The sequence below is a fragment of the Psychrobacter lutiphocae DSM 21542 genome, assembly GCF_000382145.1.
In the GTDB taxonomy this organism is placed as follows: Bacteria; Pseudomonadota; Gammaproteobacteria; order Pseudomonadales; family Moraxellaceae; genus Psychrobacter; species Psychrobacter lutiphocae.
In genome coordinates this window covers 1-57,671 of record NZ_KB907629.1, presented here as the reverse complement: position 1 = coordinate 57,671, position 57,671 = coordinate 1, and the positions used below count along the sequence as shown (strand labels likewise).

Annotated in this window: 39 protein-coding genes and 1 pseudogene (1 of these 40 running past the window's edge); 21 read left to right on the top strand and 19 right to left on the bottom strand. The window is 41.1% G+C overall.

All coding sequences use genetic code 11. The annotated features are described in order from the left end of the window. Nucleotides 1–311 carry the start of a sulfate ABC transporter substrate-binding protein gene (locus H140_RS0104540; RefSeq protein WP_019672476.1) on the bottom strand. Its footprint begins 796 nt before the window's first position, so only the first 311 of its 1,107 coding nucleotides appear in the window; the start codon lies at nucleotides 309–311; its stop codon lies beyond the left edge, outside the window. A 253-nt stretch (nucleotides 312–564) separates the two neighbouring features. Here H140_RS0104540 and H140_RS15080 point away from each other — a divergent pair, with 253 nt between their 5' ends. Continuing rightward, entirely contained in the window at nucleotides 565–1,284 is a 720-nt protein-coding gene (locus tag H140_RS15080; RefSeq protein ID WP_019672475.1) for a hypothetical protein, read from the top strand. Nucleotide 1,285: 1 nt separating this feature from the next. On the opposite strand, the gene H140_RS0104530 is transcribed toward H140_RS15080, so the two are convergent. From H140_RS0104530 to sat, 5 genes are all read right to left on the bottom strand, one after another. Then, nucleotides 1,286–1,699: a hypothetical protein gene (locus H140_RS0104530; protein WP_019672474.1), complete on the bottom strand. Its 414-nt coding sequence runs from the start codon at nucleotides 1,697–1,699 to the stop codon at nucleotides 1,286–1,288. Between the two features lie 103 nt (nucleotides 1,700–1,802). Beyond that, nucleotides 1,803–3,269, bottom strand: coding sequence for a cardiolipin synthase (gene cls / locus H140_RS0104525; protein ID WP_019672473.1), 1,467 nt, complete (start codon nucleotides 3,267–3,269; stop codon nucleotides 1,803–1,805). 276 nt (nucleotides 3,270–3,545) lie between these two features. Continuing rightward, nucleotides 3,546–3,923 (bottom strand): hypothetical protein, encoded by a 378-nt coding sequence (locus H140_RS0104520; RefSeq protein ID WP_019672472.1) that lies wholly within the window; start codon nucleotides 3,921–3,923, stop codon nucleotides 3,546–3,548. A 534-nt stretch (nucleotides 3,924–4,457) separates the two neighbouring features. Further along, nucleotides 4,458–5,198 (bottom strand): hypothetical protein, encoded by a 741-nt coding sequence (locus tag H140_RS0104515; RefSeq protein ID WP_019672471.1) that lies wholly within the window; start codon nucleotides 5,196–5,198, stop codon nucleotides 4,458–4,460. Nucleotides 5,199–5,926: 728 nt separating this feature from the next. Further along, complete coding sequence (gene sat, locus H140_RS0104510; RefSeq protein ID WP_019672470.1) at nucleotides 5,927–7,186, bottom strand: sulfate adenylyltransferase; 1,260 nt, start codon at nucleotides 7,184–7,186, stop codon at nucleotides 5,927–5,929. Nucleotides 7,187–7,526: 340 nt separating this feature from the next. Between sat and H140_RS0104505 the strand changes: the two genes are divergently transcribed. The 4 genes from H140_RS0104505 (at nucleotide 7,527) to H140_RS0104490 (ending at nucleotide 11,433) form a co-directional block, all read left to right on the top strand. Beyond that, the gene (locus tag H140_RS0104505; protein WP_019672469.1) at nucleotides 7,527–9,218 is read left to right on the top strand and encodes a nitrite/sulfite reductase; all 1,692 of its coding nucleotides are present in this window, start codon (nucleotides 7,527–7,529) and stop codon (nucleotides 9,216–9,218) included. Continuing rightward, complete coding sequence (locus H140_RS0104500) at nucleotides 9,211–9,807, top strand: DUF934 domain-containing protein (RefSeq protein WP_019672468.1); 597 nt, start codon at nucleotides 9,211–9,213, stop codon at nucleotides 9,805–9,807. The genes H140_RS0104505 and H140_RS0104500 overlap by 8 nt, the downstream gene beginning before the upstream one ends. Nucleotides 9,808–10,023: 216 nt before the next feature. After that, nucleotides 10,024–10,653: a phosphoadenosine phosphosulfate reductase domain-containing protein gene (locus tag H140_RS0104495; protein WP_019672467.1), complete on the top strand. Its 630-nt coding sequence runs from the start codon at nucleotides 10,024–10,026 to the stop codon at nucleotides 10,651–10,653. A 480-nt stretch (nucleotides 10,654–11,133) separates the two neighbouring features. Continuing rightward, nucleotides 11,134–11,433 (top strand): helix-turn-helix domain-containing protein, encoded by a 300-nt coding sequence (locus tag H140_RS0104490; protein ID WP_019672466.1) that lies wholly within the window; start codon nucleotides 11,134–11,136, stop codon nucleotides 11,431–11,433. A 63-nt stretch (nucleotides 11,434–11,496) separates the two neighbouring features. Here the strand turns inward: H140_RS0104490 and H140_RS0104485 are convergent, their stop codons facing one another. Then, complete coding sequence (locus H140_RS0104485) at nucleotides 11,497–11,676, bottom strand: hypothetical protein (protein WP_019672465.1); 180 nt, start codon at nucleotides 11,674–11,676, stop codon at nucleotides 11,497–11,499. 381 nt (nucleotides 11,677–12,057) lie between these two features. Here H140_RS0104485 and cysG point away from each other — a divergent pair, with 381 nt between their 5' ends. After that, entirely contained in the window at nucleotides 12,058–13,530 is a 1,473-nt protein-coding gene (cysG, locus tag H140_RS0104480; protein ID WP_019672464.1) for a siroheme synthase CysG, read from the top strand. A 126-nt stretch (nucleotides 13,531–13,656) separates the two neighbouring features. On the opposite strand, the gene H140_RS0104475 is transcribed toward cysG, so the two are convergent. Beyond that, nucleotides 13,657–14,826, bottom strand: a complete 1,170-nt coding sequence (locus H140_RS0104475) for a methyltransferase (RefSeq protein WP_019672463.1) — start codon at nucleotides 14,824–14,826, stop codon at nucleotides 13,657–13,659. A gap of 337 nt (nucleotides 14,827–15,163) precedes the next feature. On the opposite strand from H140_RS0104475, the gene H140_RS0104470 reads away from it, so the two are divergent. The 8 genes from H140_RS0104470 (at nucleotide 15,164) to H140_RS0104435 (ending at nucleotide 28,162) form a co-directional block, all read left to right on the top strand. After that, complete coding sequence (locus H140_RS0104470; protein ID WP_019672462.1) at nucleotides 15,164–16,819, top strand: exonuclease SbcCD subunit D C-terminal domain-containing protein; 1,656 nt, start codon at nucleotides 15,164–15,166, stop codon at nucleotides 16,817–16,819. A 174-nt stretch (nucleotides 16,820–16,993) separates the two neighbouring features. After that, nucleotides 16,994–18,106, top strand: coding sequence for a Fic family protein (locus H140_RS0104465; protein ID WP_019672461.1), 1,113 nt, complete (start codon nucleotides 16,994–16,996; stop codon nucleotides 18,104–18,106). A 254-nt stretch (nucleotides 18,107–18,360) separates the two neighbouring features. Next, entirely contained in the window at nucleotides 18,361–18,810 is a 450-nt protein-coding gene (locus H140_RS0104460) for a hypothetical protein (RefSeq protein WP_019672460.1), read from the top strand. 147 nt (nucleotides 18,811–18,957) lie between these two features. Further along, nucleotides 18,958–19,782 (top strand): AbiJ-NTD4 domain-containing protein, encoded by an 825-nt coding sequence (locus tag H140_RS0104455; protein ID WP_019672459.1) that lies wholly within the window; start codon nucleotides 18,958–18,960, stop codon nucleotides 19,780–19,782. A 516-nt stretch (nucleotides 19,783–20,298) separates the two neighbouring features. Next, the gene (locus H140_RS0104450; protein WP_019672458.1) at nucleotides 20,299–24,357 is read left to right on the top strand and encodes an AAA family ATPase; all 4,059 of its coding nucleotides are present in this window, start codon (nucleotides 20,299–20,301) and stop codon (nucleotides 24,355–24,357) included. A gap of 550 nt (nucleotides 24,358–24,907) precedes the next feature. Further along, on the top strand, nucleotides 24,908–25,522 hold the full coding sequence (locus H140_RS0104445) for a TetR/AcrR family transcriptional regulator (protein ID WP_019672457.1): 615 nt from the start codon (nucleotides 24,908–24,910) through the stop codon (nucleotides 25,520–25,522). Nucleotides 25,523–25,806: 284 nt separating this feature from the next. Next, nucleotides 25,807–27,042, top strand: a complete 1,236-nt coding sequence (locus H140_RS0104440) for an iron-containing alcohol dehydrogenase (RefSeq protein WP_019672456.1) — start codon at nucleotides 25,807–25,809, stop codon at nucleotides 27,040–27,042. A gap of 58 nt (nucleotides 27,043–27,100) precedes the next feature. Then, nucleotides 27,101–28,162, top strand: coding sequence for an NADP-dependent oxidoreductase (locus H140_RS0104435; RefSeq protein WP_019672455.1), 1,062 nt, complete (start codon nucleotides 27,101–27,103; stop codon nucleotides 28,160–28,162). A 229-nt stretch (nucleotides 28,163–28,391) separates the two neighbouring features. Here the strand turns inward: H140_RS0104435 and H140_RS16035 are convergent, their stop codons facing one another. The 5 genes from H140_RS16035 to H140_RS0104410 form a co-directional block, all read right to left on the bottom strand. Next, nucleotides 28,392–29,756, bottom strand: a complete 1,365-nt coding sequence (locus tag H140_RS16035) for a WG repeat-containing protein (RefSeq protein WP_019672454.1) — start codon at nucleotides 29,754–29,756, stop codon at nucleotides 28,392–28,394. A 270-nt stretch (nucleotides 29,757–30,026) separates the two neighbouring features. Then, on the bottom strand, nucleotides 30,027–31,355 hold the full coding sequence (locus tag H140_RS0104425; protein ID WP_019672453.1) for a D-arabinono-1,4-lactone oxidase: 1,329 nt from the start codon (nucleotides 31,353–31,355) through the stop codon (nucleotides 30,027–30,029). Continuing rightward, nucleotides 31,343–32,551, bottom strand: a complete 1,209-nt coding sequence (locus H140_RS0104420; RefSeq protein ID WP_019672452.1) for an alanine racemase — start codon at nucleotides 32,549–32,551, stop codon at nucleotides 31,343–31,345. Before H140_RS0104420 ends, H140_RS0104425 begins: the two co-directional genes overlap by 13 nt. Nucleotides 32,552–32,903: 352 nt before the next feature. Beyond that, complete coding sequence (locus H140_RS0104415; RefSeq protein ID WP_227672910.1) at nucleotides 32,904–34,148, bottom strand: enoyl-CoA hydratase/isomerase family protein; 1,245 nt, start codon at nucleotides 34,146–34,148, stop codon at nucleotides 32,904–32,906. Nucleotides 34,149–34,292: 144 nt separating this feature from the next. After that, nucleotides 34,293–35,963, bottom strand: coding sequence for a fatty acid--CoA ligase (locus tag H140_RS0104410; protein ID WP_019672450.1), 1,671 nt, complete (start codon nucleotides 35,961–35,963; stop codon nucleotides 34,293–34,295). 914 nt (nucleotides 35,964–36,877) lie between these two features. On the opposite strand from H140_RS0104410, the gene xseA reads away from it, so the two are divergent. The 5 genes and pseudogenes from xseA (at nucleotide 36,878) to ggt (ending at nucleotide 43,285) form a co-directional block, all read left to right on the top strand. Then, the gene (xseA, locus tag H140_RS0104405; RefSeq protein WP_019672449.1) at nucleotides 36,878–38,425 is read left to right on the top strand and encodes an exodeoxyribonuclease VII large subunit; all 1,548 of its coding nucleotides are present in this window, start codon (nucleotides 36,878–36,880) and stop codon (nucleotides 38,423–38,425) included. 90 nt (nucleotides 38,426–38,515) lie between these two features. Continuing rightward, nucleotides 38,516–38,743 (top strand): annotated as a pseudogene (gene xseB, locus H140_RS13905) (exodeoxyribonuclease VII small subunit); the annotation flags it as partial. Nucleotides 38,744–38,823: 80 nt separating this feature from the next. Beyond that, nucleotides 38,824–40,068 (top strand): glycerate kinase, encoded by a 1,245-nt coding sequence (locus H140_RS0104395; RefSeq protein WP_019672447.1) that lies wholly within the window; start codon nucleotides 38,824–38,826, stop codon nucleotides 40,066–40,068. 237 nt (nucleotides 40,069–40,305) lie between these two features. Continuing rightward, on the top strand, nucleotides 40,306–41,166 hold the full coding sequence (locus tag H140_RS0104390; RefSeq protein WP_019672446.1) for a hypothetical protein: 861 nt from the start codon (nucleotides 40,306–40,308) through the stop codon (nucleotides 41,164–41,166). Nucleotides 41,167–41,371: 205 nt separating this feature from the next. Beyond that, a complete protein-coding gene (gene ggt / locus H140_RS0104385; protein ID WP_019672445.1) occupies nucleotides 41,372–43,285 on the top strand; it encodes a gamma-glutamyltransferase in 1,914 nt (637 codons plus the stop codon). Between the two features lie 155 nt (nucleotides 43,286–43,440). Here ggt and ubiM read toward each other — a convergent pair whose 3' ends face one another. The 5 genes from ubiM to potA all read right to left on the bottom strand — a co-directional run bounded on the left by ubiM (nucleotide 43,441) and on the right by potA (nucleotide 49,103). After that, on the bottom strand, nucleotides 43,441–44,628 hold the full coding sequence (gene ubiM / locus H140_RS0104380; protein WP_019672444.1) for a 5-demethoxyubiquinol-8 5-hydroxylase UbiM: 1,188 nt from the start codon (nucleotides 44,626–44,628) through the stop codon (nucleotides 43,441–43,443). A 285-nt stretch (nucleotides 44,629–44,913) separates the two neighbouring features. Then, the gene (locus tag H140_RS0104375) at nucleotides 44,914–46,065 is read right to left on the bottom strand and encodes an ABC transporter substrate-binding protein (RefSeq protein WP_019672443.1); all 1,152 of its coding nucleotides are present in this window, start codon (nucleotides 46,063–46,065) and stop codon (nucleotides 44,914–44,916) included. 55 nt (nucleotides 46,066–46,120) lie between these two features. After that, nucleotides 46,121–46,897, bottom strand: coding sequence for a spermidine/putrescine ABC transporter permease PotC (gene potC / locus H140_RS0104370; RefSeq protein WP_156819081.1), 777 nt, complete (start codon nucleotides 46,895–46,897; stop codon nucleotides 46,121–46,123). Nucleotides 46,898–46,912: 15 nt separating this feature from the next. Further along, the gene (gene potB, locus H140_RS0104365; RefSeq protein WP_019672441.1) at nucleotides 46,913–47,860 is read right to left on the bottom strand and encodes a spermidine/putrescine ABC transporter permease PotB; all 948 of its coding nucleotides are present in this window, start codon (nucleotides 47,858–47,860) and stop codon (nucleotides 46,913–46,915) included. Then, complete coding sequence (potA, locus tag H140_RS0104360) at nucleotides 47,853–49,103, bottom strand: spermidine/putrescine ABC transporter ATP-binding protein PotA (protein ID WP_019672440.1); 1,251 nt, start codon at nucleotides 49,101–49,103, stop codon at nucleotides 47,853–47,855. The genes potB and potA overlap by 8 nt, the downstream gene beginning before the upstream one ends. 499 nt (nucleotides 49,104–49,602) lie before the next feature. On the opposite strand from potA, the gene H140_RS13900 reads away from it, so the two are divergent. Both H140_RS13900 and H140_RS0104350 read left to right on the top strand, forming a co-directional pair. Further along, on the top strand, nucleotides 49,603–50,172 hold the full coding sequence (locus tag H140_RS13900) for a PepSY domain-containing protein (RefSeq protein ID WP_019672439.1): 570 nt from the start codon (nucleotides 49,603–49,605) through the stop codon (nucleotides 50,170–50,172). Nucleotides 50,173–50,394: 222 nt separating this feature from the next. Further along, the gene (locus H140_RS0104350; protein ID WP_019672438.1) at nucleotides 50,395–51,381 is read left to right on the top strand and encodes a glutathione S-transferase family protein; all 987 of its coding nucleotides are present in this window, start codon (nucleotides 50,395–50,397) and stop codon (nucleotides 51,379–51,381) included. Nucleotides 51,382–51,517: 136 nt separating this feature from the next. Here H140_RS0104350 and H140_RS13895 read toward each other — a convergent pair. After that, nucleotides 51,518–57,671, bottom strand: a 6,154-nt coding sequence (locus tag H140_RS13895) for an Ig-like domain-containing protein (protein WP_019672437.1), incomplete at its 5' end; no start/stop codon positions are given.

Here is a 57,671-nt window from a genome sequence, read left to right as displayed (position 1 = left end):
GCTTGCTTACTTGAGCCACCATGCGACTGTTTGATATTGATTGTGACCCCTGGATGCTCTGCTTGAAAATGCTCTACAAACATAGGATTGTAATCTTTATAAAAGTCACGTGCCACATCGTAAGAGACGTTTAACAATTCAATTTCTTGGGTAGCCGCTTGGCTACCACCGTCAGCACTATCAGCGCTGACCTCTTCACCTTTATTACCACAAGCAGTTAGCGCTAGGGCTAACGAAGTCATGGTGGCAATAGAAGCAAGCTTTAAGCGATGAGTGGCCTTGTGAGTACCTGCTGTCAATATATTTACCATAAGTTAGATCCTGTATTTTAAATTTAATTTGTAATCAGCCTTTCGATACAGGCAGAGGGCTTATGCTAACAGGGCTTATTTATTAAGTTTAATGATGATTAAGGCTATCTTAGTGAATAAAAGGAATATCAACAAAACTCAATCTAGGAAAACGCCAAAAAAAGCCAGTACAATAAATCAACCAAATAAGGTATGATGATAATCAATAACAGATGCAAAACACAGTTCGCTATATTTTTTAAAGGCAGTTTCAATGACAGCAACATCGCTCAAAGCAACAACCTCCAAATCTTTGTTTATCATAGCTTTATTGCCCTGCTTAACAACAGGCTGTCAGTTACAATCACAACCTAATATAGATCACCTATCTCATACCACTTCAATACATAAACAAAAGTCACCTCAATCTAAAACCAACCACAAAGCAATGGATATTAACGGATATTACGCCCGCAATTTACCTTTGAGCAGTACAGATATAAGCAATGACACAGGTATAGCCCATATTGATTCCATCAACACAAATTCTCAAATAAGGCAAGTACGTGTCCATGTTGAAACAATAAAAGATGGTAAAATTGGATGGATTAAGACACCCAGAAAAAAAATTCAGTTTCAGATCAGCAGCGATGCCACTGCTAGACAAACTACCCGCAATTTACAATCTAGAAATTCAGACTCATTAACAACACCACCTCCAAAATGTAACTATCAAGGCACCGCAATATTAATGGGACAAGATGCACTGCATGGCCTAATTTATACCCTTCCGATTAGCAGTATTAATATCAGCACCAGTCAGGCTACTACTAGACAGACAGCGGCTACTAGTCAGACAACCACTAATAGTGACGGCCTGTTATTTTTCAGATTTAAAGATGATGTACTTAGTATAGATAGCAACAACCCACAGATGCTAACCAGCTTCTGTACTGGCATGACTTCTATAAAAGGTCATTATCATAAGTTTTAATTTAAGGAATGCGTGGGTTGGTTGATTGATTGCGATAGGACTGCTGACATCCTATAAAATACTGTTTACTAAAGTCAGTTATTTCACTTTCTTTCACCTGCTGATCTACATAACGTGGCACTCGAAAGGCATCCCCTATCATCACACCCACTAAGTGATGATAATCTTCACCATAGCCCACCAATACCCGATCCGCCACTTGTAGCATCTCTTGTGCCGATAACCCTTCTTGCCTAGCCATCATCACCAATCCTGCCAGCTCTGATATCTGCTCACACAGCTCATCATGTGCTTGTGCTGGTAAGGCAGTTATCATGAATACAGCTATCCCTAGCATGACTATACGTACAGGAGCTAATAAGCGTCTAATCAATACCTTTGATAACCGATGTAATAACTGATATAACTGGTTCATTGTCTGCCTTGATGTTTGTGGTCTGCCTTGATGTTTGTGAGTAGCATATATCAGGGACTTAGCTTTATTATTTTATACTGTCTTACATTATCATTGGTTTATCTTATAGTAATGGACCTGTGGTCGCCACCACATTAACCCAAATACGATAATACAAAGGCCATTGCCTCACTTGCTGTAAAGTCACAGAATCGGAATGAGCGATATACTGGTGCTGACGTCTTTGAATCTGCGCAGTTAGCCCTTTGTCATAAAAAATCATATTATTTTCATAGTTTAAGTCAAAGCTACGTAAATCCAAATTGGTAGAGCCAACCATACTAATATGCTCATCAATCGTCAAAGTCTTGGCGTGTAATAATCCAGGCTTATACTCATAGATTTTAATACCTGCCTCAAGCATCTGACCATAATAGCTATGGCTGGTAGCGGCGACAATAAAAGAGTCGTTATTTTTTGGCAAAATAAGAGTTACTTCTACCCCACGCAGTGACACTGAGCACAGCATATTTATCAAAGTATAATCAGGTACAAAATAAGGCGTAGAAATGATTAACTTACGTCTGGCTTGACTCATCAAAGTGCTCAAAAACTGAGGAGTAGTACCTTGTCTTTGATTGGGTCCATCTGCAAAGACTTGAGCGACATAACCGTTACTATCAGCACGTTGATCATCTGAACTACTAACAGGGGTAGTAATGAAAGGAAAGCTGTCTAACTTGGTATCTGGATTTTGCATTAACCAATCGCTGGCAAACAGCATTTGGTTTTGCGCCACCACAGGTCCTTCTACTCTAATCATGATATCGACCCACGGTGCATACTTTGGTTTTACTCGAAACTCAGGATCTGCACTATTGCGGCTACCAACATAGCCTATATGTCCATCAATCACCGTAATCTTACGGTGATTGCGTAGATCTATACGGCTAAATAACAGTACTTTTATAATATTATCAATTGGTAAAGCAATACTAACTTCCACGCCAGCGTCACGCATAGATTGCCATAACTTTGACTTTATGAGCTTTCGTGAGCCAAGCCCATCTACCATTGCACGGCATTTAACTCCCCGTTGGGCTGCTCGTATCAAAGCATCAGCAACCGCTGTTCCCATGTTATCTTCTAACCAAATATAATACAGTACATGGATATGATCTGTTGCCGCATCAAAGTCAGCTATCATCTGTTGTTGGGTGTGTTGAGCATCGTCCATTAGCTCTGCTTTGTTACCTAAAGTCGTTTGAAAACCAGTCACTGACGAAGCATAAGTAAATCCTGTTTGATATTCAGGGGCAATGACTTGGCTTAACGTTGCCTTATTACCCAATACTTGTGGGAAGCTGGTTTGTAGTTTTTGTTTGATTTGGTCATGGCGATAGCTGAAGTTAATTCCTAGATGAACCTCTCCAAACATCCAGTACACCACCACACCGACATAAGGCAAGATAAACAGCACTACCAACCATGCCAATCGTGCTGGTGCGCTTAGATCATGGCGTGATAGCACTCGTAAAGAGATGACTACCCAGATAAAAAAATGGAAGTAAAACAGCACATCAAAAAACATAGATCAATCCTATTAATTATTATTAGTTGCTTCCATTATCTATCTTATTTACCATCACTAAGGCATGATTGTAAATTATGGACCAAAACCGCTGCTCATTGCCTAAACAAGTCCTTGTGTTTAAGCGTTGTTTTAAGCGTAGCTTTAAGCGTTGTGTTTAAAAAAATATCTATCAGTGAAGTTTATCAGTGCTTATACAGCTTTTATTATCGATAGTTTTTTATTATTGTCGATAGTTTACTATTGTAATGTCATTGCACGAATTAAACACACACCCTAATCAATAAGCCTGAGTAATTGAAGATTTGCGATATTAATTTGTAACTTATCTTTATACTCATTTATCTTACCATGAGCACACAAACGACTGCCAAGATGGTTTTCTATTTTGCCAAAACGTTGTTCAAATAACTGATAGTCTTTATTCCAAAGCAAGACTGTAAGATTTTGATTGGGGTATTTTTTATCTAAGTTTAAATAGTGTCGATTGGGCAAATGTTTTATTTCGACCAGATTACCACAAACCAAGGCCGATCTGCCAACATACAGTGCGGCTTTACGGGCCTCTATCACTGGCTCCTTACCGAAAGCTGTTAGGCACAGCATCATACTACCTACCGCTATCGCAGCTTGACACACCCTATAATAAGACATAACCACTCTCCATTCTTATTGTGATGTTTGTGTATTGACTGTATTTATGTGTTAACGTTTTGATTTTAAGGACTTATTACCTTGATAACTTTAGGGATTACCTTGATAACTTTAGGGATTACCTTGATAACTTTAGGGATTACCTTGATAACTTTAGGGATTATAGTCAATAATGCGTATTTTATTGTAATTTACTGGTTGAAGATTGTTAACAAACTATCTCATGTTCGACCTTATCAACCACCCTCACCATCCTCACCAGCTATTCTTATACCAAATGCACATAGGAACACGCTTGAATAAAATAAATCCAGTAAAAAAACCCTTACAGTAACAATGAAAACTGTAAAGGTCTTATATGCTAATAAAGTTTATCGACAAAAGCCATTATAAGACTAACGCACGAGTAGATATGATGGCAACTGCTAATCATTTATGAATCTGAAGGTAGAGCCAGACGCTCCATAAATAATAAACAGTCGCTTTTAAAGCCTTGAAAGCGTATTTTTGCGTAAGTCCTATATGAATAAAAACTTACTTGGTGATAAACTGCATCATCGACTTACCTTCATCAAACGCAGAAGGGGTAGCTATCTTTCCACGCAATATCTCACCAGCTTGGGTAATCTCATAACACTCACTACCACTGTAATCATAATCAAAAGATATGGCTTGCGACTTAGCCGTCATACATAACCATGCCGTACTATCTGTGGCTGTATTTAAACTCCATGCCAGCACTGTGCTACTTACCTGCTGTGCCTTATTGCTATCAGCATAAGTAATTTGCTGCGAAAAAGTGTTTGAATCTCCAACTTTAGCCTGTTTTGGTATTTTAGATAACTGCTTTGCCACCGTATAAGTCCCATCTTCTAGTAAATCCCCATGAAAAATTAAGGGGTTTAAACTATAAAAGTTCTGAATATTAGTGGTTATCACATACTCACCATCTAGGTTAAAGTCAGTCACTACCTCAGAGCTTAAGACGGACTTACCTTCAAAGATGGCAGTGCCACGTTTAAATGTTTCTAGCTCAAGCTTGATAGGCATTCCTGCATAATTACTAAACAAATCCGCATCATAATCTTCTAACAGATGAATCATTACCGACTCGACTGGATATTCAGTCACTTCTGGATCATTAGTAATTATAGACTGATTTGTTAAAGTGCTGTCGGTATTAGCTAGCTCATGTGGTGTACTGGTAGGATAACCGCTACTGACGCAAGCGGTTAAACTTAACCCTGCTAAGGTTAACAAACTCATATTTTTCATTATAACTGACTCGCCTTCACTGTTATGGTTAAGTTTTGGACTGATTTTGCAGACACATATCTCACATTCTCAGCTTATTCAAGCACTGTATCTTTCTGATACAGTTAGAACCTATCCTTATTTTGGAAATAATGATAAAAAACAGTAATAAAAAAGATAACTCTAAACTTAATATCACAGCCAAACAAGGAAAATAACGGAGTTAATATCATGATATTAACTCCGTTATCTGATGCCTTATAACAAGATTTAGCTATATTTAGTCCATTTAAATATTAATGTATCCATAAAGGACATACCCTGGTCCTGTCAAGCATAAAGTGAGATTAAGATTAAACTAAAGGTGACACTGAATTAAAGGTGACACTATATAGTAATTGTATCTATGCCACCATGTTTTTTAACCTTCGCGCTTTTTTAATTTTTTAGTTAAGGGTATCAACCGTAGATAGATACTAGTTTATCAAGAACTACTCGATTATCAATATTGTAATACCTAAAGGCTATAACAGCAAAAGCAGAGGATAGCGTACGTAGCAGGCTTGCAATAAATTGACCATATAGTCGTATAGTTGTAGGCAGTAGCCGAACAAAACCATAAAAAAAAGGTCGAGCATTAACTCAACCTTTTTATTTCCTGCGCGTTTATTACTCTACTTCTCGGTGTTTATATTTTCTATGAGCTTGTACTTTATTATGTAGCCTTTACTGCTACCGCTAGAATAAATTTACTGAGCTGAAGCACCCGTAAGCTTAATCTCAGCACGGTCCTCTTTAGCTATACCAGCATAATACCGGCGCAGTATCTGTAATACCTCTGGACGGCTAAAGTTTTCTGGAACAGGAGCATCTTCTGATAGCGCCTTACGTAACTTAGTACCCGATACTTTGACATGGTGCTCAGCATCATGAGGGCAAGTCTTAGTCGATGCCATCGCTTGACAGGCATTGCACCAAAAAGTCCAATCAATTTTTAGAGGCTTGGTTTGCATAGCATCTTTATCAATCTCATCAAATATTGCTTGTGCATCAAATGGTCCGTAATAATCCCCAACACCTGCATGATCTCGGCCAACAATCAAATGACTACACCCATAGTTTTGACGGAATAACGCATGCAATAACGCTTCACGAGGCCCAGCATAACGCATATCTAGCGGATAGCCCGCTTGAATCACTGTATCTTTTTTGAAGTAATTATCAATCAAGGTTTTAATGGCTTCTTGACGTACTTCAGCAGGGATATCGCCTGGCTTTAGCGCACCAAGTAGCGAGTGGATCATCACCCCATCACAGATTTCAATGGCAATTTTTGCTAAATACTCATGCGAGCGGTGCATAGGATTACGAGTCTGAAATGCTGCCACTGTTTGCCAGTTTTTTTCTTCAAATAAAGCACGGGTCTCGGCAGGTGTCTTGTAAATCTCAGGGTATAGCGCTGGAAACTCACCTTGACTAAATACTTTAACCGAACCCGCAACGTTTACCTCACCCTGCTCTAATACTTGCTTGACACCAGGATGTGCCTCATCTGTGGTGGTAAACACTTGTTGACACTCATGCGCCTTATCTATCGTATATGTCTCTTCAACAGTGATAACCCCCATAATTTCACCATCTTCGCTTACCAAAGCCACCTCATCACCAGCTGACAGCGTATCCGCTTGAGCTTTGCTGGTTGATAAAGTAATCGGAATTGGCCAAAACAGTCCTGCATTATCGCCAGTTTTTAAGCTCATGTCATCCACCACACCTTGCCAATCAGCCTGATTCATAAAGCCATTGAGCGGTGTAAACCCACCTATACCCAGCATAATTAAATCACCACGCTCACGTGAACTTAGGGTGATTTGTGGCAATGACTGTGCTGCTTGCAATGCGCTATCAAGCGCCTCGCCTTCTAGCAACAAGGGCTTTAACTCATCGCTGCCATGTGGTGGCACTATACTGGTTTTACCAAGGCGCTTTACGATTTTTTGTGTGGTCATAAATTTTCCCAATATATTCTAGTGTGTTGATTTTTATAGAAAAGCATTTAATTGATTAAAACAAATTTATCTCAACTTATACTGCGAAGATGTATTCAACAGATTATAAATATCAATATTATTAATCAAAATCTTCTGCTTAGGCTATTTTAAAAACTTAATGTTAGTTGCTCGTTTCTTGATTTTAACACGCCTAGACTACCCAACTTTGCTTATTCTTTTCTATGCTGTGTTTGGATATAGATATGACTATTATGAATTTATAGATTTGACAATGCATCGGTAGTATAGAGCCATGATTTTTATTCACCTGAAGGTATATTAATAAGGCATATTAACTATGTACAAATACACTCATGCGGACCAAGCCATGGTCGATGAACGGGTTGAGCAGTTTCGTGACCAAACCCGTCGTTACCTAGCCGGGGAGTTGCCCGAAGAGCAATATTTACCACTGCGACTACAAAATGGGCTATATATCCAGCGTCATGCCCCTATGCTACGTATCGCAGTACCTTATGGCTTAATGGCAAGCTATCAAGTTCGAAAGTTAGCTGAAATTACCCGCAAATATGACAGGGGCTATGGTCACTTCACTACCCGTACCAATTTACAGCTCAACTGGCCAAAGCTTGAGCAAGTGCCAGACATCTTAGAAGAATTGGCATCGGTACAGATGCATGCGATCCAAACTTCAGGAAACTGTATCCGTAATACCACTACCGACCCTTACGCCGGTGTTAACGCCAATGAAGTTGAAGATCCACGCCCTTACTGTGAGATTATCCGTCAGTGGTCAACCTTCCATCCTGAGTTTGCCTTTTTACCCCGCAAATTTAAAATTGCAGTAATAGGTAGCCCTGAAGATCGTGCTGCAACACAGGTACATGACATCGGTCTGCACCTGCTAAAAAATGAAGACGATGAGATTGGATTTGAGGTCATTGTGGGGGGTGGTCTTGGCCGTACACCTATTATTGGTAAAACTATCAATAAATTTTTACCACGAAAACATTTACTTAGCTATTTAGATGCTATTTTGCGGGTGTACAACCTTCACGGTCGTCGTGATAGTAAGGCAAAATATAAATCTCGCATCAAAATTCTTGTTGACAGCTTAGGCGCTAAAGAGTTTACCAAGCTGGTTGAAAAAGAGTGGGAAACTTATACCAAAGATGGTGACTTAACGCTAAGTGATGAAAATTTTGCAACTGCTAAAAGCTACTTTCCAGAGTTTGATTACGATAACATTGATGAGCTAGACAGCAAGTCTCAGCTAGCTAAACAATTTGCGCAAAACAAAGGCTTTGCTGACTGGTACACCCATAACACAGTAGCGCATAAAGTGGCTGGCTATCGAGCAGTATTAATGTCATTAAAAGCAGGTTTGGTAGACGGAAAATACGTGCCAGCTGGTGATATTACAGCCGATCAACTTGACACCCTAGCTGATTTAGCTGATAAGTACAGCTTTGGTGAGATTCGAAGCACACATCAACAAAATTTGGTCTTTGCAGATGTCAAACAAAGCGATCTATATGAGTTATGGCAAGCGCTACAACAGATAAATCTAGCCCGCCCTAATATAGGAACGTTGACAGATATGATTGTTTGCCCAGGCTTTGACTTATGCGCCTTGGCCAATGCAACCACTTATAATATTGCCGAGCAGATCGAAAAGCACTTTAATGATCTAGATTACCTATATGACTTAGGCGATATCCAGCTTAATATGTCAGGCTGTATGAATGCCTGCGCTCACCACCACGTCGGTGATATTGGCATCTTAGGGGTGGATAAAAAAGGCGAACATTGGTATCAAATAAGCCTAGGTGGCAGCTCAAAGTCAGACACTCGCCTAGGCAACATACTTGGTCGCTCTGTGGCTACTGATCAAGTTGCTCCAACGTTAGAAAAAATATTAAACGTATATACAGATCAACGTCATGTTGAGGGCGATACCCCTGAACCCTTTGCTGACTTCGTACAACGTGTCGGAATCAAGCCATTTAAGGAGGCGGTATATGGGTAATTATCATATCCTAGACAGTCAAGCTACTGACATTACAGCACAGGATAATTGGTACGTGATCGACACAAAGTCACTGCCTGAAAACCTAGCGATTAAAAACATTCATCTAAGCGAACTATTGCACAAAAAAGAGCGACTAGATGTGATATTACCCTTTACCGATGTGCTTAATCCACAAGACTTATTGGCTGAAACGTTGGGGTTAATCCATCGCCGTAGTAGCCGTATCGGTCTCTGGGCAAATACAGACTTGAGTACCGAACAAATAGATACGCTACTCAAGTCTCGTAGTGATGATAGCCTACCGCTACTACAACACCTAGACTTAATCATACTGTACCAACCAAGCTTTGCTGATGGGCGTAGCTTTAGCCAAGCACGACATTTACGCCAACAAGGCTATGAAGGTGAAATACGCATCGCAGGCGACTTCGGTGTAGATCAAATTGCATATCTAAAGCGTGCTGGCATCGACAGCTTTATCATTACCGCTGAAGATCTGAATGACGATGTTGTCAATGCATTTTACGCATTACCTTCCTCATATGACGGTAGTGTGGCAAACCAATTGCCAATGTTTAGAACTTAAAATCAAAACCAAGAATATACCCTAGCAACAGATAGCCAACAATTAACAAGCAGTCATACCAACCCAGCTAATTTTTTTAACCCAGCTAATTTTTTTAACCCAGCTAATTTTTTTAACCCAGCTAATTTTTTTAACCCAGCTAACTTTTTAACCCAGCTAACTTTTTAACCTAGCTAACTTTTTAACCTAGCTAAATTTTTATAGTAAGGAAGCATCATGACTATTGAAATCAACATCGATCAAGCCAACCAAGAGTTACACGGCAAAACTCCAGAACAAATCGTAGAGTGGGCGTTGGCTCAAGCCAAAAACCCAATTATCACCACCAATTTTCGTCCATACGAATCAGCGATTTTGCATCTAGTAGCTAAGCAAAAGCCAGATATCACTGTATTATGGGTGGACTCAGGATATAACACTCGTGCAACTTATGACTTTGCCAATAAGCTTATCAAAGATCTAAACTTAAATGTGGTGACTTATATTCCCAAGCAGACCAGTGCTCATCGTGATGCTACTATGAATGGTATTCCTAGTGTTAACAATCCACTTCACGCAGAGTTTACTGAACAGGTAAAACTTGAACCGTTCAAGCGTGCGCTAAGCGAGCTAAAGCCTGACGTTTGGTTTAACGCCATTCGTAAAGATCAGACTGAATTCCGTCAAGGTCTTGATGTACTTAGTCAGTCAAAAGATGGTGTCTTAAAAGTTGCGCCTTTGTTCTACAAAACGGATGCTGACTTAGATGTTTATTTAGAAGAAAACGATTTGCCAAATGAGTTTGATTACTTTGATCCAACTAAAGTTGAAGAAAACCGTGAGTGTGGACTGCATACTCAGCTTTAGTTTTCAGCTTAGATATAATCTAAAAATCTAGTAACACCCCTGGTTTAACGCTTTAACTGAGCTATAAAACTAGGGGTTTTTACTATCTTAATTAAGTACCACCTAAAATAATTACAATATATAACCGTATACCCCACTCTCAACTTAAAATGCAGGCTGTGGTTTATGCAAGATTCAACTCCCTTCCTTTTCCAAAGGAAGGGCTGGGGATGGATTTTCGGTAAATATCTCTAAAATCCCCCTAAATCCCCCTTTAAAAAGGGGGACTTCCATCCTTGTCGATATTTTGTAATAAATAAGCGATACAGATACTGTCAATAAACCAATTATTGATGTTGCCAACTATTCTTGTTGAGATTGACGTAACCGTATTGTTATATATTAACTTATAGATAATCATTTAATACTGCTACTACTTGCTGAAAACATCCATAGTTTATACAACTATAAACGTTATTTAGCAGAATCAAGGAAATAACAATGACAAAATTTACTAGCTTAGACGACTTCATGGCGGATTTGCCAGCAGAACGTCAAGAGCGCATCAATGCTAAAGCAAAAATAATAAGTCAGTCTATTGAACTGGCTAAATTACGTCAAAGCTACCATCTTAAACAGGCTGAACTGGCTAAAAAGATGGGCGTGTCTCAAGCCAGTATCTCAAAAGTTGAAAGTGGTAAAGATATTCAACTATCTACTTTACAAAAATACGTACAATCATTAGGTGGCGAGGTATCTATTACAGCAAAAATGCCTGATGGTGAAATCACTTTAATGTAAACATTTATAGCTTGTTTTGAATAAACTGACTTGTTTTGACTAATCTTGTTTTGACTAATATTGTTACTTTCTCCCCCGTCTCGGTGATGCAAACAAATCCGCCTGACCATGCTTACGCACATATTCACGCATAAAAGCTCGTACAGCTTGTGAAGCCGTGGTGTCCTGATTGGCACAGGCGTGCTTAAACGAAGTTAGCAAATTTTCTTCTACTTTTGCGGTAAATAATTTGTCTTTGCCCATAAAGTTTTCCTTTATCCTTAACGCCACTTACTAACTTAAGATTTGCTAATAACTTACTGCTAAATAGCAATTATTTTTTAATTTAAACGGGTAATAAAAGGCAACCAATTACTGGTATATACTGAGTATTTACCAATTATATATCTACTATATATAAACTTTCAACACCTTAATACACTTACCTTTCAAGCATATGAATGTATCCATTCACTGCATTTAACAACTTAATATAACAGCTAATAATGCCTTCTAAAGTCTAAAACGCAGACTTAATATAACAGCTTATGAATATTAAGAATTTAGTAATAACGAAGTCTTTAGTGATAGTAAGCCATAAATACGACATAATGTCAGCATATTCTAAGAGTAAGTTTTTGAGTTATGAACACCTTTCCCCTATTTTTTAAATTTACCAACCAACCTGTATTAATTGTGGGTGGTGGCGAAGTTGCTCAACGTAAAGCGGATTTATTATCACGAACTGGCGCTAACATTACTATTGTAGCGCCGCAAATAAGTGATAGCATCCGTCACTTGCTTTCTGATAGCAAGCACACGCTTATTGCTGAACAATATGACAAGCAGTATCTAGCAGGCAAGCGTATTGTCATCGCTGGTACCGATGATGAAATGCTGAACCATCAAGTACATGCTGATTGCCAAGCATTAAACATACCTGTAAACGTGGTGGATACTCCGCCCCTATGTGACTTTATCTTTCCCGCTATTGTCGATAGAAGCCCCATTGTCATTGGTATTTCTTCAAATGGTAAAGCGCCCGTGCTGGCTCGCCTAACTCGTGCTCGTTTAGAGGCCTTAATTCCGCAAGGTTATGGCAAATTAGCCAAGCTTGCTGGTGATATGCGCGATGAAGTAAAATCCAAAATTCCGACTTTAACAGGCAGACGCCAGTTTTGGGAAAAAGCGTTTGAAGGCAAGGTAAGCGAGCTTATGTTCGCAGGACGTGAGTCAGAGGCTGAGCAAGCACTTAAACAAGATTTAGAAGCTACCCATAACCGACTTAGCAACTTGGATGCTGCTAAAAGCGCAGAGTCTAATAAACTTGGCAACGTAGGGGAAGTTTATATTGTTGGCGCAGGTCCTGGCGATCCCGAATTACTGACGTTTAAAGCACTGCGCTTAATGCAGCAAGCCGATATCGTTTATTATGATGCGTTGGTATCCGCTGAGGTGCTTGATTTATGCCGACGTGATGCCGACAAAGTATTCGTTGGCAAGAAAAGAAGCAATCATGCGGTAGCACAGCAAAATATCAATCAGATGATGATTGACGCTGCCAATACCGGTAAACGTGTGGTTCGTCTTAAAGGCGGAGACCCTTTTGTGTTTGGTCGTGGTGGTGAAGAAATACAAGCCCTGCGAGCCGCCAATATCCCCTATCAAGTGGTACCAGGTATTACCGCTGCTGGTGCCGCTGCATGTTATACAGGCATCCCACTCACCCATAGAGATTATGCACAGTCGGTAAGATTCGTCACTGGCTTCTTAAAATCTGGTGAGCCTAATACTGGTTTTGCAGCCTTGACCAATCCCAAAGAGACCCTTGTATTTTATATGGGGCTGCATTCACTTGGACGCTTGACAGCAGGCTTGATTGAGGCAGGTCGAGATCCAAATACCCCTATCGCAATTGTGTCTCATGCCAGCCTACCAACCCAGCAGACGATGACAGGAAGCTTACAAGATATTGCTAAAAAACATGAGGACAGTCCCTTGCCAACACCTGCACTTCTTATCGTGGGTGACGTTGCCAAATTGCATGATGAACTGGCTTGGTATGGCGAACCTATCATCAACAGTGGTCAGCAGGCGCATGCGCTAACTATGGTATAAACCATAATAATAAAAACACCCTTTTATATGTATAAGGGTGTTTTTATTGTTCTCAAATAGTCATTCTCAGGCTATTTTCAAAACTCTATGCTATTATTTTTTTAATAAGCTTCATTGTATCCAATATTACTGTAAACACCACAACGATGTGACTTCTGCCTGACGTGCGACATATAGCGGATCAGTGGCATCTTGACTTTTACCATGCGTTGGCTTCGTATCCAGCCTATATTGAACCGCTAGACCAGCCTCATCAAACCAACTTAGCAACTGCTCACGAGACCTAAGGTTTAAATGCTCTGCCAAATCAGACATAATCAACCAAATCACACCCCCCTCTGCCAAATATTGTTTTGCCTGAGCCAAAAAGCCCCGCAGCATGGCACTATTGGCATCATATACCCCATACTCTAAAGGAGAGCTTGGCTTTGCAGGCAGCCAAGGCGGATTACAGACGATTAGATCGGCAAGTGGTGCATCCTTAGGAAACAAATCCACCTGTTGCAACTGGATATTTGACAAAGCTAAGCGCTGAAAGTTGTCTTGCGCACATGCCAGCGCTCGTGGGTTTAGATCGGTGGCAATAATTTTAACAAATCCACGCTTAGCAAGTATCACAGACAACAGTCCTGTCCCCGTTCCAATGTCTAAGGCTAAATCATGGCGCTCAGGCAATGGCGCATCAAGCAGCAATTGAACATATTCCTGACGAGTCGGCGCAAATACGCTGTAATGCGGATAAATAGACACACCCAAAGCATTTATAGGTACTCCCTTTTTGCGCCACTGCGCCGCACTTATCGCCCCTTGCAAATCACGAAACGACAAAACACACGGCTCATCTATCTCGCCAAAGGCAGCAGTACAGACAGCGCTCACATCGGGTGCGCGGCGAAGATTAAGCTCAAAATTAGCTTCAAACTGTAACAGCAAACGACTTAACAGACGTGTGCGTTGTGCTTGTGCCAGACGATTTTGATGAAATAGGTTGGGTAAGACTTGTTGTGGTTCAGAGTTATTATCTAATTTGGCTTTTACTTTACTAAGCTTTCGCTTTTCAGCTTTGTCTATACGCCTAGTTATGGCTTGCAGTAACTGCTTGGCATTATGAAAATCACCACGCCATAACATAGACGTGCCAGCGTTAGCCAAGCGGTAGGCTTCATTGGCAGTGGTCGTATCATCGACAATCACGATACGCTTAGGCACCTCATAACCACTTTGTGACAACCACCGTGCCTGCTGCTCAGCCCCATCTTCTTGCCACTGTACATACTGCTTTGTTGTTTGGAACACCTGCTCTATCCTTTTTTATTTACAACTACTTTTGATTCTTAACTCGCTAATAAGTTGCTATCATACACGAAAGTCCATCAGCCTGTGCTACTAGCATGCAGCACTATGTCCGCCCTTCATCCCTCAGGAAGAGCAAACATCGTTTATTTGTCAATTCTGCCATAATATTTAACGGACATATTCTTTAGCCACTCATATTGAGTATTTATCTTTTGTGGTATGATTATTTAACTTTCAAACACTTATTGATATAGCCTGATTGACACTGTGTCAACCAATAAGCCGAGCCCTTAACTATTAAAATAATATTAACTATTAAATCGTTGTAAAATCTACTATGTCGAAGTCTATCGAACTATCTACCCACTCAAAGCCTTTAACCGTATTACATACCTCAGACTGGCATTTAGGTCGCCGTTTGTATGGTCAATTGCGCTATGAAGAATTTGAAGCATTTTTAGCATGGCTAGAAGACGCCATTAGCCACTATCAAGTCGATATCTTAATCGTGGCAGGTGATATTTTCGATACCATGACTCCAAGCAATCGAGCACAATCACTGTACTATGAATTTTTGGGTCGGGTTGCGCATTCAATCTGTCAGCATATCGTTATCGTTGCAGGCAATCACGACTCCCCTACTTTTTTGGACGCGCCAGCCAACGTACTCAAGTTTTTAAACGTACATGTGGTCGGTACAGCTTGTGAAGATTTAGAGGATGAAGTATTGACGCTTAGCGATAACGAAGGCAATCCGTTTTGCATCATAACTGCTGTTCCTTATCTGCGTGATCGTGATGTTCGCAGTAGCCGTGCGGGCGAGTCTGATAGTGATAAAGACAGCAAAGTCATCGAAGGTATCAAAGCCCATTATGATGGCGTAGCGGACATCGCCAAAGCTCGACAAAATGAGCTTACCAACCAATATCAGTACCATATTCCGATTATCGCTACCGGTCATTTGTTTGCATCAGGGGGACGCACCACGGATGATGACGGTGTACGCAATCTTTATGTGGGCTCATTGGGTAAAATATCTGCTGATATGTTTGCAGACTGCTTTGATTATGTGGCGCTTGGTCATTTGCATGTACCCCAACGTGTCGGTGGACGTGAGCACATTCGATATAGTGGTTCGCCGATTCCGATGGGTTTTGGGGAGGCTCGCCAGCAAAAGCAAGTTTTGTTGATTCAGTTTGGCGACACGATTGATGAGCATTTTGATGATACTCAACCTTTGCGATCTAAGCCAAATGAAACCTTGAGCACCTCAACATTACAAACCTCTACGTCAGAAAAATCTACTTCTGAAACACCCTCAAAAACATCGGTTAAGCCTAAGCTTAAAAATAAAGACAATCAATTTATAGATGATCTGTTTGCAGGTCTTGATGATGAACTTAATGAAAGTAATAACGAGCAAGATAAAGTAGATAAGGCTTCTGAAGAAATTCCGAATGATGAGATTCCAGCTGAGCCAGTTAATGTAGATAGTTTTGATATAGACAGTTTTGAGACAGATAGCTTTAAGACAGATGGCACCGATTCGCCCACCCCTGTTTATCACGATCACCATAAGCAGATGCAGATTACCTCTATACCCATCCCTACTTTTCAAAAGTTAATGCAGATTAAAGGCGATATGACGTATATTGCGAAGTCCATAAATGAGCTCCCAAAAGATGCGGTGATATGGTTGGAAGTTATTTATGAAGGTAATGAAATCGTGAGTAATCTTAATGAGGAAATACAGACGTTACTTGAAAATACTCCATTTAAAGCGCTAAAGATAAAGAACACGAATAATTATAATAAAGTATTAACGTCTGAGAATAGTACCGAGACCCTTCAAGACTTAAATGTGATGGAAGTATTTGAGCGCTGTATGACGGTGCATGAAATCGCTGAGTCACAAAAGGACGAGCTACGAGATGCCTATCAGCAGATATTGCATGAGGCGAGTCAAGAGGATGTTAATTCGGGTGGGGTTTGATTTAATTAAGACATATTTAAACAGTCAAATCTTCAAGAAAACTAAATAACACTTATCAACACCGCATCTAGTCGTCTTAAATACTCTTAACTCGTAAATTACACCTTAAGGGTTTATCCTATAAAGCCCCAACCAATATAAACATAAATACAGGTTGTAAAATTTGGATATGCTATGAAGCCACCCTTTATTCTTACCAATACCATGCTTAATCAAATCGTGCTAATCTCACAACAAATAGGACGATTAGAACTAGCCTATGAAAGGCAACTGCACCTAAGAAAAGACAATCGCCTGCGTTCTATTCAGTCGTCATTAGCCATAGAAAATAACTCATTAACCCTAACGCAAGTGACTGATATTATTAACGGTAAACGGGTGCTTGGCAACCCTAAAGAAATTCAAGAGGTTAAAAACGCCTATGATGCGTATGAGCAAATCTTAAAATTCGACCCTTATAGCATTAATGATTTTTTAAGAGCACATGGGATGATGACAAAGGGCTTGGCAGATTATTCAGGGAAGTGGCGACAAAGCGATATTGGCATCTATGACAGTTCAGGCAACCTTATCCATATGGGAGCACGCCCACAGTTTGTCCCTAAGCTCATGACGGATTTATTTAACTGGGCAAAAACCGACGACACGCCTATCTTAATAAAAAGTGCGGTGATGCACTATGAAATTGAAGTCATACACCCCTTTAGTGATGGAAATGGGCGCATGGGTAGGTTGTGGCAAACCGTATTATTAAGTATTCAAAACCCTGTGTTTGCATGGTTACCTGTGGAGACGATTGTTTATGAAAACCAAGCAGAATATTATAGAGTACTAGGGCTCGCTGATAAAGCCAATAACGCCACTGTGTTTATTGAGTTTATGCTTGATGCTATTTTGAATATGGTCAATGCCTACATTAATGAAGGTACTGATAAAGACGTTAGCTATAATCCTGATAACGCCAAAACCACTGATTTGAGCGATAAATCGGTAGAAATGAGCGATAAAAATGATGTTTTGAGCGATAAAGATAGAAAAATGGACGATAAAGTTGATATAGTGAGCGATAAATTAAGTAAGCTGACTGACAATGAAAAACAAGCTTATTTGTTGATTAGCGAATTCTTACAGACAAATTCGAGTATTAGTAATAGTGACGCTCAAATCTTGATAAACAAATCCGCCTCTACCATCAGACGCTACCTAAACGCATTAGTCCAGCAAGATTTATTAATCGCCAGTGGCGAGCGTAAAGCTAGAAAATATCGTTTGCCCGATCAATTTTAATGTCACTTGTACATAGCATGAAGAAGTATTTGAACGATGTATGACGGTGCATGAAATCGCTTAGTGGCAAAAAGACGAGCTACGAGATGCTTATCAGCAGATATTGCATGAGGCGAGTCAAGAGGATGTTAATTCGGGTTAGGTTAGGCTTAAAGTCCAGCCTTATCTAGCAAATAAACGAATTTAATAACATATTATCCCTGATAAACCTAATAGTGTCTTTTATTGCCACGTTGTTATGTATTGGAGAAATAATGAACGAAAGATATTTAAAATTAGAAGTCATCTGGAAAGATGAGCATATGTTTGAATTAAAAGTTATGGCAAATAATGGCAGATACTCTGGAATCACAGAAGTTTATGAAGTATCTGATTCTTTAATCAAATTCGTAAATGACCTTAATGGATTTCCCTTGGGAAAAGAAAAAGTGACTCATTCTTGCGGAGAAAAAGACAGTTACGCTTATTTCAAAATGGAGTTTTATAAAATCGGATTGACTGGAAAATGCGGAGTGCTCATTACAATGGAAGAAAATGTTCCAACGGAATTCAGAAAAGAAGAGAAAGATAAGCTAAAAATGGAACTGATAGTTGAACCGAACGCTATTGATATTTTTTGTGATGAACTGAAATTATTAGCTGAAAGCCAAAGTGGGATAGCGAAATTAAAAGCTGTAGGAAAGTATACGAACAACATTCTATAGCAAGCATAGCATGGGTGCTACTCACATAGCTAAAATTTTATTCGTGGGTTATCAAACACGCTACACTGGCTTATACCTTTAAACGTAATAAAGTCATGTATTTGGATATCAATAGAGAGTTGAACAATATGAGATTTTCACAAAGAATTGGCAAAAAAATCAGTAAGACAGTCGCTTCAAATAGAAAGTATTGATAAAGTTCTTGAAACTAAACTTTGGAATAATTTTTTAAATTATTTTTTAGATAAAATTTATAATAATACTAATTATGGCATAAATTCGAAGCAACAAAAAATTTGCAAAATTATTTGGTGTGATTTTTTCGAGCAAAGATCAGACGAAATCCCTTTGTTAACAAGTGGTACAGTTCATGTAAGTAGCGTCATAAAATATATAAAAGATTGGTTCTTTAATTCCAATTGGTATGAAAAATATGATTTCATGGAATATATCTCATTTTTAGACTATACAGATGTAAATACTAACTTCACTGAAAGTTGCAACTCAACTTTAGAAAGGGAGTCTGCTGGTTATAGAATTGTTGAACACAAAATAATACAAATAACTTCAGAAGAAGAAATTCTAGCTATTGAGGATGCGATAAATTCTTCTATCTCTATGAAATCTGTTGAGACACATCTTAGAACGGCTTTAGAATATCTATCCAGTAGAGAAAATCCAGATTATAGAAATTCAATAAAAGAATCTATTTCTGCGGTTGAATCATTTTGCAAAATATTGACCGGTGACTCTACTGCAACATTAGGTAAGGCTTTGAATAAAATTGAAAAATCTCATAAAATTCATGGAGCGTTAAGGAGTGCCTTTACTGCTTTGTATGGTTATACAAGTGATTCAGGTGGAATTAGACATTCTTTATTGGAAGATAACATTGAAGTTTCTATGGAAGATGCAAAGTTTATGCTCGTATCCTGTTCAGCGTTCATTAACTATCTGAAAGCAAAAGAATAAAAATTAGTATCAATAATAGCTATAACTAATAACTGTTAAAGTTCTATAAGATAATCATATACATAAAATAACGTTCAATTCGAAGTTAAAGTAGGGTACGCCCCGCGCACTTTTATATTATATAGTGTGATTGGTGCGCATGTCATGCCCTACCGATTTTATGTGAACGCTAAGCTTCAATTATTATGCTAACCTTTCATCGAAGGAGCGGTTTAGCCTCGATTTGAGAACCGTTAAAAAATTGCACTGCAATTTTAGGTTCGCAAGAGAAAATCCCTTAAAGGGGATTTTCTGAAAGGATATACTTGTTTGACCACAGTGTTGCGGTGACTTAGCTAGGAGCGTTATCGCTGAGTCAGGAACGCCACTGGCTAATAGCGTCTGTCCCCGTGCAAGCCAAGATAGTAGCGAAAAGCGAGATTAGCTACAAATACTGATTATTTTTAAAACTACCTTTACAACTACCTTTATACTTCCAACCCCAACTATTTCTAATATTATTTCTGTGATGACATCATGCGCTTAATCGAATTACGACTGAAAAACTTAAACTCTTTAAAAGGCGAATGGCATATCGATTTTAGCGATACGGCGTTTGTGAATGAAGGGATTTTTGCCATTACGGGTCAAACGGGCGCTGGCAAGACCACGATTTTGGACGCCATTTGTTTGGCGCTGTATGGAGCGACCCCTCGCCTTGGTGAGATTACCTCAACCAATGATGTGATGACACGGCTAACGGGTGAATGTTATGCCGAAGTGGTGATTGAGCTTAACGGTAAACAATACCGTTGCCGTTGGGGACAACGCCGTGCGTATGGTAAGTCTGATGGGAATTTGCAGAGTGCGACGCATGAGATCGCCGAAGTAAATATCGATAATCCGAGTGCGGGCGATAAAGTATTAGAGGAAAAATCGTCGCTGACTAAAAAGAAAATTATTGAACTGACGTCGATGGATTTTTCGCAGTTTACCCGCTCTATTTTGCTGGCGCAGGGCAGTTTTTCAGCATTCTTAAAAGCAAAAGCAGATGAACGTGCTGATATTTTGGAGAAGATTACCGGTACTGAAATTTATGCCGATATCTCAAAAAACGTGCATGAGAAGTTTCGTATCGAGAAGGAAGAGCTTGAGCGGATGCAAGCGGTGGCAAATAGTTTGTCGCTGTTGGATGCCGATACCGAAGCAGAGTACCGAGAGACGATTGACACTTTGAGTGGTGAGCTTGATACTAAGAAAGCCACGCAGGCAGGGTTTGAGGCGCAAATTAAATGGCTGGATGCGGTTGCGGATTTGCAAGGTAAGCAAAAACAGTATCAGCAGGATGTACAGGGTGCTGAGCAGGCGAAGTTGGGATTTATAGCGGATGCCGAGCGTTTGGATAAGGCAAACAAGGCGCTTGAGATTAGCAATGATTTTAATCAACTGGTGATCTATCGTCAGCATTTGGACAGCTTAAAAACAGACCAGCTTCAATGTAAGCACGATTTGAGAGAGGCTGAAGCTCAGCTTAGCCAAAATAAAGTTGATTTAGACCATGCCGTATCAGCCGAGCAAACGGCATCGAATCAGTATGAGAAAGCACAACCTCTGATTGGTGAGATACGGGGACTCAATGGTCAAATTTCGCAGACGCAACAGCGTTTGGATGACCAACAGACTCGTTATGACTCGCTGACCACCAATATTGATGGGCTAAACGCCTCTTTAAAGACGTCTAACATTGAGCAAGCACAGTTGCAGACTAAGCTGGATAAAGCAACTGATTATCTCTCGACTCGCTCGCATCATGAGTCACTTTCTCGTGATATTGAGTCGTTTCATCAGTTGGGTTTGCAGGTTAAAAATTTGTTAACCAACACTAAGGATAAGGCGTTACATCGGCAACAGGCAGTTAATAATTTAGCGCAGTTATCGCAGAAACTTGAATCACTCAAAAGTAGTCAGCAACAAGCGGATGCTCAAATTGAAAGTAAAAAACAAGAGGTTGACTCTTTAAAGGCGCAACATCGTAACTTATTGCAGGGGCAAACGTTGCAGTCACTACGTCATCAACAAAACCATATCGACCAAAGTAGCAAACAACTTAATGATATGCGTGCGCAATTTGGACAGATCGGTGAGGTTACTGCTCAAGTACAAGCGTTAATGGCTTTACTACCTAATAATCAGGCTAAGATTAATAAGTGTCAGCACCGTATTGAGACGAATGAACAGACGCTTGCTAGGCTAAATACCGAGCATGAGGATAAGAAAACCAATTTAGAGCTATTACAACAAGTTGCAAAGCTTGAGGACTTTATCCATTTGTTGCAAGACAATGAGCCTTGCCCGCTGTGTGGCTCGCTTGAGCATCCTTATGCGAGCAATCATCCGTTGTTAGAGAACACGTCACAAGATGCTTTGAAGCCCTCACCCATAGTGGAACTTAAAAACCGTTTGGGTGAATTATCGATTGAAATTAAGGATGTTGAGAAGCTTATTGCTGAAGATAAAATTAATTTGGCAACTTCGAAAAATGAGCTGAATGGTTATCAAAAACAGTTAAGTGAGCAGTTAGCTCAAGTATCTAAATTGGTCACTGATAATGCCTTACAGATAGCGAGTTTTGAGCAGTCTTTGGAGAAGGTTAGCCCTACCCTTTTAGCGAATTTTGATAAGTTTTCGTTAATATCCAAACTCAATGACTCACAAAAAGGTTTGGAATCATTCTTTAATAGACTTGATTTTGATAAACCTGCCAATAATGTTTCTAACGAAGATTTAGATAAGGTTAAAGCGGTTATCGATGATTTATTGACGTTGTTGCAAAGCGTTATACAGGATTTAGCATCGCAAAAGGACGCGCTTAACACGGTGCTAGATGACAACGATAGGTTAATGCACGATATTAATCAAAGCGAAACAGCACTTAAAGCTCTGCAAGATAACGCCCACTCTGCCTTGCAAGCAATAAATGATATCGAAACTGAGATTAAACTGAGTCAACAACAAGTTGCCAGTGATGACCGTTATATCGAGAGTAATACCGCTGAAATTAAGCGTTTGGTGCAGTCTATCGGTGAGTTAGCAAGTAGCTATAAGTCGGATGATAACGATAAGTGGATAACGCTTGACAATGAATTGAACCAGTTAAACAACTCTATAAGCGATAAGCAGGCTTTAACAAAGCTTGATCCTGAAACAGATATAGAGCCTCTGCGTGAGTATTGTAGAGGGATACGACTACTGCAAAAGGACTATGAGCAACAGCGAGAGCTTAGCCAATCGTTGAATAGCGAGATTAGTAATTTAGTTACTAAGATTAAAGGCTTAGAGAGTCAGCTTGAACAATTGCAAGGGGAACGGGATGCTTTAACTGGGTCTATTAATGATTTGCAAACCAACTTAAAGTCGCATCAAGACAATAGACAAACCCTATATCAAAAAATGCAGAACGAGTTAGATATTCAAATAGCTGACTCAAATAATAGCAAGGCAGATGATCATACTTATCTAAGAGCAGATATAGACGCCATTGAAAAACGCCTGCGTTTGGCAATGGATACTGCCAGACTAACGCTATCTAAAGTGAGAGAATCATATAATAATAACCAACAGCGTATCGAACAACTTAAGCAACAAGGGTTAAAGCTGGATAAAGTCATAACAGAAACCAGTGAAAACTTAACCCAGCAACAAGCGGTATTCGATAAATTGTTAAAAGATAATAATTTTGCCGATGAAATTCAGTTTAAAGAAGCTATGTTGGAGCGTGAGACTCGTGAAGCGTTAGCCAGACAACAACAACAGATAGACAGTGATTTAAAAATTGCGCAACATAAACTTCAAGATACCAAACAGCAATTAGCAGAAAAACTGGCACATCCGTTGGTTGAGGACGATGCTACTGATAAGAAGACACTTACAATCAAACTGTCAGCAATAGAGGTTGAGATATCAGAGCTTAATAAACAAATCGGCGCACTTGAACAAAAGCTTAAAGACAATGAAGCCAATAAAGCCAACCAACAGGCACAACTTGAGGCAATTAAAGAGCAACAACAATCATTTGCAGTGTGGCGTAATTTACGAGAGCTTATTGGCTCAGCAGATGGTAAAAAATATCGCACCTTTGCGCAAGGCTTGACCTTCCAAATCATGGTCAGTAACGCCAATACGCAGCTTAAAAAGATGAGTGACCGTTACCTGCTTACCCGTGATGAGGAAAATCCATTAGAGCTAAATGTCATTGATGACTATCAAGGTGGCGAGATTCGCAGTACCAAAAACTTATCGGGCGGTGAAGGGTTTATTATTAGTTTGGCGTTGGCGCTTGGATTGTCCAAAATGGCGAGTCAAAATATCAGTGTGGACTCGTTATTTTTGGATGAAGGGTTTGGTACGCTTGATGAGGACTCGCTTGATATTGCCCTTAATACATTGACTAACCTGCAAGCAGAAGGCAAATTGATTGGGGTCATCTCACATGTTCAGAGCTTAAAAGAGCGAATATTGACTCAAATTAAGGTTGAGAAAATATCAGGTGGGCACAGTCAGATTAGTGGAACGGGGTGTTATAAGATTGCAAATTAACACCCGAAACACAATTGGCGTGCATGCTTAGATAAATAGACACCATTTATTAAATTTATTATTTGGTTAAAAACATGTCATTTATCAGCAAGTGAATAAGTCAGGTTCTGTTATATGCTAAATACAAGATATAACGAACACGAAATACGATTAACCAAAAATATGAGCACGTAATAGGTTGTGGTTTAACAATGAATAACTGTGTTTACGTCATGGCTATGAGTTTAGTCTCAGTCATTTCACTCACCCCTCAATTCAAACCTTTCAAGAGTTTTTATATGTTAACATAAGAGCTAATAGACAACTGACCTAGATGCCCTACTACACTCTCTAATTGAACTGTTCCGATCTTAATCACCTCCCTACATAGTCTGATTACAACGGTAATCACCACAACAACCTATACCATTGATTGAAGTGTCTGCTAAGTTACTCATTTTTTGAATATTTCAGTATTATTAAATTTTCGATTCTATATGCGCTTGATAGTGTTAAGAGCTTATTATTAGGTATAAAGGACTTAGACTTATTATTAAAGGACGACAAGATTATGACTTCCGCCAAATCCGATTTATTAAATACTCCCGCTAGAGACACTAAATCCCACCTTTTAGCGACAGGTTATCAGTTACTGTCTCAAAAAGGGTTTACAGCCGTAGGTATTAAACAAATATTAGATACCGCTGGCGTGCCTAAAGGTTCGTTTTATCACTACTTTGCATCAAAAGAAGCGTTTGGTGAGGCTATTATTAAAAGTTACTTTGAGCACTACAAACACCGCCTTGATGCCATCTCTGGTGAAGATACTAGCGCGCAACAAAAGCTGGTTAACTATTTTGAATTTTGGTACAACACCCAACAAAATGGATATAACCACGAAAAATGCTTAGTGGTTAAATTAAGTGGTGAAGTATCAGATATCTCAGATCCGATGCGAGAAGCATTAGCGGGTGGCTCTATGCAAACTATTAGCTGGATTAGTGAACAAATTAAAGCTGGCTGGATTGACGGCTCAATACTTAAAAACACGGACTTAAATGCTAAAAGTATTGCCAATCGCTGGTATTATGCATGGCTTGGGGCAAGTCTTATCGCTAAAACCAGTCGCACAAACAGCCCGCTTAACGAAGTGTGGCAGATGACAATTTCTGAGCTTGGACTCTAAAATATAAGATTTTAAAAATCCAGAAGCAATTTAATACGCTCCTATTAAGTGAGGCGTTTCCACTAATTATGAGATAGTTTTGTAAAACAACTAGACGACCAGTCTAATCTAACTATATTATAGCCCCCATCAATCGAGATTTATTTCAAACGTATTAAGGGTTGGGGGTTGGTTACGTGGTTGTGCTATCAGCTCATTTTTATCTTTAAGCTATATATGTTTTCAATTATTATTTTTTTATTATCTACTATTGCACTAACTAGTTACTAAACTTAGGGGTTTTTATGAATAACTTTCAATACCACAACCCAGTACGCATCGTGTTTGGTGAAGGCCAAATCAGAGAATTATCAAAGTTAGTACCAACTGACGCTCGTGTACTTATCACTTATGGTGGCGGTTCAGCCAAGCGCACTGGCACCCTTGATGAAGTAAAAGACGCTCTAAATGCTGAGGGCAGCAAACGTGAAATATTTGAGTTTGGTGGTATTGAGCCAAATCCAGAATTTACCACGCTTATGCAAGCAGCCGATATGGTTAATAAGCATAATATTGACTTCATTTTAGCAGTTGGCGGAGGCTCAGTAATTGACGGCAGTAAATTTGTTGCCTTGGTTTCTCACTTAACCGAAGAAGATGGCGACACTTCAAATTCTGATATTTCACAAAGAGTATCTCGCGATAAAGCATGGGATGCCCTTACCAGCTATACCAAAAATATCAACTCAGCCATAGATTTAGGTGCGGTATTGACCATTCCAGCTACGGGTTCTGAAATGAACTCTGGGGGTGTGATTAACTATAATGAACGTCAAGCAAAACTGCCATTTGGTAACCCACTTGCTTATCCTAAATTCTCAATTTTGGATCCAACGAAAACCTTAACCCTGCCTGAACGTCAAGTCATGAATGGAGTGGCAGATGCCTTTGTCCATGTCATGGAGCAGTATTTAACTTACCCTGTGAATGCGAAGGTGCAAGATGCCTTTGCTGAAAGCTTACTTAAAATTTTAATTACTGAAGGTCGAGCGGTCAAAGCCAACCCAGATGATTTAGAAGTACGTAAAAATATCATGTGGACAGCGACTATGGCGCTAAACGGTCTTATCGGTACTGGCGTGCCACAAGATTGGACCACACACATGATTGGTCATGAGTTAACCTCATTACATGGCATCGATCACGCTCGTACCTTGACTATCGTATTACCATCGCTGATGCGTGAGTTAAAAGATAGTAAGCAAGATAAACTACTGCAATATGCTCGTAACGTTTGGGGTATCAGTGCTGAAGATATGAAAGATAACGATGAAGCAATTGAACAAGCAATCGTGCGCACCGAAAACTTCTTTAAAGAGTTAGGTTTGCCGATTAATTTTGCAGATGCAAACTTAGATGAAACCGCCATTGACCCCATCATCAAGCAGTTAGAAGCCCACGGCATGACCAAACTGGGTGAACACAAAACCAATGACTTAGAGGTCTCGAGCCGTATTCTGCAACGTGCAGCTCACGCTTAAACTTAATTATAATTATAAAGCTTACCTAAGATTAATAAGATAAATAAGGATTATTACAATGAGTTTTGACAATGCCCAATCAAGTCATACCAATCGTCAAATTAAACTTGCCAGTCGTCCACATGGTAAGCCTGTTGATGACAACTTTAAACTAACCACAACCGAGATCCCAACCCCAGCAAAAAATCAAATGCTATTACGCACTATATACCTATCACTAGATCCTTACATGCGTGGGCGCATGAGTGATGCCAAAAGCTATGCTGATCCGTTAGAAGTTGGCGATGTGATGCTTGGCGCCACTGTCTCTCAAGTTGTTGAATCAAACCTTGAGGAGTTTAGTAAAGGTGATATTGTCATCGCCTATTCTGGATGGCAAGACTATGCGCTAAGTAATGGCGAAGGCGTGTATAAGCTGACCAAAGAGATGTCTAACCCTTCTTATGGTTTAGGCGTATTAGGCATGCCAGGTTTTACCGGTTTTATGGGTCTCACCGATATCGGTAAACCGCAAGCGGGCGAAACCTTAGTAGTCGCAGCGGCAACGGGGCCTGTTGGTGCCACCGTCGGTCAAGTGGGTAAATTGCAGGGTCTAAAAGTCATCGGTGTCGCTGGTGGTGAAGATAAATGCAAATTCGCTGTTGAAGAATTAGGCTTTGATGCTTGTATCGATCACCGTGCTGATGATTTTGAAGTTCAATTAGCCGCAGCTTGCCCAGATGGTATTGATATCTATTATGAAAACGTCGGTGGCCATGTGTTCGATGCCGTATTGCCACTGCTAAATGCTCATGCTCGTATTCCTGTTTGTGGCCTCGCCGCTCACTATAACCAAACCGAGCTACCAGATGGTAAAGATCGTTTAAGCTTACTTATGAGCACCATCTTAAGACAGCGCTTAACGGTTAAAGGCTTTATCATCTTTGAAGAGTATAGCGATCACTTCCCTGAGTTCTTACAAACCATGGGTAAATGGGTCTCGGAAGGTAAAGTGAAAACCAAAGAGCACATCGTTGATGGTCTAGGCAATGCGCCACAGGGCTTTATTGATATGTTAGAAGGTGGTAACTTTGGCAAAACTGTGGTCAAAGTAGCAGATATACAAAAGACAATTCTTTAAGATTGGCTTTTTGATAATGGATATCCCTTGGCGACCACTGATTTGTGGTCGCTTATTTTTTATGCTTAGGCTATTTTGAACGATCAGCCTAGGTACAAATAACACCAAATCTGAAAATTAAGATATCGAGGAAAACAAGTGCAAACGCTACAAATAGTTGTAGGTTTAGCGAGCTTGACAAAGATAGGTTAATTTTTAGAAAAGGTATAAACTGTTCTACCTGTTCTACCTAACAACCCACATAGATGCCTTCAAAGTTAATACACATTTGCGTACCATTTGGCATATTGGCAACCCACGCTTTGCCTCCAGTGAACACAAAGGGCTTTACACCTTTGTAAGTGACGCCTGTGCCTCGGTGTACCGCAGACTCTGCAAAATCAAACGGAATGACCAGCTCGCCAGCTAAGTTGACAAAGCCCCATTTATCCTGCATACGCACACCTGCCAGTCCTTCTGAAAATGGAGTTACTTGGCTAAACGAAAAAGTAATCATCGGTATACCAGTGCGGTTGACAAAACCCCATTTACCGTCACGTTGTTCAGGCTTCCAAATTTCTCTATCCATTGAGCTGGGTTTTGGTTTGGCATTAACCTCAATAGTCTCTGCTACCAAGCCTGCTACTGTACCATTTGGCCCCGCTGTTGTACTATTTGTACTTGGTACTGACGATGAGCTTAATGGTGTGGGATTAATGATTTGAATAGATGAACGATTGGTTGTGCTACTGCCAAGACTTTGTGCAGCCGTAAGTCCAGAGTTGGTTGGCTTGATCGGGGTCGCCACATCTGGTGGTAGGCTTGAAGTTGACGTCGGTCTGCTATTAACTATGGTAATTTTGTTGCTGGTGATTACTGAGGGATATGAAGTGGTGGCTGTCTGAGTATTCGCTTGTACTCTGCTATGGCCGCTCGATGCAGCAACAGGTATCGCTATACTTTGTCTACTGCTTGAAACCGCTGGCTGCTTGTTAATGATACGTCCATTTAAATCCAACCACTGGGCTTGATTGTTGTAACGAATACTGGCCATATTGCCATGATAGTCACTGATACTCTGATTATTGGCTGAAAATGGGACTATCACCCGGTTGTTGGTATCTATCACGCCAAACTTTCCATCTTTTTTGACTACAATACGATTGTTGCTAACTGCTCGTGACCAGCCCTTGGTCTGGCTATCATTGCTAATGATATCGTAAATAGGCGGAATAACCTCACGTCCTGCCATATCAATATAACCAACTTTGCCAAGTCTTTGTACAGGCACTAGCCCATCTTTTAACTTATTAACATCAATCCCATTATAGCGGGTTAAATCTGCAACTGGACGACCAGCTTTGTTTATTAAAGCAACAGGTTGCCCTGAGTCTTTTAGTGCCAAAAAGTATTGGCTACTAGCCGTACAAAATACGTTTGAATAGTAGCTATTAGGTACTTGACAAGCATACGCTGCTAGTGGTGCTGTCATTATGGCGCTAACCACACCCAATTTTAATAAAGTGGATTTGAACTTACCCACAGCGGTTGATGCTTTTAGATTACAAAGATGTTTTTTTAAATATCTACCTTGGGCACTGGTTGGATTACTCATGGTGTTTGCTATTATCATAAGGTTGATTAAGTCGTTGGTCATAGGTTGATTTTATAGAGCCTGATTTTTACATCATTATCAAATCATCAATATCAAATAAAGACAGGCTCTAGTAAAAAATTAAAACATTGATAAGTTTAGCGATTGATAAGTTTAGCGTAAACATAGCAGAAAAACCAAAGAAACCGACAAAATAAAATAATCCAGCAAAGATGTTACGCATACCAGATACGATAGATTAAGCATATTATTTGCCGAGCACCTGCAACACTACTGAAATTTTTGCTCAAACCAACTGTTAAAAAATACTTTGTCAGGATCATATTGCTCACGAATCTCTAAAAACCGCTTAAGCTGCGGATACAAGGCGTGTAATTCTTCACTACTGAGTTTATTCACCTTACCCCAATGCGGACGACCATTCCACTTTTTCATATACTCATAGACCCAATCAAACAAGGGATCACTGTCCATGCCTTTATAGACGTGGAAAGACAATACCACACTGTCCTCACCTTGAGTAGGGCTTAGCATGCCAGTTTCACCCTTATGAGTCCGCACCTCAATTGGAAAATGCGAGTTTTTATTATCCGCTAGTAAGATATCATTCACCTCGGTAATACAGGCATCAAAATCACTCAGCTTAATAAAATATTCAGTCTCGTTAAATTTAACCCCACGAGGCGTTGGAAACACCTCATAACTATACCCTTCACGAAAGGTATTAGGCACAGATCCAGCGGCTATTTGGCTCACTCTTTTGGTCAGCTTTGGATAGATTCTTGCTATTTCAGATAGCAGATAAAACGCTCCATTTAATACCACCCAGCTCTCAAAATTGTCTTTAAGCTTTTGACCACGACGCATTGGTGTAGGCTCAATCACAGATAAAGTCTTTTGCTGCAACATATTAGTGCCAGGAAACAAAAACCATTCTAAATGTCGGTGACTATGAATGGCATCATGCCAGCCTGCAAGACCCTCTTCGAACTCTAGGCGCTCGTTAGATTCCCGCAAACCATAAATATCTACCGCTTGAATGGTTAACTTAGTAAACACACCTAACATACCTAAGCTGACATGTAGCGCATTGCCAAGGTCATCGGTTTCAGGGTTACCACGTTCATGCGTATGCAGCTCACCAGTACCATCTACCCACTCCCACGCAACAACTTGATTGGCAACTGAGCCTAAAGTAATACCCGTCCCGTGGGTTGCTGTACTTGCTGCACCAGCTATGGTTTGTGCTTGCACATCGCCCATATTCTCAAGCGCTAAGCCATGTTCGCGCAGGGCGTCACCAATTTCATGTAAATACGTACCGGCGTACAAAGTCGCTTGTTTTTTCTCCTTATCTACTGATATTAAGCCTCTAATATTATCAAGACTAATGGCAATTTCTTCAGGTTTGGCGCAACCACTAAATGAGTGCGCTGCCCCTGTGACACGTACTCGCTTCTTATCAATGCGAGCTTGCTTAATAATACTTTGCAGTTCTTCTACCGATGAGGGTGTCAATTTTTGCTCTGGTTCTGCTGTCACATAGCCGACCCAGTTTTCCCAGCTTTTTTTATTATTCCAGTTATTTAGTGAAAACATTGTCCCTCTCCTCTATACGTTGTCATAGTATATGCAGCTCCTTCTGCGGTTAATTGAGCGTTTGCGCGATAGCACACAAGCTCATTGAAATGTTCACATAACTCGCCAGCTTTGGCGTGGCGACACCATACCGCATCGCCTATTTGTGGCATCATGCCGTTTTTAATAATTTTAGAATCAACCACAAGTGGGGTCTGAACTTCACCATAGCCCTCATCAGGCAAGATAGACAAGCCTTGTGGATAGTGCACAATAGGCGCTTTGTCGATACCTACTGCACCAGAAGCAATAAATCCGCCCCCGTGACAGGTAATGACATGTTTCTCAGGCCGTCTTGTAATGGGTAACGCAAATCCTGCGGCGGGCTTAAAGTCTGCCATACTATCCATATAATCAAAATAAGCTGGCTTGTAATAGGCTGAGCCCACTGTGATTTCGGTCACTTCAGGCTGACTGGAAGTAAAATCCATACTCCCACTACCACCCCCATTTACTATCTTTAAATCAACCCCTTGTTTAATTAACCAGCTAACCAATGAACCTCGGCGAGTTGACACCTGCTTCTGTGAGCGATTTTTTAACATTTTTATTGCTGGACTAAGCATGGTCTTACCCGGCAGATGCTCAGGCAGTCCTGCTATTTGAGCCTCATAGCCCATCAAGGCGACTAATTTTACATGTCGGCAGCTTTTAATATGTTTAAGCAGCTTTTTAACATCTCTTTTTTTGATAAGCGCAGAACGTTTGGTGCCAAAATACAGCTTAGGAAGTGGCATCGACATATTAATATCAAGACAAATCTCTACCGTTTGGTTTTGACTTTTAGCGATTTGATTTAAGACATCTACCTGCTCAGGGCGGTCAACCATCCAAACCATCGTTGCCCCTTGCTTGGTGTATTCAAAAGTTTTAGCAATACTCTGGGTATCTAAGGTGGGATAAGCGCAAAGGATATTATCAAATCCATTTTCTAACAGATATGCTGACTCGTCTGCTGCATATGACATTAAGCCAATATAATTGGGGGATTTATCGATAATATATTTTAGAACATCAATAGAGCGAATTGATTTGGTGGCAAGGCGAAGATGAACGGCTTTGGTTTTTTCATTTACCAATTTGATATTATGGTCAAGTGCGTCTAAATCGAGCCATGCAGAGGGTTTTTTGGGCGAGTCTAATTGAGCAAAATCCATTTTGCATTCCTTAAATTAAAATAATTTCAGCAATATTAAAGTCTTACAAGTTTGAAGCGTCAGTTGACTTAAGTCAACAATCACGAGCACAATGAGGACAGTCATAGTCGTCATTAGAAAATAGGTTGAGTTAACGAACTAAAATACTAACCAAACAATGGCCACACCACTAAAACTGTTACGCTTCTATCCAACTATGACTATATTAGCGCATCCTTATTATTAATATAATCGTTAAGTCTCTCTTTATATAGGAAAATATAAAAACTGATGCGTCGTCTCTTTCTATCATCAAAAAAACAGCATGACGATAGTCATGCTGTTATAAGCCTACATCAATACTATCCCACTTTTAACCCAGCTTTTCAAAATGCTCATGGATATAAGCCTGCCCCTCTACATCAAGACACTCAGCCAAACTACGACTCCACTGCGGATTGCGGTCTTTATCTATCAATAACGCCCGTACACCCTCGCTAAAGTCAGGATAATTGACACAGTGTAGCGCCACATTGGTCTCAAGTGCCATCACCTCGGTCAATGACAAGTTATGCGCACGCTGATACATCTCATAAGTAATCGCTTTGGTCACAGGACAACCATAGCGATAATTGCCTATGGCAGCTTTAAACCAATCATTATCGACAAACTCAGAACAAAAGCTTTCAATATTTTCATCAGACTGCAAGATATCATCTATTTTATCCAATCCGCCACAGTTCATTAAGCGCTGAATAGGTCGCATAAATTTAGCAACATTACTGGGTGCAAACTCAGCTGTTGCAGCAGACTCTAGGCTGAATTTGTTTAACGTATTATTAGCAATAGCCATCAGCTTACTTTTACGATTACTGAATCCATTAAAGCTGCTTATTTCGACAAGGTCATTTTCTCTGCTTAGGCTATTTTTTTCTGACTCAGTAAGCGCACTGTACCAGTCTGCTTCACATAAACAGTGCAGCATCAGATCAAAGTCCTGACTACTGGCTTTAAAATCAGCCAAGTTGCACAGCAAGGCATCATTGGCATTGGCATCTGCACCAGTTAATCCCATAAATAGCCCTGTTTTGGCAGGGAAGCGCTGTAAAAACCAACTGCCCGTCGCATCAGGAAACAGACCAATATTCACTTCAGGCATCGCTGCTCGGGTGGTTTCCGTCACAATACGGTGGCTACTGCTACTTAATAAACCCATACCACCGCCCATCACAATGCCACTGCCCCAGATAATAATCGGCTTATGATACTCATGCATTTGAGTATCCAAATGATACTCACTGGCGAAGAAATCAACCGCTTCAGGTGGCGCTATGCCCTCGCCATCCCATTGTTGACGGGCTTGATATAACATACGTATATCACCACCAGCACATAAGGCGCGCTCGCCTGCACTGCGAATCACCACAGCCACCAAATCCAGCTTAGCTTCCCACTCGCCCAGCTGTGCACTCATTGCTTGGCACATACCTGTGGTCAGCGCATTAAGTGATTTTTCACGATTTAAGGTGATTAAGCCGATTTGTAGCCCCTGTTTGATATCAATTAGCTCAAACAATACCTCTGCGCTGTCTGACGTTGGTTTTTGTAAATTATTCATGGTCATCATTGCCCTAATAAAGCTCTAAAAAAACAGCTATACTATCACATTGATTTTTATACAAAAAGCCGTTACCTTAAGGGCAACGGCTTTGCTAACCATAAAACAACTTAAAGTTTTCTAAAACAATACGCTTATAGTAAATTAAATTTGGGTCTGTCCGACATACAGCTCACGCATTTTCTTTTTGTCATGTTTACCAACTGACGTTTTTGGCAACTCATCAACGACTTTATACTGATCAGGCACCCCATATTTGGGAATCATACCTTTTTCAGCTGCTTGCTCGGCCAGAGCCTTGATATCCTCAGGCTTGGTATCCTGATAGTTTGGTTTTAAGACAATGGCGGCCAGTGGACGCTCGCCCCATTTCTCATCACGTACCCCGATTACAGCGACATCAGCTACCGCAGGGTGCAAGGATAAGATAGTTTCAATTTCAAGCGATGAAATCCACTCACCACCCGACTTAATCACATCTTTTAAACGGTCAGTAATTTTCATAGTGCCATCTTCTGTCATAAAGGCAATATCTTCAGTATGCATGTAACCATCCGCCCACAGTTCACTACCTGCATCCGCATTTTTAAAGTAGCTTTGAGTTAACCAAGGCGCACGTAGCACAAGCTCACCGGTCTGTTTACCGTCATTAGCAACACGCTCATTATTACCATCCCAGATTTGGGCATCTACCATAATCACAGGCTTACCAGTCAAACAACGACGCTTAACATCTTCTTCTGCGGTCATTTCAGGCTCATCTGAGCGAAACTCTGTTAATCCAATCAGCGGAGCAGTTTCTGACATACCATAGCCCGTATAAACCTCAATGCCCGCTGACAATGCCGTTTTTGCCAAGCCCTCAGACAAGCGTGACCCACCAATAATCATTTTCAAACCATTAAAGCCTTTGCCCTCCGCCTCTGCTTGTTTTAGTAGCATCTGCAAAATCGTTGGCACACAATGAGTAATACTCACCTTTTCAGTCTCAATTAATTTAAGCATCACATCAGGCATATAGCGCCCTGGATACACCTGCTTTATACCCAGCATGGTCGCCGTATAAGGGAAGCCCCACGCCATCACATGAAACATAGGCGTCATCGGCATATACACATCACCGAGCACTAGGCCTTGCTTTTGTGGCAATACCCCTAAGCTGGCCGCTTCTGCCATGGCGTGCAGAACAATTTGGCGATGACTAAAGAACACTCCCTTCGGGTTACCAGTCGTACCAGAAGTATAAAACGTAGTCGCGATGGTATTTTCATCAAAGTCTTGAAACTCAAATTCATCACTGGCATCTGCTAGCAGTGCTTCATATTCACCAAGCAAACGATTCTGGCTAATACCAAACACCCCATCACTACTGGTCTCATTATCATCAAGCCAAATAATATGCTCAATAGAGGAGTTTTCAAATTGATAGTCTTTCACCATAGGCGCAAACTCAGAGTTTAGCAGTAGCACCTTAGGCTTGGCATGATTAATGGTGTACAGCACTTTTTCAGGAGACAGTCGAATATTCACCGTTTGCAGCACATATTGCGACATCGGCACCGCAAAATACGACTCCAAAAAGCGATGACTGTCCCAATCCATCACCGCAACCACATCGCCTTTCTCAAGATTTAACCCATCTAACACATTCGCAAGCTTCGCAATACGCGAAAACAGCTCACGATAAGTCATGCGTTTTTTATCCGCATAGACGATTTCCTCATCTTGCGAAGTAACTTTTGAGCGGTTTAATAGCTGCTTGATCGTTAGCTGAAAGTTATAGGCTTCTGGCGCAGCGTTATAGTTATTTATCATACTAAAATCCCTTTATTCTAAATATTTAAACGAATCAAAACTCTCTTCCACTGTAATACATTCAGGCGTTTATTTCTATAACAGGCTGTCAACGCAGTCAAACACAATTATTTACCGCCCAAGCCCACAACCAATACCGAAGCTAATTATCATTATCAAAAAACACATGAGTAGCTATTCTCGCTTTCCGCTACTATCTTGGCTTGCACGGGGACAGACGCTACTAGCCAGTGGCGTTCCTGACTCAGCGATACCGCCCCTAGCTAAGCGTCTGTAACCCCGTGCTTTACCAAGTATATCCGCTACAATCGAGGCTAAACCGCACCTTCAATTCACCGTCATCGCAATAGAGGGTTTTTCAATTACAGGGCATCGAATTTCATTAATTTTAGGTCATAAAAAAACCTCAATCACTGATAATTGAGGCTTTTTAGGTTTATCTCAGACGTTTAAGCGTTATCTATTAATGCCTTTTCTGCCAATGACGCTAAGTAATTACTACGGCTTTTGTAACGCTCTTTATTACTAGGGCGTGTCTTCAATTGGATTATGTGGCTAAAAATGAGATAGATTTTTGTCAAACAAGGATAGTTTCGCAGATAATATAGATATATTAGCTAGAAATTAGACACAGTTTGGCGGAAATATAGCCATTTTTAGCCCATAAATTATAAAGTTGCAAATGAAGACACGCCCTAGATTTTATCAAATCTGAAAATCAAGATATCAAGCAAAACGAGTGCAACGCTACATGTATTAAGTCTAGCGAGTGTGACAAAGATAGATTGTTTTTCATAAAAGGCATTATCTCAGCCAAAAGTTGCGATTGATGTCATACTGGCTATAATAGCCTTCTGCTTATGAAACAAGCATAATAATTATAAAACCCACCTCCCTGATACAGACAGATACTTATGCCTAAGCCAGACTTATCACGCCTAGATGCACTGACAGCCGAGCTTGATGCCGATGCCAGTGCCCATACCAAATATCTTGATATTGACGACAGCGACACCCTAGCGGATGAATTAGAAAACACCGTACTTAGACTGAGCGATTATCTGGCAGCCATCGAGCTGGTCGTCAAAGAAACCTTTCAACACAGCGTGTGGGTCAAAGCCGAAATTCGTAACTTATCCAGTAAAGGTGGGCATTATTACTTTGAACTGGCCGAAAAAGACGATGATGGCAAAGTTATCGCCAGTTGCCGAGGTAACTTATGGCGATTTAAAGCGGCACGTGTATTGGCTAAGTTTGAACGCGCTACTGGTATGGCGTTAGAGCGTGACGTTACCGTTTTACTTAACGTAACAGCAAACTTCCATCCGCTCTACGGGTTTTCATTAACCATTAATGACATTGATCCCAGTTATACCTTAGGTGACTTGGCTCGCCAATATGCAGCCATGCTGGAACGACTTAGCGCTGAAGGCCTACTCAGCTTAAACAAGCAAGTGCCTGCCCCATTTGATATTGAGCATGTGTTAGTTATTGCGCCCGAAAAGGCGGCAGGCCTTGGTGACTTCCGAGCCGATGCCGATAAGCTGCAGCGCACCGGTGCTTGTCACTTCCATTATCATTACGCCACATTCCAAGGCAATCACGCCCCAAAAGAGATACGTCACGCCATTACCAAAGCCATGCTAACCTTTAAAAAACAGTACGATTGCCTGCCCGATGTGATGGTGATTATTCGTGGCGGCGGTGCAGTTGGCGACCTAGCCTATCTGAACGATTATGAGTTGGCCGCTTTGGTCGCTGAGCAGCCGATTCCAGTGTGGGTCGGTATCGGTCATGAACGTGACAGTGTCATTTTAGATGAGATTGCGCACACCAGTTTTGACACGCCATCAAAGGTGATTGCCGGTATCGTTAATCACCTTGCTAGCCTGATGCAGCGCACTCAAGACTTTGCCGATACCATTTGGCACGCCAGCCAGCAACAAGTTACCCAAGCGGCGATGGCGACCGAGCGTCAATTCACTGCCATTCAAAATACCAGCAGCTATAACTTGCAACGCTGGCAGCATTTAAGTTACTCGCATTTTAATACCATTAAACAGCATGCTAAATTTGAGCTACGTCAGGCTTCTATGACTAGCAATTCCAATATGAAGCAAATTCAGCAACTCAGCTATAACCACTTATCACGTGCCAGCAGCGCCATTGACACACGCTATCAAACTTTCAAAGAGAGCTGTTTTCAGCGTCTTTCAGATGCAGCCAAGCAAGTGCGTTATTATCAGCAAGTGGTGTTAATCCAAAACCCTGCTCGCTTGCTGGATCAAGGTTATGCCTTTGTCCAAAATTCAGATGACAAATACCTTAACTCTGTCTCCAGCATTGAAAAAGGCGACTTTGTTAAAGTATCCATGAGTGATGGCGAAGTGAAAGCTGTGGTGTATGATGTCAATAAACATCCAACTGCTGATACAGATTCTACTGAAACTAATCAGAGCTGAGTACTAACTGTATTCTGACTTACTTTTATATCGACCTTTAATTTACTTTCTCAAAAATTTGTTCACTTTATTGATTATAAGGATTCTATTATGGCCACACGTACTCGTAAAAAAGCGACCCCAAAAACATTCAAAGATGCGTATCAAATTCTAAAAACCAATGCCGAAGAGCTGCAAAACTCAAATGAGCCCGACATTGATAACCTGATGAATACAGTTGAGCAATCTATCGCTGCTTATAAAGTTTGCCAAGCACGTATTGAAGCGGTACAACAAGCGCTTGATGCCGCTTTTGATGAAGAGGGTGTGGAAGATGAAGATAAGGCGGATGAAGAAGAGGAAAAACAAGCGGTTGTGGTAGATGCCTCGAAAACGACAGAAGCAAACTCAACCCAGTCGTGAACATTCTAATCGCCCCCGACTCTTTCAAAGAAAGCCTAGACGCTATTGATGTTTGCAAGGCTATCAAACAAGGCTTTAACCAAGTTTTCCCACAGGCTACATACCATCTATTGCCACTGGCTGACGGCGGTGAAGGCACATCAAGCGTTTTATCCTATGTGTTAGATGGCGCATGGCAACAAGTTGAGGTGCATGATCCATTAATGCGCCCAGTCATCGCTAAATACTTTTTGACTCATGATGGCATGGCGATTATTGAAGTCGCTGAAGCATGCGGACTGCATTTATTAACATCAAGCGAGCGCAATCCTTTAATTACGACCACTTACGGGGTCGGTGAAATGATAGCCGATGCCATTAGCAAAGGTGCCAGCCAATTGCTAATTGGGCTTGGTGGTAGTGCCACTAATGATGCTGGCGCTGGTATGTTACAAGCGCTTGGGGTCAAAATATCCGACGCCAATGGCAATCTAGTAAGCGCAGGCGGTGCAAGTCTTATTGATGCCCGCCGTATCGATGCCACACCTTTAAAAGAGTTGCTGTCTACTACTAAGATTACCGTCGCTTGTGATGTAACCAGTCCCCTGTGTGGTCTGACAGGGGCGAGTCACGTCTTTGGTCCACAAAAAGGCGCAGCCCCTGAGCATGTTGAAGCTTTAGATAAGGCTTTAGCACATTTTGCCGCTGCCAGTGACTCTGCTGCTGTTAGCGCAACAGATGCTCACAATATCAAGCCACACTGTGCAGAGGTCGAGGGTGCGGGCGCTGCTGGTGGCTTAGGATTTGCGCTGATGGCTTACTGCCAAGCTGAATTAAAATCAGGATTTGACACCATCTCTGAAGTGGTTCAACTAGATAAGCAGTTAGCCCATGCTGACTTGGTTATTACTGGTGAAGGTAAACTTGATGCCCAGACTGCTATGGGTAAAGTAGCTAGTGGCGTGGCTTTACGAGCTAAAGTAATTAATCCAGACCTACCAATTATTGCTATCTGTGGGAGCGTTGAGCATAATGAAAATAATATAAATAGCACAAATAGTGAAAATATGAAAAATACCGCCACTCAAAATGAGTTCACCCTCTTACCGACAGACAATTCACCATTTGATATTGTCCTACCCAGTATTCATAAGCTTGATAAACTAGAAAACATATTGGCTGATGCCTACCCCAATGTTGCTCGAACAGCGTATCAATTAGCCACTACCTTAAAGTTAGGACAAGGCTTTAGTCGTAAATAACCCTTGATTCAACTTAATTTGATTTAACTTAGCTGCATTTACTACACCATCTAACAAAAACAATGTAACCAAGCTCCAGAATTATAAACTCCTCAATATCAACTCTTTAAATAGGTTGTGGCTTTAGCTGAGCATCTGTCATAAAAATTCATTCTATAGCTGGGCTAAAAGCACCAGCCTACATCAAATGCTAATAAGTTGAGAGTGGGGAAAAGAACTTAAAAATAAGGGAACATAATGTCAAACAAACTTCTATTATCTACTTTAATCGTCTCAATTTTGGGTATTAGTGGCTGTAATTCGGCATTGATGGCGATTGATAAAGCAAAACAAGAGCGCACCGCTGAGCGTGAAAAACAGCCCTCTATTGACAACTACATTGCTTTAAAACAAAAGTATCAAGCAACTGGCACACTGACAGCAAAAGAACATATAACAATGGCAAGGCTTCTACGCAATGCCTTACGTGGTGCTTATGAATTGCCAGAGCCAAAAGCAGATTATTTAAAACTGCATACCTCACACATCCAAGCTGCCGCCAAACTTGGTGATAATCAGGCAGCACGAGATTATAACCAGTTGCTTATTTTTACCAGTGTAAAAGCTACTAACCCATCACAGGTGAACACTGATACTCAAGTCATCACTGACATCAGCAAGTTTAAACAAGGCTTAAATGGGCTGATGCAAGATGCGAAAGCCTTTGACCCTGAAACTCAATCTATTTATCAGTACTTTGATTATTCAATAGATAACGCCAGAAGTGATGTGTTTGAGTATTTAAAAAATGTACTGCAAGCCAAAGATGCTACGCTATATCCTGAGCTGGTTGACGACATGCAACTGTTGTTAATTTTTAATGATTATCAGGGATCATTTAAAACTAAATATACCCAGCCAGACTCTATCTATAAGCTGATTAGCAATTTAAAAGACACTCAGCCTGTGGCGCTAGAAAGATATTATGTGTTAGCAAAACTGACTGGTGATCAGCAATCTGCGAGCAAAATCAAAACGATGCTGACGGACTCAGCCTCGCTGTCGCATGCAGAGTCTTTATATCAGCAATATATTAAGCATTTTAATGCGAATCACTGATAAATCAGATAATATGGGTTATTTATAGGCATAAGTTATTTATAGGCTTAAGTTATTCATAGGCATAAGCTGTTATCAGCAACCAGTTTGCCTCTCAACTAAGTTTGCCTCTCAACTAAGTTTGCCTCTCAACTAAGCCTGCCTCTCAACTAAGTATGCCATACAACAAGGATGCTTTATATTCAACAAGGACGTGAGAAATAATATGACAAACCCAAACTGCCAACAAATTAACGCCATTACTCCACAGTCTAAACAGACACCTAGACTGCCTCACCGATTCGCTAGAAAGCTAGTCGTTACCAGCTTTCTAAGTGTTAGCCTCGCAGTGTCATCACTGGCCAGTGCAGAAACGCTAGCCAATGCAAATGCTAATCCCTTACAAATATCTGAAACCAAAACCATTAAAGCCCTATCTGCCAGTGCCAACTCTACAACTGCTGTCAGTGCCACCAATAAAAGCGAAGATCAAGCCATCTTCTCAGCCGATGCCATCCATCATCCGCTGTGGGCTAAAAATGGGATGGTTGCCAGTCAAGAGGCTTTGGCCTCTGAAATTGGATTGCAAATACTCAAAGAAGGTGGCAATGCGGTCGATGCGGCGGTAGCCGTAGGCTTTGCACTGGCAGTCACTTTACCACGTGCGGGCAATATCGGTGGTGGCGGCTTTATGATAATCTATGATGCCAAAACGGGTAAAACGGTTGCACTTGATTATCGTGAAAAAGCACCGCTCAAAGCTGACAAAGACATGTATCTTGATAGCGAGGGCAATGCTGACAAGCAGCTCTCTCGCTATCATGGCTTGGCGGTAGGCGTGCCTGGCACTGTTGCCGGTCTGGTCACTGCACTAGAAAACTACGGCAGCATGACATTGCCACAAGTGATGGCGCCTGCAATAGATCTGGCTGAAAATGGGATAGAAGTTACCCCAGGCTTAGCAGAGTCACTGGTATCACTAGAAGACAGACTCAAAAAGTGGCCAAGCAGCGCTAAGATATTCTTTAAAGCCGATGGCAGTCATTATCAGGTCGGTGAGCGCTTGTATCAGCCTGAATTGGCCACCTCATTAAAGCGTATCGCACAGCAAGGGGCAGCCGGTTTTTATACTGGTGATACGGCAGAAAAGATTGTCAAAGCAGTTAATGATGCTGGCGGTGTTCTTAGTATGCAAGACATGGCGGACTATCAGGCGCTGATTCGTCAACCTGTGGTTGGTGATTACCGAGGTTATCAAATTGCCTCTATGCCGCCGCCCTCTTCTGGTGGCGCACATATTATTCAGATTCTAAATATCTTAGAAGGCTATCCGCTAAAAGACTATGGCCATAACAGCGCCCAGACCATTCATTTAATGTCAGAGGCGATGCAATTGGCTTATGCGGATCGCTCTGAGTATTTGGGTGATGCAGACTTTGTGCAGGTACCGTTAACTGGTATCACCTCCAAAGATTATGCCCAGCAGCTGCGTGCCAAGATTAATCCAAATAAGGCGACGCCTGCCAGCTTGGTGAAGCCGAACAATCCATTGCCCTATGAAAGCAATGAGACCACTCATTTTTCAATCGTTGATAAAGACGGAAATGCAGTCGCCAACACTTATACCCTAAACTTCTCTTACGGTACCGGCTTGGTAGCTGAAGGCACTGGCATCTTGCTAAACAATGAAATGGATGACTTTTCGGCCAAAGCAGGCGTGGCAAATGCCTATGGTCTACTGGGCAATGAGGCCAATGCCGTTGCCGCTGGCAAGCGTCCTTTGTCATCGATGAGCCCAACGATTGTGTTCAAAGACAGCAAGCCCTATATCGTGACAGGCAGTCCTGGCGGTAGCCGTATCATTACCACTGTTACCCAAGTTATCTCGAATGTGATTGACCATGATATGAATATCGCTGAAGCCACTCACGCTCCACGCATCCATGATCAGTGGATGCCAGATGAGATACGGGTTGAAAAAGCACTGAATATCGATACGGTAAACAAGCTAGAGTCAATGGGGCATAAGGTTAGCCAAAAAGCTGCAATGGGCTCGACACAGTCAATTATGGTTACACCACAGGGGCTTTATGGCTCATCAGACCCAAGACGCACAGACTCTGCGGTTGTTGGCTATTAGACAGTTGATTAATTGTTGGTTAATTAACGCCAATCTCAACTTAAAATACAGGCGGTGGCTTGTGTGGGGTTTAACTCCCTTCCTTTTCCAAAGGAAGGGCTGGGGATGGATTTTTAATAAGTACTGCTAGTTAGCTGATAGTCACTAAGTGTTCATTAACCAGTCAATCGACGAGTAATCATACGCTTCAATGGCGGTAAATTATTACTCACATGCAGTACCCCATCACGCAATATACGGGCAGGCAATCTATCATCGGTAAATAATTTTACGACCGCATTGGTGCCATGATAAATAACTCGTGTATTCTTCTGATGACGCAAATTGTATTCTCTTAACAAGCGGTCACTGCTAATATCCCAACCTAAGCGCTTTGATCTTTTGATCAGCTTGGCTAGGATATCCTGACTTTGTAACCCCAAGTTAAAGCCTTGTGCCGTCACTGGATGCATACCACAAGCGGCATCACCGATTAATGCACAGCGCTTGCTATAAAAGTGGCGAGCATGTACACCAGCTAGCGGATATTCATTGACCTCACTGGCCATTTTCATGGCACCAAAACGGTAATCTAATTGCTTAGCAATATGCGCTGCCAACTCATCATCTGTTAACTCACGCAAGCTTTGTGCTTTACGGCTATCGATGGTCACCACACAGTTGGTTACATGATCGCTAAGTGGCAATAATGCTAAAGTCGAGCCATAAAAGAAGCACTCCATCGCTGTATGGTCACTGGGTAGCTCATGCTCTACTCGGAACACCATCACTGTACGCCCAAAGTCGTAAGTATCACTGGTAATACCCATTTGACGGCGAATGGTTGAAAATCTACTGTCCGCAGCAATCAGTAAATCTGCGGTCAACTGCTCACCACTTTCTAAAATGACGGTGGCCTGTTTTTCATCGCTAAAGGCGGTTTTAACCTTCTCATTTAAACGCCAGGTGATATTGTCCTGATTGGCGACACTTTGATAAGCGGCTCGGCGGATATGATAGTTGGAAATAAAATAGCCAAGCGTATCGAGCGCTTGCTTTTTGCTGTCTTGCTTAGGCGTCTTAAAGTGCAGCGCATAATCAAAGCTACCATTGATAACTTTGGCTTGGCGCAGTGGATGAATATCTTCTTCTGCCACCAGTTGCCATATACCCAGCTGCTGCATAATCTTCTTAGACGGATGAGTTAAAGCAATCTCTCTGCCATCAAAAGGCGCATTGGCCAGTTGCTCAGCAGTGTGCGGATCAATTAAGGTTATCGTTAATCCTGTATCGGCCAGATTGCGACAAAAACTAAGTCCAGCTGGTCCTGCACCAACCACGATAATATCACTGTGTTGTGTCATATCCACCTCTTTTGTAGGGAATTACTGATCGCTTAATTGTAGCAAATAGTCGACACAAAAACAGCATAAATAAGAATGAATCTCAATTGGATAATTTTTCTTAACCAAACGCTTAGTTTCAGGCTGTAAACTACACAATATAGCCAAAGAAACCTAAAATGGTTACAAGGCAACCGAGCGCAAGTACTACAAAGGTAGGCTTAGCGAGATTAACACCGTAACCCTTTAGTATTTCGCTGACTATATCAAACTTTGCTAGACCGTCTTACTGCTTATGGCAATCAATCACATATCCACCTTTAATCTATCCCAGTATTGCAATAACAACGCCATGGTACGGTCACTCACATCACTTCGAAACAGCGCATGCGCCAATAACTCATCAGGTGGGTATACGGTCGGATTATTGGCAATCTCAGCAGGCAGCAGTTTTTTGGCTGCCTCGCTAGGAGAACCATAGCCAATCTCTTCACTGATAATGGCTGAGTTTTCAGGGCGTAGTATAAAGTCAATAAAGCGGTGTGCATTATCTATATTTTTGGCGTTTTTGGGGATACACATATTGTCCATCCACATAATTACCCCTTCTTCTGGATACACGAAGTCTAGCTCAGGCATACCCTGATCTTGCGCCATGATGACTTCACCATTCCAGCACATACCCAGATACGTCTCGCCTTCCATAAAGGGCATCCGCGGTGCATCCGAGTTAAAGGTACGCACATTGGGCATCAAGGTTGACAGCTTCTGATAAGCTTGACGGATATGTTCAGGGTCTTCTGTGGTCGTGGGCAACCCTAGCGTTAAAAGCGCAAACATAAACACATCACGCATATCGTTCATCAACATAACACGACCTTCAAACTCAGGTCGCCATAAGTCTTCCCAAGACTTGATATCATTGATGTTCAATCGGTTGGTATTGACCGCAATACCAGATGATCCCCACAAATAAGGAATACTGATCTGATTACCTGGGTCAAAATCCGCATCCAAAAAAGCGGTATTTAAATGATTAAAATTAGACAGCTTATTGTGGTCTATGGTCTCAAGCATCCCTTCACGTCGCATCTTATCGACAAAGTCAGTACTGGGAAAAATAACGTCATAATCGCCACTGTTATTCATCAGTTTTAGCTTGGCATACATGGCTTCGTTAGAGTCAAAGGTGCTGTATACCACCTCGATACCAGTTTCGGCAGTAAAGGCTTTTAACACACTATCGGCAATGTATTCGGTCCAATTATAGACTTTGACCACATTACTATTCGTATTGCTTATGCTGTTAGCTGATGAGTCTAAGTCACTACTAGCATCCGATTTAGGTTGACAACCAGTTAAACCTATACCTGTAATACCAGCAAGTCCAGCAATGGCTGCTGTACTCAAAAAACGTCTGCGACTGATGGGTGATTTTAATTTATCGGGTTTAGACATCACTGCTCCTTAATGCTTTATGGTTCTGGGTTGAGGCTATTCTATGATCTATGGTTTAACGCTTTTTAAATAACAACCACTGTGAAAGCAGCAAACCAATTAATGAAATGACCAACAAGATAGTACCCACCGCATTGACTTCTGGCTTAACGCCAACCCGTACCATAGAATAAATCTGTAACGGCAAAATCTCAAAATCTGCACCTGTATTAAAGGTGGAGACCACCACATCATCCAGTGATAAGGTAAACGCCAGTACCCAGCCTGCCATTACTGCTGGCATGATAATCGGCAATAACACAGTGCGTATCATGGTCATCTCACTGGCACCCAGATCACGTGCTGCTTCTAAGACACTATTGTCCATACTGCTTAAGCGTGCTGACACTGTAATCACCACAAAGGGTAAGCAAAAGGTAATATGCGCCAACAATAAGGTGACAAAGCCCAACTTAATACCCAACATTAAAAATAATGCCAAAAGTGAAATTGCCAATACAATCTCAGGTGACATCATCAACACAAACAATAAGCCTTGTAGCACCCCTTTTCCATTAAAATCATAGCGCTGAAATGACAAAGCAGTTAACGCACCTATCAGGGTAGTTACGGTTGCCGCCACCACCGCCAAGACAACCGAGTTAATTGCCGCTTGGATCATGCCCTCATTGGCAAACAGCTCTTGATACCAAGTAGTGCTAAGACCGCCCCAGTGATAACCAACCTTTGACGCATTAAATGAAAACACCACCATCACCACAATAGGGGCAAAGATAAGCAAATACATCACCGTCAAATACAGTCGAGCCAACCATTTCATTGAGTTACTCATATCAATGCCACTCCCCTAGCTTACATCATGATGATCAGTTTTGCCGATACGCTTGCTACTAGCGTAATAAGCGGCAATTAAGATAGCCATAGCCACAGTTAACAGCACACTGGCTGCTGCCCCAAACGGCCAATCCCTAGCATCCAAAAACTGCGCCTTGATGATATTGCCCACCAATAAGTTGCGCGAGCCACCAAGGATATCTGCGACATAGAACATACCCATGGCTGGTAATAACACCAAGAGCACACCTGAAATAATCCCAGGTGTGGTCAAAGGTAAGATAATATGCCAAAAGGTTTGAAGCTTATTAGCCCCTAAATCTTTGGAAGCAAGCACGATGTCCTGACGCATATCAGTAAATACCGCATATAAGGGCATGACCATAAATGGAAACAGCAAATACACCAGCCCGCCAATAACCGCCTTTTGGGTATATAAAATTTGTAACGGCTCATCAATCAAACCGATGCCAATTAAGGCAGTACTAAGCAATCCATTGGCAGCAATAATTAACTTCACTGCGTACAAGCGCACCAAAGAGTTGGTCCAAAATGGAATAATCAATAACAGCATCAAAAATGACTGCCAACGCTTTGAGGTACGACTAATTAGCCAAGCAAATGGATAGCCAAGTAGCAGACAGATTAACGTAGTGATAGCCGCCATACTCAGTGAATGCAAAAATACCTTCACATACAAAGGATCGACAAAACGCAAATAGCTTTCTACGGTTAAGGGAAATGCCAAAAAGGTATCGTCATCACGGGTCATAATGCTCGCAAGCACTACCAAGATATTTGGAATTAAGGCAAAGATAACCAACCAAGCCCAAATAACAAACACAGTGACTCGCTGAAAAAGTCGCCCACCCTGTTGCTTTTTGGCCTGCTTTTTATTTGGCTTATTTGGCTGCTTATTGACGTTCGCCGCTGCTATATTAGACATATTGGATTTATTCATCTGGTAATATCCACTCCCATCCATCTACCCAATCAACACGGACTTCCTGCCCAAGCTTATAATTAAAGTTTGGATCGTCTTCATTGAAGTATTCTGATGCTTTAATCAAATTGCCATTTTGCAATCGTATCACCGAGTCTAGGGTGCTACCTTTATAGGCACTGTCAATCACGTGCCCTATTAGCCCATCATGTCCTTCATTCAGATAATAAACCCGAATGTCCTCAGGGCGCAGTAATAAATTAATGCTTTGTCCCACTTGCACCTCAAATTTGGGACGTGGCAACTCACGAATTGGGTGATAGCCTTCTTTTTGCTCAGTGACCTCTACTTTTATCTGGGTTGCTCCCACCTTAAGTACACGTGCGGTAAATAAATTAGTCTCCCCAATAAAGTTGGCAGTAAATAAGTTGGCTGGTGATTCATAAATACCAATTGGCGTATCAATTTGTTGAAACTCGCCTGCCTTCATCACCGCAATGCGATCTGACATAGATAAGGCTTCTTCTTGATCATGAGTGACAAACACAAAGGTAATGCCCAGCTCTCGTTGTAGTCGCTTCAATTCAGACTGCATTTGTACCCGCATCTTGGCATCCAGCGCTGATAGTGGCTCATCAAGTAGCAGCATTTTTGGTCGATTAACCACCGCACGTGCTATCGCAATGCGCTGCTGCTGACCGCCCGATAAGTCTTGGGGTCGCCTGTTAATGGTGTGCTCAAGCTGCACCATTGCCAGCGCCTCTTTTACCCGTTGTTTAATCTCAGCTTTTGGTACTTTTTTTAATTTTAGTCCATAAGCAATATTGTCAAACACATTCATGTGCGGAAACAACGCATACTGCTGAAATACGGTATTAATCGGACGCCTCTCAGCTGGCATTTCTGTGATATCAACACCATCAAGGGTCATACTGCCTGCATCAGGCATCTCAAAGCCACCAATCAGACGTAATAACGTGGTTTTACCACAGCCTGAAGGGCCTAATAAGGTTAAAAACTCGCCATCATAAATATCTAAATCAATATTTTTTAAAATTTGGTTATCATCATAGGATTTACTAATACCACGAATACGCAACAAAGCCTTTTTATCCGTAGGCTGCTTTAGTAAAGTCCTACCATCAGTAGATCCATTCGTTAAGGATTCTCCAGACGATTTGTTTTCGTCCAAAGGATCTATCAAAGCGTTTGCAGGCAAAGTTGCTGCTGTGTTACCAGAAGGTCTATCATTTATCGACATAAAAACAGCCTCGCATAAAAAGGTGGCAAACAAAAAGGCGCTATCGTACCTGAGCTATCCAAAAAAACCAATACTGGCGAATAAAAAACACTAAGACGTGTCTTCAATTCGTGCACAATAACGTTAAAAACCTTAAGAACGTCAAAAAACATTAAAAAAACAGCCTAGACAAAGCCAAGCAGATCATAACAGCATAAATACACATACTTTAGCAAAATGTTACAGCACGACCATTTTTTTCGATAGTACAATGGATTCGGTATTAAGCTGATGTGGCTGTATAAAATTGATTTATTAAAATGCTGAGCTAAAGCCACAGCCTACACCAAAATGCTCCAAACAACAAAACATCTGGCTAAAGCCTGTTTTCAGTTTGTACTTCGTATAGTGTATAGTCGTTCAATAGAGTCTGTTGACACTTGAGTCTATTAACTCAATAAAGCACTAATATAAAAACAATCCTTTTAGCCACAAAATTATTTATATATAGGAATATCTCATGAAACCAATGACTTTCATTACTTCAGCCTGCGTACTTGCACTTACCTTGACAGGCTGTAATAACAGCAAGAATACAGATCCCGTTGCTTCAGAGCCTGTGACCACAGAGCAAGGTGCTCAAACTGATATGGCACAGCCTGAATTTATTGGTATCGATGATGCTATTGCTGTTGCACTAAAAAACACCATGGGTGATATCATTAGCATCGATTTTGATACCTATCAAAATGGTACCAAAGCTGAATACAAAGTTGAGATTATTGCTAATGATCTACAACATGAAGTCAAAATTAATGCCATCACCTCAGATGTCGTTAATGTCAAACAAGAAAGCCTGGATGCCGAAGATCAAGCCGAATATCAAGCGCTACAACAAGCCCAAGTCACGCTTGAGCAAGCGATGCAAGTAGCCGCTGACAGTATACCTAACTCTGTGGTTACCGAAGCCAGCTTTGACTTAGAACATGGTCAAGCAATTTATGAGATCAACTTAGTTGCTGACAATCAAAAACACGAAGTTAAAGTGGATGCCAATACAGGTAGTATATTGAGTAGTAAGCTAGACTAGCAGGTCTATCACTTTAAGCTTTGAAGCTATACAGCGAGAGGCCATGCTCAGCTCATAATTCATGCGCTAGTATCGCCTTGGAAGCCTTTTGCGCCTTTTACATTGTTGCCATAAGTAGAACAATTAATTGCATAAACAGGTGTTTATTATTACCAAGACAACAGATATAGTTTGGTTTCAATTTTTATTAAGATTTAAACTCATAACTTAGGAGATAAATTAATGGGACTATTAGTAGATGGCGTATGGCACGACCAGTGGTATGACACGGAAGAAACTGGTGGTCGTTTCGAACGTGACATTTCTCGGTTTAGAAACTGGGTAACTGTTGATGGCAGCGCAGGCCCTAGTGGTGTTGAGGGATTTAAAGCAGAGCCAAATCGTTATCATCTTTATGTGTCATTAGCCTGCCCTTGGGCGCACCGTACGCTCATTTATCGTAAGCTAAAAGGCTTAGAAGATATGATTTCAGTGTCTGTGGTGCATCCATTAATGCATGAGCATGGCTGGACATTCGAAGAAGGCGACGGCGTGATTGCAGATCCTATCTTTAACGCCAAATATATGCATCAAATCTATACCAAAGCCAAATCTGATTACAGCGGCCGTGTGACTGTGCCTGTGCTTTGGGATAAAAAGAACAACACCATTGTAAGCAATGAATCATCAGAAATCATTCGTATGTTTAACTCAGCCTTTGATGAAGTGGGCGCTAACAAAGAGGTAAACTTCTTACCAGAAGATTTACGTAGTGAGATTGATGAATTAAACGATTATATCTACCCTAATATCAATAATGGCGTATACAAATCAGGCTTTGCAACTACTCAAGAAGCTTATGACGAGGCGGTTGTCGATTTATTTAAAGCTTTAGATACCATCGAAGCACGTTTGGCAGACAAACGTTATTTGACCGGTGACACCATTACTGAAGCAGACTGGCGCTTGTTTACTACGCTAGTCCGTTTTGACCCTGTGTATGTTGGTCATTTCAAATGTAATATTCGCCGTATCTACGACTATCCAAACTTATGGGGTTATACCCGTGATTTATATCAACAGCCTGGTGTCGCTGAAACGGTCAATATGGATCACATTAAGAGCCATTATTATGGTAGCCATGATACCATTAATCCAACGCTGATTGTGCCTCGTGGACCAGCTATTGATTATACTACGCCTCATGGCCGTGAGAAATTGTCTAACTAAGCCTTCATTATAAAGAAAGCTAAAAACCCAGCGATGCTTTAGGTGTTGCTGGGTTTTTTTGGTTGGGAATAGTTTCCAATAAAAAACCGCCCTCTTTCGAGGGCGGTTTTTCTGCTATTTATTAACACTTTTAGTTTTAGACACCTACGACATTAGTAATATCGATATCTATATAAAGCGTTTGATGGCTATAAGATAGATAACTACCTTTATATTCATAATACTGATGACCATCACTGTCTTGGACAGTAGTATCTGATTTGGTCCAATTTCCTGCACCACTTAAATCAACTTTATCGTTAGCATCACCTTTAATATAAAGACCTGATTGAGAGCTTCCACGTATCTGCATAAAGCTTCCGCTAAAGGTATTACCCGCATCACCAGTGCCTAAATCTAGAACTTCAATAGCAGTAATATTACTAGCACTGATCGTATTTCCACCACCAGTGATGGTTAAGATATCATGGCCTGCACCACCGTTAATACTACCTCCTGTGAACTTCTCAATGTAAAGCTTATCATCACCACCACCAGCATTAACACTGCCTCCTGTTAAGGTTTCTATATTAATAGTATCATTACCATCAGCTAAATAAATATTACCGCCAGACAGTTTTTCAATGGTAACGGTATCATCACCAGCACCAAGGTCAAGCGTACCACGACTCATCTCTTTGGTAACCGTAACTTGGTTAGCTCCTGCGGTAGATTTAACTGTACCATTAGACATTGCGTCGATGCTAATGACATCATTGACTCCTAAATTGATAGTACCACCTTGTAGGTTATCCACTTTAACAGTATCAACTTCGTTGTCCTCATTAGCCTGTTCAGTACCGGTATATACGGTGCCACCTGTCATGGTAGTTATTGATAACTCATCCTGACCTGTACCTAAGACGATATCACCTTTGTGGAAGTTACCGATACTGACAATATCATTATCTGAGCCAACATCTAATAATGGTGAACTAGATATAAGAGCTGTCTCACCCATAGTACCAATAGTTACTTTATCAATACCTGCTCCAGTACTAATGCTAGAGGCACCAATAAATGAGTTAGCTGTCACGGTATCATCATCAGTCTGTCCCTCTTCAAGTGTATCAACACCTGTATAAATCTTAGCTTGAGCTTCAATATTACCTAGCTCAAGCACATCATCACCAGCTCCAGCTCTGATGATGGCTTTTTGACCATAAATAGTACCGAAGACTGTAATTTTATCGTTACCATTTCCAGTAATAATGAAGGCTTGTTGGCCTGGTTCTCCTGCTGTTACATTACCACCAGTTATATTACCAGACTCATCTTTTTTACCAACTGTGATTGTATTGTTACCATCACCCGCCTCAATTTTAAGTTTATGACCTAAGTACCCTCCAGCTGATGGATTAAAACTACCACCAATAGTAATCACATCATTACCACTACCAGCAGTAATACTTGATGTACCCCTTAAGTCAGAGCCCGTTGTAAGCTCGTTATCACCATCGCCCAAATCAATGGTTGAGTTTAAAATTTCGGTACCAATAGTGACAATATCTTTATGCTTACCCGTTTTGATATAAGCAGAGTCTGTAACAGTTGTTCCTATATTAAGCGTGTTTTCACCATCACCTAGATTAATAGAAGCATTATCAACATAGGTTTCGATATCAACCGTATCTTTACCATCACCAGTCATAATAGATGCTGAGCCTGATACTGACTCGCCAATAGTTAGGGTGTTGTTACCGCCTCCTAAGTTGACAGTTGAGCCAGAAACATAAGTACCGATATTAACGGTGTCAGCATCTTTCCCTGCTGTAATAGTTGATGATCCAGAAACCGATGTACCCACTTTTAGGATATTTTCGCCATCACCAAGTTTAACTGAGGCACTTTCAAGATAGGTCTTAATATCAACTGTATCCTTACCTGTACCAGTAGTAATAGAAGCTGAACCAGACACTGACTCACCTATCGTCAAGGTATTATCACCACCACCTAAGTTAATAGCTGATGAGCCAGACACATAAGTACCAATATTAACGGTATCAGCATCTTTCCCTGCTGTAATAGCAGACGAACCAGACACTGACGTGCCAACCTTAAGCGTGTTATCACCATCACCTAAGCTGATTGTTGCTTTATCGACATAACTGCCAATTTCAACTAAATCATCATTATTACCAGTGATAATTTTAGATGAGTTATCGATATAAGTTCCTGTTTTTACGGTGTTTTTACCATTACCAAACTCAACAATAGATCCACCACCAATATATGTGCGTGTTGAAAAACTGTTATCCCCATCAGCTAGATTGCCATTACCATCCGTTGCAGTAATTTTACTTCCGCCTCTGATATAACCAAATCTACTGAGGTTAATTGCATCCGATGCACCAACAATAACTTCGTTATTACCTGTACCTACGTCAATAACGGAAGAAAAGTCAAGGTTACTACCCACGAATACAACATCATTACCACCCTTGGTCTCTAACACTGAAGGTTTTTTTGAACCTAATAATGATGCACTCAAGAATTCTTTAACAATGATGTATTCATTTTCATCACTTGTGAGGTAACCTTGGTTTTTACCCACCACAGCAGAATCAGCTGCGTATCTGTTGTCGGTCATATCTTCATAAGGGATGGTCTGTTTATCATTAACAATATCATTATAAAGATAATCAAAATAAGCAAACTTCGCTTTGATGGCATTACCTGCAGCATCGATGGCATAAATATGCGCATCGCCACTTGATTTACCCCAGTAATTATCCATATTGATGCGGAAGACATCATCAACATAGTTACCACCAAATAGCTTAGACTTACCATCTTTACCAGTATAAGTCATATATACTCTTGAATATTGTTCACCACTAAACTCTAATACCATCTTACCTTCGGTTGCAGAGGTATAACTAACCTTCTCTAGCAGTAGGTCAATTTTAGTATCTAACGTCATCTCTGTAGTACTTTCGTAGACACTTTGCGGTGCATCAGGATTGGTTGAATTAACCACCTCAACCTTATACTGATACACACCATCTGGTAAATCTTGTTCCTCAAAACGCTTGTCTTCAAAGGTATAAGTTCTATCCTCTCCTTCAACTGGTACCAGTTTTGCAATTATATCTGCATCTGTAGGATTAGTAGAGGCTAAAATATTGCCATTATCATCATACACAACAACATCAAAGCCATCTGGTAATACGTCAGTTAGCTTAACTTTAACATCTACTGTGCGATCATTAGTTAAGTTATTTATTGCTGGTGAAACACTTGCTTCACCCTCGTTAATAACGCCCACATAGTTTTCAGGATCTAGATCAATGTTTTGATCAATTACACTAGTGGCAGCGTAGCTCTTAATATCCCCAATGATTGATTTTGCTTCTTCGTTATCATTATCAATGAGTTGAATAGACTCAATATTAGGGATATTAACAACGTTTAACGTACCTGAGCCTTGACCTAAGTTACCTGCCTTATCAGTAGCTTTAGCAATAACCTCGTACTCTTTGGTCGCCAGCATTTCTTTAATCATATCATCAGCAAGCGTCCAAGTGCCGTTGCCATTGTTAACAGCCTCGTACTCAACACCATTAACAGTGACCAACACAGTCGCATCCGCATCATCTACCGTACCTGTTAAGGTCGGTGTTTGATCAATAGTGACCACATCATCAACTGTTACCTCTGGTGCGACAATATCAACCAATATACTGTTAATACCTTCTTCAGAAGTATTGCCTGCCTGATCAGAGATAGTAGCTTTAACTTCCAGCGTTGAACCATCAGCATTGCTATCCAGATCTACCAAGGTTTTGACATTACCTCGTGCTAGGTCTGTTTTGGATACAATAATGGTCACGTTTTCAGTGGTTTCGTTATTGTCTTTGTCGGTAATAGTAATAGCCAGTTGTACCCGATCACCTACCTCTGTACCTTCAGGTAATGATACTTGAATTGGTGTATTACCAGCATTATAACCAGTACCATTTTCTTCACTATTGATGTACTCATTGTCATCAATATTTTCTGGGAAGCTAATAACTGGCTGACCTGGTACAACAATATCCACCTCGTATGGACGCTCGGCACTGACCGTAGTTGAATTACCCGCCTTATCAGCAGTGGTCACACTGACACTAACCTTACTATCAGCTGCCAAATCTGATCCAGCGACGTTCTCAATACGGAAGCTACCATCCTGACTAACAGTACCTTCGTAACTCTTATTATTGACTGTCAAAGTAACCGTATCATTTACGTTATATTCACCAGTGACCTTACCAGTAACAACCTGTTGTGAGCCTGCCTCCGCAGCATTCACAATATCATCACCTGCAATGATATCGATACTGATACCCAGCTCAGGCGCAGTCGTATCAACAACAATCTTACCTGTTGTTTCTGCAGTCACTGTGTTACCAGCGGCATCTGTGGTAGTAACTTCAACTTTGTCATATTCACCTTCTGGCAGTACATAGTTACCATCACCATTAGCTTCGATAATCAAGCGTGAACCATCTGGCTTAATCGCTACTACACTGGTGATGGTATCGCCTTCATCCATACCTGTGATGCTAAGCGTACCATCATTGGTGATGTTGTCATCAGCAGCAGCACCAGTATCGTTAACGAGTCCAACATTAGGAGTGGATATAGTTGTATCCGCATTGGCAACCGTAGCTTGTTCACTAGTACCTTGGTTACCAGCTTGGTCTGTGACCGTTGCAGTGACTTTACTGCCAGGTTGTACGTCAATGTTATGACCGTCTAACAAGATGTCTTCAGTCACCTCCACGGTAACTGTTTCACCACCTTCTACCACAATGGTTAAGGTGTCGCCCTGCTGTGCATCCGGTCTTGGCTTAACATTAATGGTAATGGTGCCATCTTGATTAACATCATCTTTGTTATAGTCAGCATCCGCACCAGCACTTGGTACAGGCACAGTGATAATCGGTGCGTTTGGTGCAATGGTATCTGCCTCCGCCAGCTCTTTTGTGACACTGTCACCTAGGTTGCCTGACGCATCTTTCACACTGGCAGTCACTTGGCTACCTGGCTTGACGGCCACCTGATAATCTTCTGTCAGCATAGATTCAGTAATAACAATCTCATCACCATTCACGATTAACTTATCGTTTGGCTCTGCGTCATCTGGCAGTTTAATGGTCACTGTAATGTCACCATTTTCATCAACATCATCTTTATTGTACTCACCATTAACGCCCGATGGACTTGGTACTTCGATTGTAGGTGCGCTTGGCGCTGTTAAATCAGGAGCAACTGCATTAACAGACTTACCAGGGTTACCCGCAATATCTGTTGCTGTTACGGTGATGGTTTCTGAGTTAATTAATGCTGGGCTTAATAATATTGTATAGCTACCATCGGCATTGGCTTTGGTTGTGCCAATAGTTTCTCCAGCAGTATTTTTTACCTCAACGGTTGCACCTGCTTCTGTTTGACCAGTAACTGCAGCACCATTATCAGTAATTTGAGCTGTAATTGAGTCAGGACCTGTGGTGTCTGGCGCTGTCGCTGACCCTGCATCAGAGATATTGTCAGCCGCATCAGTTAAGGTGGCACTTACTGTCTCGCCATTGGTTAAGGCTGGATCTAGTCTGGTTGTAAACTCACCATTTGTAATAACCCCTGTGATCGGATCTGCTACGCCAGGCACTGTAATGGTGACGCTTGCCCCCTCTTCACCGCTAACCGTCACAGAGCTGCCATCATCACTGATGCTCACTTGTGGCGCTTCAGGTTTTGTGGTGTCAGGCGCTGTTGCATCAACTGGATCTGTGCTGTTGTTATTGGCATCTGTGGCAATCACAGTCACAGGCTCACCATTGGTTAATGGCGTATTTAGCTCTACTGTGTAAGCACCAGTTTGTGCATCAGCTTCGGCTGTACCGATAATGTCACCAGCTTTGTTTTTAACAATCACTGTCGCACCAGGTTCCGTTTTACCCGTGACTTGCGTGCCTTCTTCGTTAAATTCAGCATCTAAAGTCTCTGGCGGTGTGATATCAGTAACCTCAGGCACAACAATGCCGTCAACCTCTCCAAGCTTCGCTTGTAGACCTTCTTTATCTTTACTTGGATCAAGTAGATTAATAGCCTCTTGTGCTGCTTGCTTAGCTTCAACAACTTTGTCTTGTAGATCTTGTAGATCGTCATGCTCTTGTTGAGTAATAGAGCCGTTAGCTTCTGCATCTTTAAGCGCCTGTTCAGCTTCTCGTTGAGCTTCCTCAGCAGCCGCTACTTTGTTTTGTGCA

Coding starts and splice junctions, on each gene's coding strand:
- H140_RS15080 (WP_019672475.1), top strand. CDS start 565: ATGACAGCAACATCGCTCAAAGCAACAACCTCCAAATCTTTGTTTATC.
- H140_RS0104530 (WP_019672474.1), bottom strand. CDS start 1,699: ATGAACCAGTTATATCAGTTATTACATCGGTTATCAAAGGTATTGATT.
- cls (WP_019672473.1), bottom strand. CDS start 3,269: ATGTTTTTTGATGTGCTGTTTTACTTCCATTTTTTTATCTGGGTAGTC.
- H140_RS0104520 (WP_019672472.1), bottom strand. CDS start 3,923: ATGTCTTATTATAGGGTGTGTCAAGCTGCGATAGCGGTAGGTAGTATG.
- H140_RS0104515 (WP_019672471.1), bottom strand. CDS start 5,198: ATGAAAAATATGAGTTTGTTAACCTTAGCAGGGTTAAGTTTAACCGCT.
- sat (WP_019672470.1), bottom strand. CDS start 7,186: ATGACCACACAAAAAATCGTAAAGCGCCTTGGTAAAACCAGTATAGTG.
- H140_RS0104505 (WP_019672469.1), top strand. CDS start 7,527: ATGTACAAATACACTCATGCGGACCAAGCCATGGTCGATGAACGGGTT.
- H140_RS0104500 (WP_019672468.1), top strand. CDS start 9,211: ATGGGTAATTATCATATCCTAGACAGTCAAGCTACTGACATTACAGCA.
- H140_RS0104495 (WP_019672467.1), top strand. CDS start 10,024: ATGACTATTGAAATCAACATCGATCAAGCCAACCAAGAGTTACACGGC.
- H140_RS0104490 (WP_019672466.1), top strand. CDS start 11,134: ATGACAAAATTTACTAGCTTAGACGACTTCATGGCGGATTTGCCAGCA.
- H140_RS0104485 (WP_019672465.1), bottom strand. CDS start 11,676: ATGGGCAAAGACAAATTATTTACCGCAAAAGTAGAAGAAAATTTGCTA.
- cysG (WP_019672464.1), top strand. CDS start 12,058: ATGAACACCTTTCCCCTATTTTTTAAATTTACCAACCAACCTGTATTA.
- H140_RS0104470 (WP_019672462.1), top strand. CDS start 15,164: ATGTCGAAGTCTATCGAACTATCTACCCACTCAAAGCCTTTAACCGTA.
- H140_RS0104465 (WP_019672461.1), top strand. CDS start 16,994: ATGAAGCCACCCTTTATTCTTACCAATACCATGCTTAATCAAATCGTG.
- H140_RS0104460 (WP_019672460.1), top strand. CDS start 18,361: ATGAACGAAAGATATTTAAAATTAGAAGTCATCTGGAAAGATGAGCAT.
- H140_RS0104450 (WP_019672458.1), top strand. CDS start 20,299: ATGCGCTTAATCGAATTACGACTGAAAAACTTAAACTCTTTAAAAGGC.
- H140_RS0104445 (WP_019672457.1), top strand. CDS start 24,908: ATGACTTCCGCCAAATCCGATTTATTAAATACTCCCGCTAGAGACACT.
- H140_RS0104440 (WP_019672456.1), top strand. CDS start 25,807: ATGAATAACTTTCAATACCACAACCCAGTACGCATCGTGTTTGGTGAA.
- H140_RS0104435 (WP_019672455.1), top strand. CDS start 27,101: ATGAGTTTTGACAATGCCCAATCAAGTCATACCAATCGTCAAATTAAA.
- H140_RS16035 (WP_019672454.1), bottom strand. CDS start 29,756: ATGAGTAATCCAACCAGTGCCCAAGGTAGATATTTAAAAAAACATCTT.
- H140_RS0104425 (WP_019672453.1), bottom strand. CDS start 31,355: ATGTTTTCACTAAATAACTGGAATAATAAAAAAAGCTGGGAAAACTGG.
- H140_RS0104420 (WP_019672452.1), bottom strand. CDS start 32,551: ATGGATTTTGCTCAATTAGACTCGCCCAAAAAACCCTCTGCATGGCTC.
- H140_RS0104415 (WP_227672910.1), bottom strand. CDS start 34,148: ATGAATAATTTACAAAAACCAACGTCAGACAGCGCAGAGGTATTGTTT.
- H140_RS0104410 (WP_019672450.1), bottom strand. CDS start 35,963: ATGATAAATAACTATAACGCTGCGCCAGAAGCCTATAACTTTCAGCTA.
- xseA (WP_019672449.1), top strand. CDS start 36,878: ATGCCTAAGCCAGACTTATCACGCCTAGATGCACTGACAGCCGAGCTT.
- H140_RS0104390 (WP_019672446.1), top strand. CDS start 40,306: ATGTCAAACAAACTTCTATTATCTACTTTAATCGTCTCAATTTTGGGT.
- ggt (WP_019672445.1), top strand. CDS start 41,372: ATGACAAACCCAAACTGCCAACAAATTAACGCCATTACTCCACAGTCT.
- ubiM (WP_019672444.1), bottom strand. CDS start 44,628: ATGACACAACACAGTGATATTATCGTGGTTGGTGCAGGACCAGCTGGA.
- H140_RS0104375 (WP_019672443.1), bottom strand. CDS start 46,065: ATGTCTAAACCCGATAAATTAAAATCACCCATCAGTCGCAGACGTTTT.
- potC (WP_156819081.1), bottom strand. CDS start 46,897: ATGAGTAACTCAATGAAATGGTTGGCTCGACTGTATTTGACGGTGATG.
- potB (WP_019672441.1), bottom strand. CDS start 47,860: ATGAATAAATCCAATATGTCTAATATAGCAGCGGCGAACGTCAATAAG.
- potA (WP_019672440.1), bottom strand. CDS start 49,103: ATGTCGATAAATGATAGACCTTCTGGTAACACAGCAGCAACTTTGCCT.
- H140_RS13900 (WP_019672439.1), top strand. CDS start 49,603: ATGAAACCAATGACTTTCATTACTTCAGCCTGCGTACTTGCACTTACC.
- H140_RS0104350 (WP_019672438.1), top strand. CDS start 50,395: ATGGGACTATTAGTAGATGGCGTATGGCACGACCAGTGGTATGACACG.